The organism is Comamonas sp. FG99 (assembly GCF_057808605.1).
In genome coordinates this window covers 1-53,955 of record NZ_JBMDII010000027.1, presented here as the reverse complement: position 1 = coordinate 53,955, position 53,955 = coordinate 1, and the positions used below count along the sequence as shown (strand labels likewise).

General features: G+C 67.3%; 56 protein-coding genes and 1 tRNA gene (1 of these 57 only partly in view). 26 read left to right on the top strand and 31 right to left on the bottom strand.

Annotation, left to right across the window (positions count from 1 at the left end; all coding sequences use genetic code 11):
- Positions 1-246, top strand: the 3' portion of a protein-coding gene (locus ACODRX_RS17850) for a type II toxin-antitoxin system VapC family toxin (protein WP_488872879.1). Its footprint begins 156 nt before the window's first position; 246 of the gene's 402 nt are visible here — the last part of the coding sequence; the start codon falls outside the window, past its left edge; it ends in the stop codon at positions 244-246.
- 101 nt (positions 247-347) lie between these two features.
- Here the strand turns inward: ACODRX_RS17850 and ACODRX_RS17845 are convergent, their stop codons facing one another.
- The 7 genes from ACODRX_RS17845 to hemA form a co-directional block, all read right to left on the bottom strand.
- Positions 348-1,325: a Bug family tripartite tricarboxylate transporter substrate binding protein gene (locus tag ACODRX_RS17845; protein WP_488872878.1), complete on the bottom strand. Its 978-nt coding sequence runs from the start codon at positions 1,323-1,325 to the stop codon at positions 348-350.
- A 133-nt stretch (positions 1,326-1,458) separates the two neighbouring features.
- Entirely contained in the window at positions 1,459-2,901 is a 1,443-nt protein-coding gene (locus ACODRX_RS17840; RefSeq protein ID WP_488872877.1) for a hypothetical protein, read from the bottom strand.
- A gap of 121 nt (positions 2,902-3,022) precedes the next feature.
- Positions 3,023-4,342, bottom strand: a complete 1,320-nt coding sequence (paeA, locus tag ACODRX_RS17835; protein ID WP_488872876.1) for a polyamine export protein PaeA — start codon at positions 4,340-4,342, stop codon at positions 3,023-3,025.
- Between the two features lie 321 nt (positions 4,343-4,663).
- Entirely contained in the window at positions 4,664-4,987 is a 324-nt protein-coding gene (grxD, locus tag ACODRX_RS17830; RefSeq protein ID WP_488872875.1) for a Grx4 family monothiol glutaredoxin, read from the bottom strand.
- A gap of 60 nt (positions 4,988-5,047) precedes the next feature.
- Positions 5,048-5,878 (bottom strand): peptide chain release factor N(5)-glutamine methyltransferase, encoded by an 831-nt coding sequence (gene prmC / locus ACODRX_RS17825; protein WP_488872874.1) that lies wholly within the window; start codon positions 5,876-5,878, stop codon positions 5,048-5,050.
- A 4-nt stretch (positions 5,879-5,882) separates the two neighbouring features.
- Positions 5,883-6,965, bottom strand: a complete 1,083-nt coding sequence (prfA, locus tag ACODRX_RS17820; protein WP_488872873.1) for a peptide chain release factor 1 — start codon at positions 6,963-6,965, stop codon at positions 5,883-5,885.
- Between the two features lie 93 nt (positions 6,966-7,058).
- Positions 7,059-8,366: a glutamyl-tRNA reductase gene (hemA, locus tag ACODRX_RS17815; protein ID WP_488872872.1), complete on the bottom strand. Its 1,308-nt coding sequence runs from the start codon at positions 8,364-8,366 to the stop codon at positions 7,059-7,061.
- Positions 8,367-8,466: 100 nt separating this feature from the next.
- Between hemA and ACODRX_RS17810 the strand changes: the two genes are divergently transcribed.
- Positions 8,467-8,745, top strand: a complete 279-nt coding sequence (locus ACODRX_RS17810; RefSeq protein WP_488872871.1) for a hypothetical protein — start codon at positions 8,467-8,469, stop codon at positions 8,743-8,745.
- Between the two features lie 171 nt (positions 8,746-8,916).
- Here the strand turns inward: ACODRX_RS17810 and ACODRX_RS17805 are convergent, their stop codons facing one another.
- Together ACODRX_RS17805 and ACODRX_RS17800 are read right to left on the bottom strand one after the other, a co-directional pair.
- Complete coding sequence (locus ACODRX_RS17805) at positions 8,917-9,582, bottom strand: lytic transglycosylase domain-containing protein (RefSeq protein ID WP_488872870.1); 666 nt, start codon at positions 9,580-9,582, stop codon at positions 8,917-8,919.
- Positions 9,582-11,324, bottom strand: coding sequence for a proline--tRNA ligase (locus ACODRX_RS17800; RefSeq protein ID WP_488872869.1), 1,743 nt, complete (start codon positions 11,322-11,324; stop codon positions 9,582-9,584). The genes ACODRX_RS17805 and ACODRX_RS17800 overlap by 1 nt, the downstream gene beginning before the upstream one ends.
- Before the next feature lie 80 nt (positions 11,325-11,404).
- On the opposite strand from ACODRX_RS17800, the gene ACODRX_RS17795 reads away from it, so the two are divergent.
- Positions 11,405-12,100, top strand: a complete 696-nt coding sequence (locus tag ACODRX_RS17795; protein ID WP_488872868.1) for an RNA pyrophosphohydrolase — start codon at positions 11,405-11,407, stop codon at positions 12,098-12,100.
- 42 nt (positions 12,101-12,142) lie between these two features.
- On the opposite strand, the gene proB is transcribed toward ACODRX_RS17795, so the two are convergent.
- The 4 genes from proB to rplU form a co-directional block, all read right to left on the bottom strand.
- Positions 12,143-13,288 (bottom strand): glutamate 5-kinase, encoded by a 1,146-nt coding sequence (proB, locus tag ACODRX_RS17790; protein ID WP_488872867.1) that lies wholly within the window; start codon positions 13,286-13,288, stop codon positions 12,143-12,145.
- A 65-nt stretch (positions 13,289-13,353) separates the two neighbouring features.
- Entirely contained in the window at positions 13,354-14,460 is a 1,107-nt protein-coding gene (cgtA, locus tag ACODRX_RS17785) for an Obg family GTPase CgtA (RefSeq protein WP_488872866.1), read from the bottom strand.
- A gap of 147 nt (positions 14,461-14,607) precedes the next feature.
- Complete coding sequence (gene rpmA / locus ACODRX_RS17780) at positions 14,608-14,868, bottom strand: 50S ribosomal protein L27 (protein ID WP_488872865.1); 261 nt, start codon at positions 14,866-14,868, stop codon at positions 14,608-14,610.
- Between the two features lie 15 nt (positions 14,869-14,883).
- Positions 14,884-15,195: a 50S ribosomal protein L21 gene (gene rplU / locus ACODRX_RS17775; RefSeq protein ID WP_460480332.1), complete on the bottom strand. Its 312-nt coding sequence runs from the start codon at positions 15,193-15,195 to the stop codon at positions 14,884-14,886.
- A 262-nt stretch (positions 15,196-15,457) separates the two neighbouring features.
- Between rplU and ACODRX_RS17770 the strand changes: the two genes are divergently transcribed.
- The 7 genes from ACODRX_RS17770 (at position 15,458) to ACODRX_RS17740 (ending at position 22,080) form a co-directional block, all read left to right on the top strand.
- Positions 15,458-16,387, top strand: a complete 930-nt coding sequence (locus ACODRX_RS17770; RefSeq protein ID WP_488872902.1) for a polyprenyl synthetase family protein — start codon at positions 15,458-15,460, stop codon at positions 16,385-16,387.
- A 184-nt stretch (positions 16,388-16,571) separates the two neighbouring features.
- Entirely contained in the window at positions 16,572-18,296 is a 1,725-nt protein-coding gene (pilB, locus tag ACODRX_RS17765; protein WP_488872864.1) for a type IV-A pilus assembly ATPase PilB, read from the top strand.
- Positions 18,297-18,311: 15 nt separating this feature from the next.
- Entirely contained in the window at positions 18,312-19,559 is a 1,248-nt protein-coding gene (locus tag ACODRX_RS17760; protein WP_488872863.1) for a type II secretion system F family protein, read from the top strand.
- Positions 19,559-20,428, top strand: coding sequence for a prepilin peptidase (locus ACODRX_RS17755; protein WP_488872862.1), 870 nt, complete (start codon positions 19,559-19,561; stop codon positions 20,426-20,428). The genes ACODRX_RS17760 and ACODRX_RS17755 overlap by 1 nt, the downstream gene beginning before the upstream one ends.
- 8 nt (positions 20,429-20,436) lie before the next feature.
- Positions 20,437-21,054: a dephospho-CoA kinase gene (coaE, locus tag ACODRX_RS17750; RefSeq protein ID WP_488872861.1), complete on the top strand. Its 618-nt coding sequence runs from the start codon at positions 20,437-20,439 to the stop codon at positions 21,052-21,054.
- A 49-nt stretch (positions 21,055-21,103) separates the two neighbouring features.
- Positions 21,104-21,859, top strand: a complete 756-nt coding sequence (gene zapD / locus ACODRX_RS17745) for a cell division protein ZapD (protein WP_488872860.1) — start codon at positions 21,104-21,106, stop codon at positions 21,857-21,859.
- Positions 21,860-21,873: 14 nt separating this feature from the next.
- Positions 21,874-22,080, top strand: coding sequence for a DNA gyrase inhibitor YacG (locus ACODRX_RS17740; protein ID WP_488872859.1), 207 nt, complete (start codon positions 21,874-21,876; stop codon positions 22,078-22,080).
- 9 nt (positions 22,081-22,089) lie between these two features.
- Here the strand turns inward: ACODRX_RS17740 and ACODRX_RS17735 are convergent, their stop codons facing one another.
- The 6 genes from ACODRX_RS17735 to secA form a co-directional block, all read right to left on the bottom strand.
- A complete protein-coding gene (locus ACODRX_RS17735; protein WP_488872858.1) occupies positions 22,090-22,422 on the bottom strand; it encodes a HigA family addiction module antitoxin in 333 nt (110 codons plus the stop codon).
- Between the two features lie 12 nt (positions 22,423-22,434).
- Positions 22,435-22,716 carry a type II toxin-antitoxin system RelE/ParE family toxin gene (locus ACODRX_RS17730; protein ID WP_488872857.1) on the bottom strand — a complete coding sequence of 94 codons (282 nt, stop codon included), beginning with the start codon at positions 22,714-22,716 and terminating at the stop codon, positions 22,435-22,437.
- Between the two features lie 151 nt (positions 22,717-22,867).
- Positions 22,868-23,293, bottom strand: coding sequence for an NUDIX domain-containing protein (locus ACODRX_RS17725; RefSeq protein WP_488872856.1), 426 nt, complete (start codon positions 23,291-23,293; stop codon positions 22,868-22,870).
- A complete protein-coding gene (locus tag ACODRX_RS17720) occupies positions 23,290-24,240 on the bottom strand; it encodes an ATP-binding protein (protein WP_488872855.1) in 951 nt (316 codons plus the stop codon). Before ACODRX_RS17720 ends, ACODRX_RS17725 begins: the two co-directional genes overlap by 4 nt.
- 6 nt (positions 24,241-24,246) lie before the next feature.
- Positions 24,247-25,479: a bifunctional glutamate N-acetyltransferase/amino-acid acetyltransferase ArgJ gene (argJ, locus tag ACODRX_RS17715; RefSeq protein WP_488872854.1), complete on the bottom strand. Its 1,233-nt coding sequence runs from the start codon at positions 25,477-25,479 to the stop codon at positions 24,247-24,249.
- Positions 25,480-25,563: 84 nt separating this feature from the next.
- On the bottom strand, positions 25,564-28,311 hold the full coding sequence (secA, locus tag ACODRX_RS17710; RefSeq protein ID WP_488872853.1) for a preprotein translocase subunit SecA: 2,748 nt from the start codon (positions 28,309-28,311) through the stop codon (positions 25,564-25,566).
- Positions 28,312-28,515: 204 nt separating this feature from the next.
- On the opposite strand from secA, the gene ACODRX_RS17705 reads away from it, so the two are divergent.
- Entirely contained in the window at positions 28,516-28,815 is a 300-nt protein-coding gene (locus ACODRX_RS17705; protein WP_488872852.1) for a hypothetical protein, read from the top strand.
- Between the two features lie 4 nt (positions 28,816-28,819).
- Here ACODRX_RS17705 and ACODRX_RS17700 read toward each other — a convergent pair whose 3' ends face one another.
- Positions 28,820-30,142 (bottom strand): replication-associated recombination protein A, encoded by a 1,323-nt coding sequence (locus ACODRX_RS17700; protein ID WP_488872851.1) that lies wholly within the window; start codon positions 30,140-30,142, stop codon positions 28,820-28,822.
- 138 nt (positions 30,143-30,280) lie between these two features.
- Between ACODRX_RS17700 and ACODRX_RS17695 the strand changes: the two genes are divergently transcribed.
- On the top strand, positions 30,281-30,523 hold the full coding sequence (locus ACODRX_RS17695) for a type II toxin-antitoxin system Phd/YefM family antitoxin (protein ID WP_488872850.1): 243 nt from the start codon (positions 30,281-30,283) through the stop codon (positions 30,521-30,523).
- On the top strand, positions 30,520-30,783 hold the full coding sequence (locus ACODRX_RS17690) for a Txe/YoeB family addiction module toxin (protein ID WP_488872849.1): 264 nt from the start codon (positions 30,520-30,522) through the stop codon (positions 30,781-30,783). Before ACODRX_RS17695 ends, ACODRX_RS17690 begins: the two co-directional genes overlap by 4 nt.
- 134 nt (positions 30,784-30,917) lie before the next feature.
- Here ACODRX_RS17690 and lolA read toward each other — a convergent pair whose 3' ends face one another.
- The gene (lolA, locus tag ACODRX_RS17685; RefSeq protein ID WP_488872848.1) at positions 30,918-31,550 is read right to left on the bottom strand and encodes an outer membrane lipoprotein periplasmic chaperone LolA; all 633 of its coding nucleotides are present in this window, start codon (positions 31,548-31,550) and stop codon (positions 30,918-30,920) included.
- Between the two features lie 94 nt (positions 31,551-31,644).
- On the bottom strand, positions 31,645-33,960 hold the full coding sequence (locus ACODRX_RS17680; protein ID WP_488872901.1) for a DNA translocase FtsK: 2,316 nt from the start codon (positions 33,958-33,960) through the stop codon (positions 31,645-31,647).
- On the opposite strand from ACODRX_RS17680, the gene ACODRX_RS17675 reads away from it, so the two are divergent.
- From ACODRX_RS17675 to rpmG, 4 genes are all read left to right on the top strand, one after another.
- Positions 33,911-34,039 (top strand): hypothetical protein, encoded by a 129-nt coding sequence (locus ACODRX_RS17675; RefSeq protein ID WP_488872903.1) that lies wholly within the window; start codon positions 33,911-33,913, stop codon positions 34,037-34,039. The genes ACODRX_RS17680 and ACODRX_RS17675 overlap by 50 nt on opposite strands.
- A 301-nt stretch (positions 34,040-34,340) precedes the next feature.
- Positions 34,341-35,291 (top strand): thioredoxin-disulfide reductase, encoded by a 951-nt coding sequence (trxB, locus tag ACODRX_RS17670; protein WP_488872847.1) that lies wholly within the window; start codon positions 34,341-34,343, stop codon positions 35,289-35,291.
- Positions 35,292-35,458: 167 nt separating this feature from the next.
- Positions 35,459-35,692: a 50S ribosomal protein L28 gene (rpmB, locus tag ACODRX_RS17665; RefSeq protein WP_012207163.1), complete on the top strand. Its 234-nt coding sequence runs from the start codon at positions 35,459-35,461 to the stop codon at positions 35,690-35,692.
- Positions 35,693-35,703: 11 nt separating this feature from the next.
- A complete protein-coding gene (rpmG, locus tag ACODRX_RS17660) occupies positions 35,704-35,874 on the top strand; it encodes a 50S ribosomal protein L33 (RefSeq protein WP_488872846.1) in 171 nt (56 codons plus the stop codon).
- Positions 35,875-35,950: 76 nt separating this feature from the next.
- Here rpmG and ACODRX_RS17655 read toward each other — a convergent pair whose 3' ends face one another.
- From ACODRX_RS17655 to ACODRX_RS17640, 4 genes are all read right to left on the bottom strand, one after another.
- Positions 35,951-36,754, bottom strand: a complete 804-nt coding sequence (locus ACODRX_RS17655; RefSeq protein ID WP_488872845.1) for an NHL repeat-containing protein — start codon at positions 36,752-36,754, stop codon at positions 35,951-35,953.
- Entirely contained in the window at positions 36,751-37,134 is a 384-nt protein-coding gene (locus tag ACODRX_RS17650; RefSeq protein WP_488872844.1) for a carboxymuconolactone decarboxylase family protein, read from the bottom strand. Before ACODRX_RS17650 ends, ACODRX_RS17655 begins: the two co-directional genes overlap by 4 nt.
- On the bottom strand, positions 37,076-37,552 hold the full coding sequence (locus tag ACODRX_RS17645) for a MerR family transcriptional regulator (RefSeq protein WP_488872843.1): 477 nt from the start codon (positions 37,550-37,552) through the stop codon (positions 37,076-37,078). The genes ACODRX_RS17650 and ACODRX_RS17645 overlap by 59 nt, the downstream gene beginning before the upstream one ends.
- 77 nt (positions 37,553-37,629) lie before the next feature.
- The gene (locus tag ACODRX_RS17640; RefSeq protein WP_488872842.1) at positions 37,630-39,126 is read right to left on the bottom strand and encodes an aminotransferase-like domain-containing protein; all 1,497 of its coding nucleotides are present in this window, start codon (positions 39,124-39,126) and stop codon (positions 37,630-37,632) included.
- A 190-nt stretch (positions 39,127-39,316) separates the two neighbouring features.
- Here ACODRX_RS17640 and ACODRX_RS17635 point away from each other — a divergent pair, with 190 nt between their 5' ends.
- Positions 39,317-39,760, top strand: a complete 444-nt coding sequence (locus tag ACODRX_RS17635) for a hypothetical protein (RefSeq protein WP_488872841.1) — start codon at positions 39,317-39,319, stop codon at positions 39,758-39,760.
- Here ACODRX_RS17635 and ACODRX_RS17630 read toward each other — a convergent pair.
- From ACODRX_RS17630 to purN, 3 genes are all read right to left on the bottom strand, one after another.
- Complete coding sequence (locus ACODRX_RS17630; protein WP_488872840.1) at positions 39,757-40,491, bottom strand: response regulator transcription factor; 735 nt, start codon at positions 40,489-40,491, stop codon at positions 39,757-39,759. The two genes, ACODRX_RS17635 and ACODRX_RS17630, sit on opposite strands and share 4 nt — an antisense overlap.
- A 157-nt stretch (positions 40,492-40,648) precedes the next feature.
- Positions 40,649-41,941 carry an RsmB/NOP family class I SAM-dependent RNA methyltransferase gene (locus tag ACODRX_RS17625; protein ID WP_488872839.1) on the bottom strand — a complete coding sequence of 431 codons (1,293 nt, stop codon included), beginning with the start codon at positions 41,939-41,941 and terminating at the stop codon, positions 40,649-40,651.
- 14 nt (positions 41,942-41,955) lie between these two features.
- Positions 41,956-42,534 carry a phosphoribosylglycinamide formyltransferase gene (gene purN, locus ACODRX_RS17620; RefSeq protein WP_488872838.1) on the bottom strand — a complete coding sequence of 193 codons (579 nt, stop codon included), beginning with the start codon at positions 42,532-42,534 and terminating at the stop codon, positions 41,956-41,958.
- A gap of 102 nt (positions 42,535-42,636) precedes the next feature.
- Between purN and ACODRX_RS17615 the strand changes: the two genes are divergently transcribed.
- Positions 42,637-43,971: a methyltransferase gene (locus ACODRX_RS17615; protein WP_488872837.1), complete on the top strand. Its 1,335-nt coding sequence runs from the start codon at positions 42,637-42,639 to the stop codon at positions 43,969-43,971.
- Positions 43,972-43,994: 23 nt separating this feature from the next.
- On the opposite strand, the gene ACODRX_RS17610 is transcribed toward ACODRX_RS17615, so the two are convergent.
- A complete protein-coding gene (locus ACODRX_RS17610) occupies positions 43,995-44,585 on the bottom strand; it encodes an HNH endonuclease (RefSeq protein ID WP_488872900.1) in 591 nt (196 codons plus the stop codon).
- A gap of 121 nt (positions 44,586-44,706) precedes the next feature.
- Here ACODRX_RS17610 and ACODRX_RS17605 point away from each other — a divergent pair, with 121 nt between their 5' ends.
- The 7 genes from ACODRX_RS17605 to ACODRX_RS17575 all read left to right on the top strand — a co-directional run bounded on the left by ACODRX_RS17605 (position 44,707) and on the right by ACODRX_RS17575 (position 53,299).
- On the top strand, positions 44,707-45,843 hold the full coding sequence (locus tag ACODRX_RS17605) for a bifunctional riboflavin kinase/FMN adenylyltransferase (RefSeq protein WP_488872836.1): 1,137 nt from the start codon (positions 44,707-44,709) through the stop codon (positions 45,841-45,843).
- A 124-nt stretch (positions 45,844-45,967) separates the two neighbouring features.
- Positions 45,968-48,835 carry an isoleucine--tRNA ligase gene (ileS, locus tag ACODRX_RS17600; RefSeq protein ID WP_488872835.1) on the top strand — a complete coding sequence of 956 codons (2,868 nt, stop codon included), beginning with the start codon at positions 45,968-45,970 and terminating at the stop codon, positions 48,833-48,835.
- Positions 48,828-49,322, top strand: coding sequence for a signal peptidase II (gene lspA, locus ACODRX_RS17595; protein ID WP_488872834.1), 495 nt, complete (start codon positions 48,828-48,830; stop codon positions 49,320-49,322). Before ileS ends, lspA begins: the two co-directional genes overlap by 8 nt.
- 76 nt (positions 49,323-49,398) lie before the next feature.
- Positions 49,399-50,268, top strand: coding sequence for a phytanoyl-CoA dioxygenase family protein (locus ACODRX_RS17590; protein ID WP_488872833.1), 870 nt, complete (start codon positions 49,399-49,401; stop codon positions 50,266-50,268).
- A gap of 260 nt (positions 50,269-50,528) precedes the next feature.
- Positions 50,529-52,181 (top strand): Na/Pi cotransporter family protein, encoded by a 1,653-nt coding sequence (locus tag ACODRX_RS17585; RefSeq protein ID WP_488872832.1) that lies wholly within the window; start codon positions 50,529-50,531, stop codon positions 52,179-52,181.
- Positions 52,182-52,242: 61 nt separating this feature from the next.
- A tRNA-Ser gene (locus ACODRX_RS17580) sits at positions 52,243-52,332 on the top strand.
- A gap of 58 nt (positions 52,333-52,390) precedes the next feature.
- On the top strand, positions 52,391-53,299 hold the full coding sequence (locus ACODRX_RS17575; protein ID WP_488872831.1) for an ABC transporter substrate-binding protein: 909 nt from the start codon (positions 52,391-52,393) through the stop codon (positions 53,297-53,299).
- Positions 53,300-53,336: 37 nt separating this feature from the next.
- On the opposite strand, the gene ACODRX_RS17570 is transcribed toward ACODRX_RS17575, so the two are convergent.
- Positions 53,337-53,955 (bottom strand): vWA domain-containing protein (locus ACODRX_RS17570; RefSeq protein ID WP_488872830.1); only part of this gene is annotated, 619 nt, incomplete at its 5' end.

The window sequence follows — 53,955 nt, the reverse complement described above, 5'->3', positions numbered from 1 at the left end:
CACCCCGCCCAAGAGCGCGCCAATCTTGCGGCCCTGGCGGATCTGATCGTCGTCGTTGCATTCGACAAGGCCGCGGCCCGTGCCTATGGCCCCGTGCGCGCCGCTACCCGGGAAAGGAAGAAAGACCAGCTGGACAAGCTGATTGCCGCGCACGCGATAGCGCTCGATGCCATTCTCGTCACCAACAACATGCGGGATTTCATGGCCTACCCGGGCCTCCATGTCGAAAACTGGCTGGATGCGTGAAAGCCGCCGCCTTGGCGGTCAGCTGGCCACGGCCGAGCGCTCGATGCGATTCGAGTCCGGCCTTGATGCAGACGATGGCGACCATCATCTGCATCTGGACATCAATCCATCTTGGTGCCCGAAGCCTTGACCGCCGCCGCCCAGCGCGGCATCTCGCCGGCCAGGAACTTGGCGAAGTCCTGGGCACCGAGGAAGGCTGGATCGGCGCCCTGCTCCACCATGCGGCCGCGCACATCGGGCATGTTCATCACCTGCTGGAAGGCCCCGCTGAGCTTGGCCACCACCTCCTGGGGCGTGCCGGCCGGCGCCAGAAAGCCGTAGAAGCCCACCACCTCGAAGCCCTTGAGGCCGCTCTCGATGGCGGTCGGCACCTCGGGCAGCGCGGGATTGCGCTGCTTGCTGGTGACGGCCAGCGCGCGCACCTTGCCCTGCTTGTGGTAGGCCGCGGCCTGCGGAATGCTCTCGGCCATGAACTGCACCTGGCCGCCGATCAAATCGGTGAAGGCCGGCGCGCTGCCCTTGTAGGGGATGTGGACCAGATCCACCCCCGCGGCGCTCTTGAACATCTCGGGCACCAGGTGGCTGATGCCGCCGTTGCCGGCCGAGCCGAAGTTGACCTTGCCCGGATGGGCCTTGGCATAGGCGATGAACTCCTGCAGGTTCTGCGCCGGCACCTGGTTGTTGACCAGCAGCGCCAGCGGCTGCATGGCCGTGCGCGCCACCGGCGTGAAGTCCTTCAAGGTGCTGTAGGGCAGCTTGGGATACAGCGCCGGGTTGATCACCATCACGCCGGTGTTGGCCAGCATCAGCGTATAGCCGTCGGCGGGCGACTTCATCACGTCCTGCGCGCCCACCGCGCCGCCGGCGCCGGGCTTGTAGTCCACGACCACGGGCTGGCCCAGCAAGCCCTGCAGCTTGTCGGTGAGCAGCCGGGCATGCTGGTCCAGCGGGCCGCCGGCGGGAAAGCCGACCACCACGCGAATGGGCTTGCTGGGAAAGTTGCCGCCTTGCGCCTGGGCCACGGTGAATGCCATGATGCCCAGGGCCGCGGCCAGGCCGGCGCGCCAGATTTTCTTCATTGATGTCTCCCGAGTTGTGGATTTTTTCCGCGCTGCGGCCCCACCGTGGATGGGGGCCGACAACCGGCATTCTAAGGAGCCTCGGCCCGCTTTCGGCAAGTTCTGCCGCACATGCTGCGCCAGCACTCGCACATCAGCTGCCGAGCGAAGCCGGCACGCCCCCGCCGCCTGCCATGCGACGCGCCCGGTAAAGCTGCCGCAGCCACCCCAGGCATTGCAGCACGGTCAGCACCACCAGCATGTCCAACCCCAGCTGGGCGCCCCACAAGTGCTTGCTCAGGTCGCGTATGCCTTCGCCCAGCAGCGCGAGCACGATTTGCGTCAGCATGAACAGCGCCAGGATCAGCCCGCCCAGCGCCAGCCGCCGCATGCCATCGCCGCTGCGGCGGCTGGCGCCAAACAACACCAGCGCGGCGGCCACGAATGCCGGCGCCAGCGGGGTGATGCAGCGCTCGCGCCACTGCGTCATGCGAACCAGCCAGTCCGTCACCGCCTGGCGGCCGTCGTCCAGGCGCTTCAGATAGAGAAAGCCGGGATAGACGTGGAAGTAGTGCACCGTGAAATGGTGCGGCAGCGCGTACTGCGCAAGTCGGGGCAAGGCCTGTGGAAACCGCAGGTAGGGGCGCAGCACCTGGCGTTTGCCCAGCCGCGGCACCTCGGGGTGGCAGGTGCGGCCGATCTGCCGCACCTGGGTGCCGCCCGGGCCCGAAAGCTGGTTGCCCCAGGCATCCACGCCGATGCAGCTGCGCTTTTCGGCCGGCACGCCCAATTCGTCCAGCTGCGCCGGCGAAAGCACCAGGTACGAGCCCAGGTATAGCCCATGGTGGGCATTGAGGGCCGCGTTCTTGCCCATGAGCATGGGCACCAGGCACAGCACCTGGATCGCCAGCAGCCACTTCCGCAGGGACGGGTCCAGCCGCACGCGCTGCCACCGGCTCGCGCCCCACAGGCAAGCCAGCACCAGCGCCGGCACATAGAAGTACTGGACTTTGGCCAGCGCGCAGGCCACGGAGCCGATCGCCAGGCAGGCCAGCCGCGCCCGGCCGCCGCAGGCCAGCACGCCGATCAGCAGCAGGGGCAGCGCGATGAGAAAGACGTATTCGGCATACAGCGACTGCGCCATGCCGATGTTGTGCGCCATGAAGAACACGCCCAGCCACGCCAGCGCGATGGCCATGCACCACCAGGCGCCCCGCTGCAGCGCGGCCGCGCATTGCCGGCCCAGCACCAGCGCAAAGACCAGCAGCAGGCACTTGGCCACGAGCGCGGTGCGCGAGATATCGAACACCGCGCCCGGCAGGTAGCGCTGCACCCAGCCCGCGAGCGAGAAAAGAAACGTGGCCAGCTCCGGGTTCTGCGGCGCGCCGAAGGGGCCGTCGGGCAGCGCCCAGCGCACGCCGTCGCCCAGCGGTGTCAGCCGCAGGTGGCCGGCCACGCGCCTGAAGTCGTTGGTATCGACGAACAGCAGCGACTGGGAGCCGCCGATCAGCAGCAAGCCCACAAGCACCACGCCCGCAAAGCCCGCGAGTACGGGAATGCGGGCGCCCAGGGCAACAGGCTGCTGCAATGCTTTCATGGCGTAGTGGCTGCAAGCCGCGCCAGGAAGGTGCTGGCCGGGGATGTGTCAGAAAGTCACAATTATCAACAAACCGCCCGCTCGCGAGACACGGAAATAGAAAAATATTTACCTGCGAGCGCTACGCCGCATCCCCACCACCGGCGGATGCAGCAGCGCCGACCAGCGTCACCAGCACCTGGTCGATGCGGTAGCTGTCCACGTCCATCACCTCGAACTGGTACTGGCCCCAGCGCACCTTGTCGGTGCGGCGAGGGATGCGGCGCAGCATCACCATCAGAAAGCCGCCCAGCGTCTCGTATTCGCCCGGATGCGGCAGCTCGTCCAGGTCCAGCGTGCGCTCCACGTCCTCGATCGGCGTGATGCCATCGATCAGCCACGAAGTCTCGTCGCGCTGCACGATCAGCTCCTCGTCCACCGGGCCCACCAGGTCGCCCATCACCGTGCTCATCACATCGTTGAGCGTGACCACGCCGACCACCAGGCTGTACTCGTTGACGATGATCGCGAAGTCCTCGTGCGCCTGGCGAAACTGGTGCAGCACCTCGGCCAGCGTCAGCCGGTCGGGCACCACCAGCGCCTTGTGCACCAGCGCCTCGTCGGCCAGCGAGATCGGCTGGTTGTTCAGCGCGCGCTGGAACAAATCCTTGGCATCCACATAGCCGACGACATGGTCGATGTCGCCCACGCAGACCGGGTAGGTGGAGAACGGCTCCTCGGCAATGCGCGCGCGGATGATGTCGTCGCTGTCGCCCTGGTAGAAGAAGGCGATGCGGTCGCGCTGCGTCATCGCCGAGCCCACGGTGCGCGAATCCAGCTCGAACAGGTTCTCGATCACCTGCTGCTCCTGCTCGGCCAGCACCCCGGCGCGCGTGCCGGCCTCGGTCATGGCCAGGATATCTTCAGACGTGATGCGATCATCGCGCGCGGTGGGCAGGCCCAGCAGCGTCGCCAGCCCGTTGGCCAGCTTGTTGAACAGCCACACCAGCGGCTTGAACAGCGCCGACAGCCATGCCATGGGATGGCTCACCAGCACGGCCAGCCGCTCGGGCTCGGCCAGCGCCAAACGCTTGGGGCACAGATCGGCCAGCAGGATGAACAGCGCGGTTACCAGGGTGAACGACGCCAGAAAGCCCACGGTGGCCGCGCGCTCGGGCGCCAGCCACAGCGAAAGCCACGACGAGAAGAACGGCGTGAGCGCGCCCTCGCCCACCACGCCGCCCAGGATGGCCACCGCATTCACCCCGATCTGGGCCACGGTGAAATACTCGCCCGGCTGGTCCTGCGTGCGCATCACCTGCTCGGCGCGCGCATCGCCCTCCTCCATCATCTGGCGCAGCCGCAGCTTGCGTGAAGCGGCCAGCGCAATCTCGGCGATCGAGAAAAATGCGCTGGCGGCGATCAATGCCACGATGGTCAGAAGACTTTGGAGCACACTCATGCAAGGCCCGGGGATAGAAAAGATATACCAGTGTATATGCGGCCTACGCTGCCCCTCCGAGAGGGGCGCTTTCATCTTGGGGCGGCCCGGCGATGAAAATGGCTCCCCACGCTCCCCACTGCGTTGGGTCGCTGCCCCTCCGAGAGGGGCGCTTTTCATCTTGGGGCGGCCCGGCGATGAAAATGGCTCCCCACGCTCCCCACTGCGTTGGGTCGCTGCCCCTCCAAGAGGGGCGCTTTTCACCTTGGGGCGGCCCGGCGATGAAAAAGCCGCCCATGGGCCGTAGGCCATGGGCGGCTTGGATCTGGCGACTGGCGGAGATCAGCCCTGCGCGGCCACCAGGCGCTGCAGCTCGCCCGATTCGTACATCTCCATCATGATGTCGGAGCCGCCGATGAATTCGCCGCGCACATACAGCTGCGGGATCGTGGGCCACTGGCTGTAGTCCTTGATGCCCTGGCGGATTTCCGGATCTTCGAGCACGTTGACGGTGGCGATGTTCTTGGCGTCGACGCCGCAGGCCTTCAGGATCTGCACCGCGCGGCCGGAGAAGCCGCACTGAGGGAAGCTGGCATTGCCCTTCATGAACAGCAGGATGTCGTTGCCCTTGACCAGTTGGTCTATGCGTTGCTGGGTGTCGCTCATGGTGATGTGGGTGGCTTGATAAGGATGGACGATTATTTCACGACTGGCAAAACCCGGCTGCTAGGGCCAACATCCGCCGCTGACCCGCTCTATGCCCGCGAGGTCCTCGCGGCTTTGCACCTGCGCGAAGCCGCGGGCCGACAGCAGCGCGCGCACCGGCCCCGCCTGGTCCCAGCCGTGCTCGATCAGCAGCCAGCCGCCGTCCCTGAGGCAGGCCGGCGCGGCCTGCACGATGCGGCGGATGTCGTCTAGCCCATCGGCGCCGCTGGCCAGCGCCTGGCGCGGCTCGTGGCGCAGCGCGGCCAGGTGCGGGTCGTCTTCGCGGATGTAGGGCGGGTTGGTGACGATGGCGTCGAACCGGCCCACCAGCGCGGACAGCCAGTCGCTGCGCGCCAGGTGCAGCGGCAGCCGCAGCCGCTCGGCATTGGCCGCAGCCACGGCCAGCGCATCATCGCTGGCATCGACGGCCCAGACCTCGGCCTGCGGCCGCTGCTGCCGCAGGGCCAGCGCGATCGCGCCGCTGCCGGTGCCCAGGTCGGCGATGCGCAGCCCACGGCCGTCGCCGGGCAGCAGCTGCAGCGCCCAGTCGACCAGGGTCTCGGTGTCGGGGCGGGGGTCGAGCACACGGGCGTCGACCTGCAGCGCCAGGCCGTAGAACTCCTTGCGGCCGGTGAGGTAGGCCACCGGCTCGCCGGCCAGGCGGCGCTGGCATAGCGCCTCGAAATGCTGCCCTGCCGCAGCGCCCAGCGCATCGCCATCGTGCGTGAGCAGCCAGGCGCGGGCATCCAGCGGCTGGCCCAGCGCGTGCAGCAGCAGCAGCTGGGCATCGATGCGCGGCAGGCCCAGCGCCAGCGCTTGCTGCAAGGCCTGGGCGACGGTGGTGGTGCTCATGGTTTTATTGGTTGACTTCCAGCTCGGCCAGCTGCTCGGCCTCGCGCGCGGCCTGCAGCGCCTCCATCAGCTCTTGCAGATCACCGTCCATGATGAAGCCGAGCTTGTACAGCGTCAGGTTGATGCGGTGGTCGGTCATGCGGCCCTGCGGGAAGTTGTAGGTCCGGATGCGGTCGCTGCGGTCGCCGCTGCCGATCAGGCCCTTGCGCATCGCGGCCTCCTTGGCGGCGCGCTCGCTGCGCTCTTTCTCCTGCAGCCGCGCCTGCAGCACCTGCAGCGCCTTGGCCTTGTTGCTGTGCTGGCTGCGGCCGTCCTGGCATTCGGCGACGATGCCGGTGGGGATGTGCACCACGCGCACGGCCGAGTCGGTCTTGTTGATGTGCTGGCCGCCGGCGCCGCTGGCGCGAAAGGTGTCGATGCGCAGATCCGCCGGGTTCAGCGTGATGGCCTGGTGCTCGTCGGGCTCGGGCATCACCGCCACGGTGCAGGCGCTGGTGTGGATGCGGCCTTGCGTTTCGGTGGCGGGCACGCGCTGCACCCGGTGGCCGCCCGATTCGAAGCGCATGGCGCCGTAGATGCTGTCACCCTCGAAGCGCAGCACCACTTCCTTGTAGCCGCCGAGCTCGGACTCGTTGGCGCTCATGATCTCCACGCGCCAGCCCTGGCGCTCGGCATAGCGGGTGTACATGCGGGCGAGGTCGCCGGCGAACAGCGCCGATTCGTCGCCGCCGGTGCCGGCGCGGATTTCGACGAAGGCGTTGCGCGCATCGTCGGGGTCCTTGGGCAGCAGCATGCGCTGCAGCTGGTTTTCGAGCTGCTCCAGCTCGGCCTCGCCGCTGGTGATTTCCTCGCGGGCCATGTCGGCCATGTCGGGGTCGGCCAGCATCTCGCGGGCGGTGGCCACGTCGGCCTCGACCTGCCGGTGGCGCTGGTAGCGGCCGGCCACGGCCGACACGTCCACATGTTCGCGCGAGAGCAGGCGAAACTGCGCCATGTCGGCCATGATGTCTTCGCGCGAGAGCAGGAAATCCAGCTCTTTCAGGCGCTCGACATAGCGCTCCAGTTGCTGGCGGAGAAAATCTTTCATGGAAGGGAAACCGGTACGGGGGAAGAAAGGCCGGCGCGAGGTGCACCGAAGACGCTCCCGATATGAGAGCTTGCAGCGCAGGCTGTACCTACGCTAGAGGCTGTTCTTATTGTGCGAGCGCAAAAACAGGCGCGACACGACCTCGGCCGTCTGCGCGCGCGCGGCGGCGTCGCCCGAGTGCAGCTCGGCCATCGCGCCGTGCAGCATCTTCTGCGCCACGCCGCGCGACAGGGCGTCGAGCACCGCATCCAGGTCTTCGCCCTTGGCCAGGCGCTTCCTGGCGCGCTCGATCTCCTGCGCGCGCCAGGCGTCGGCCTGGGCGTTGATCTGGCGGATGAGCTGCACCGAGCCGCCTTCGGGGCGGCGCTGGTCCATCCAGTGCAGAAAGCTCTGCACGCCGGCATCGATGATGGTCTCGGCCTCGGCCACCGCCGCCTGGCGCGAGGCCTGGCCGCTTTGCACCACGCCGGCCAGGTCGTCCACGGTGTAGAGGTAGACGTCGCGCAGGCTCTGCACCTCGGGCTCGATGTCGCGCGGCACGGCCAGGTCGACCATGAAGATCGGGCGGTGCCTGCGCTTCTTGAGCGCGCTCTCGACCGCGCCCAGGCCGATGATGGGCAGGCTCGAGGCCGTGCAGCTGATGATGGCGTCGTACTCGTGCAGGTGCTCGGGCAGGTCGGCCAGGCGCATCACGCCGGCGCCAAAGCGGGCGGCGAGCTTCTCGCCGCGGTCGAGCGTGCGGTTGGCGATGGTGATGCGCTGCGGCTGGCGCGCGGCGAAGTGCGTGGTGCACAGCTCGATCATCTCGCCGGCGCCAACGAACAGCACCCGGATCTGCGACAGGTCTTCGAACAGCTGGCCCGCCAGCCGCACGGCGGCGGCGGCCATGCTGATGCTGCTGGTGCCGATCTCGGTGGCGCTGCGCACCTCCTTGGCGACCGAGAAGCTGCGCTGGAACAGCTGGTTCAGCGTGGTGCCCAGCGCGCCCGCTTCTTCGGCGGCGCGCACCGCGTTCTTCATCTGGCCGAGGATCTGCGCCTCGCCCAGCACCATCGAATCGAGCCCGCTGGCCACGCGGAAGGCATGGCGCGCCACCAGGCCGTCCTGCAGCGTGTAGGTATAAGTGCGCAGCGCATCCGCCGGCAGGTTGCCGCTGTGCGCCAGCCAGTGCAACGTGTGGTCCAGCGCCGGCACGCCCTCCATCGGGGCCGCGCAGTAGATCTCGGTGCGGTTGCAGGTGGAGAGGATGGCGGTTTCCACCTCGGCATGGCGGTGCGCACCCGACAGGCTGGTGCGCAGGCTGTGCAGCGTGGGCGCGATCTGGTCGAGCGCAAACGCAAAACGGCCCCGAATATCAAGCGGTGCCGTGTTGTGATTGATGCCGAGGGCCCAAACTGCCATAACCGGCGATTATAAAATCAATGCTCCAACCCAGTGCGTCGCGCAGGTAAGACAGCCCCATCTGCGGGCGCACACGCTTTTTGATCTGCATCATGCTTTCATGAATCCCTCGACCAGTCTGCTGCATCTGCTGAATTTCTGCGCCCCGGCCGCCGCGCTCAGCGTGCTGCTGGTGCTGGGCCGCTGGCTGTTCGCCCGCCGCGCGCCGGCGCTGCTGCCCTGGTACGGGCAGCTGGCGCTGCATTTCCTGGTGGGTGTGCTGGCCTTGTTCGCCGCGCTGCTGCTGTGGGGGCGCGACGGCACGCTGGCCGGCTACACGCTGCTGGTGGCGGCGCTGGCCACCAGCCAGTGGGCGGTGCTGCGCGGCTGGAAGGGCTAGGAGCGTGTTCAAAGTCTTTTCATAGTGCCCGCAAGGCAGCAAAAAGCCGCAATCTAGGCGCACGCCGCAGCTCATGCCCGGCGCCTGGGCAAGGTGGGCAACGACGAGTGCGGCTTTTTGCTGCCTTGCCCGAAGGGTTGCCGGGCATCATGAAAAGACTTTGAACACGCTCTAAGCTTCGAACTTGTCCGAATGCAGCCAGTTGCGCTGCGCGCCGAACACCAGGTTCGGGTAGGTGTCCTTGCCGCGGCTGCCGTTGTAGCGGCCCAGGGCCATGAAGAGATCGCCATTCTCGCGGTCGATGTAATGGCGCAGGATCACGCAGCCAAAGCGCAGGTTGGTCTGCATGTGAAACAGCTTCTCCGGGTCGCCATCGCCGATCGCGCGCGTCCAGAACGGCATCACCTGCATGTAGCCGCGCGCGCCCACCGGCGACACGGCGAACTTGCGGAAACCGCTTTCCACCTGGATCAGCCCGAGCACCAGCGATTCGTCGAGCCGGGCGCGGCGCGCCTCGTACCACACGGTCTGCAGGAAGTCGCGGCGCACCTCCCAGTCGGGCTTGCGCTGGCGCAGGCGGTCGCTCATCGAGCCCAGCCAGCGCAGGTAGCGGATCTTGGCTTCGGTGGAGACGAATACCGGCTCGGGCGGCGCGGCGCTGCCCACCGCGGCGCTGAGCGCGGTGCGCACCGAGTCGATCAGCGGCTCCTCCAGCTGGCCGCCGGCATGCGCCGCCTGGGGCGCGGCCAGCCAGGCGCCCGGCCCGGCCAGGGCGGACAGGAGGCAGGCGCGGCGCGACAGGCCGCCGCTGCGATGGCTTTTCCCCTCAGGACTCATCAGCGTTGGGTGCGTTGCAGTACAAAATCGAGCACGTCGGCCGCCGCCACCTTGGTGGCCTCGGTATCGCGGCGGTGCTGGTATTCGAGCTGGCCTTCCTTGAGGCCACGCTCGGACAGCACCACCCGGTGCGGCACGCCGATCAGCTCCCAGTCGGCAAACATGGCGCCGGGGCGCTCGCCGCGGTCGTCCAGTATCACATCCACGCCCGCGGCCGCCAAGTCGGCATGTAGCTTTTCGGCAGCGGCCCTGACCTCGGCGCTGCGGTCGAAGCCGATGGGGCAGACCACCACCGCGAACGGCGCGATCGCGTCGGGCCAGATGATGCCGCGCTCGTCATGGTTCTGCTCGATGGCCGCGGCCGGCAGGCGGGTCACGCCGATGCCGTAGCAGCCCATCTCGAAGAACTGGGGCTTGCCGTTTTCGTCGAGGAAGCTGGCGTTCATCGCCTGGGAATACTTGGTGCCCAGGTAGAAGACATGGCCGATCTCGATGCCGCGCTCGATCGCCAGCACGCCCAGGCCGTCGGGCGACAGGTCGCCGGCGACCACGTTGCGGATGTCGGCCACCACATCGGGCTCGGGCAGGTCGCGCCCGAAGTTGACGCCGGTCAGGTGGTAGTCGGCCTCGTTGGCGCCGCAGATCCAGTCGGCCATCGCCGCCACCTCGCGGTCCACCACGAGCTTGACCGGCTTTTGCAGGCCGATCGGGCCCAGGTAGCCCGGCTGGCAGCCGAAGTGCGCCTCGATCTCGGACACGGTGGCGAAGCGAAAGCCCGCCAGGCCATCGACCTTGCCGACCTTGATCTCGTTCATCTCATGGTCGCCGCGCAGCAGCAGCAGCCAGACCTGGGTCCGGGCGATCTCGCCGGCCTCGTTGGTGGCATCGGTCGCCAGCACCAGCGATTTCACCGTGCGCGCCAGCGGCAGGCCCAGCTGCGCGGCCACCGCTTCGCAGGTGCTGTTGCCGGGCGTGGCCACCTTGGCCATGGACTCGGCGGCGGCGGGGCGCGGCGTGCTGGGTGCCAGCGCCTCGGCCTTCTCGATATTGGCCGCGTAGTCGCTGCTCGGGCAGTAGACGATGGCGTCCTCGCCGGTAGCGGCGATCACCTGGAATTCCTCGCTCAGGTCGCCGCCAATGGCGCCGCTGTCCGCGCGCACCGCGCGGTACTGCAGGCCGAAGCGGTCGAAGATGCGCCGGTAGGCGGTGCGCATGGCCTGGTAGCTGGCCTGGGCGCCGTCCTTGTCCTTGTCGAAGGAGTAGGCGTCCTTCATGATGAATTCGCGCCCGCGCATCAGCCCGAAGCGCGGGCGGCGCTCATCGCGGAACTTGGTCTGGATCTGGTAGAGGTTCTTGGGCAGCTGCTTGTAGCTCTTGAATTCCTGGCGGCCGATGTCGGTCACCACCTCTTCGCTGGTGGGCTGGATCACGAAATCGCGCCCATGGCGATCCTGGATGCGCAGCAGCTCCGCCCCCATCTTGTCGAAGCGGCCCGTCTCCTGCCACAGCTCGGCGGGCTGCACCACCGGCATGCTCACCTCGATCGCGCCGGCGCGGTTCATTTCCTCGCGCACGATGGCCTCGACCTTCTGGATCACCCGCAGGCCCATCGGCATGTAGTTGTAGATGCCTGCGCCCAGCTTCTTGATCATGCCGGCGCGGGTCATCAGCTTGTGGCTGACGATTTCCGCATCCGCAGGCGCCTCTTTGAGGGTGGAAATCAGGAATTGGGATGCTTTCATATGTGTTAAGTAGTTGCCCGCGTGCCGGTGGCATCGGCGGCGGGCATAATGGACGCAGTTTAAAAAATTGGGGTTAGATTATGCTGGACAGAGAAGGCTTTCGGCCTAACGTCGGCATCATCCTGCTCAACCAGCGCAACCAGGTGTTCTGGGGCAAACGCATCCGCACCCACAGCTGGCAGTTTCCGCAGGGTGGTATCGACCGTGGAGAAACCCCTGAGCAGGCGATGTTTCGAGAGCTGCACGAAGAAGTGGGCTTGCGACCGGATCATGTACGTATTGTGGCCAGAACGCGGGATTGGCTGCGCTACGAGGTGCCCGAGCGCTACATCCGCCGCGATGCAAGAGGCTATTATCGCGGACAAAAGCAGATCTGGTACCTGCTGCAGCTGATGGGCAACGACTGGGACCTGAATCTGCGCGCCACCAACCACCCCGAATTCGATGCCTGGCGCTGGAACGACTACTGGGTACCGCTGGATGTGGTGGTGGAGTTCAAGCGCGGCGTCTACGAGCTGGCGCTGACCGAGCTGTCGCGCTTTTTGCCGCGCAACGAGCAGCGCAACCGCTACCTGCGCAGCGGCACCCGCCAGCGCGACCACGGCGAAGCCGCCCCGCGCCACGACATGCGCCGCCCGGGGCAGCCGCGCGGACTGGCCGCTGGCGAAGGCGGTGCCATGTCCTACCATTCGCCGCTGCGCACCATGCAGGAGATGGAGCTGCCGCCCGGCGCGAGCTTCGATCCGGACCCAGGCTCCGAACTCGGCCGCCATTGAATGCCAAAGCCCCCGGGATGCAGTCCCGGGGGCTTGGTTCCTTCAGGCCGCCGCGCCCATCAGCACCATGTTGTCGCGGTGCAGCATCTCTGGCTCGCCCATGTAGCCCAGCAGCTGCTCGAACTCGCCGGACGACTTGCGGCACAGGCGCCGGGCCTCGGCGCTGGAGTAGTTGGCCAGGCCGCGGGCGATCTCGCGCCCCGCCGCATTCTTGACCGCGATCACGTCGCCGCGCGAGAACTCGCCCTCGACGCTCACCATGCCGATGGGCAGCAGGCTCTTGCCCTCTTGCTGCAGCTTGCGGGCCGCGCCCTCGTCCACCGCCACCGCGCCGCGCAGCTGCAGGTGGTCCATCATCCACTGCTTGCGGGCCTGCTTCTTGGGCGTGTGGGCCATCAGCAGCGTGCCGATGGCCTCGCCCGCCACCAGGCGCAGCAGCACATCCTGCTCGCGCCCCCAGGCGATGGCGGTCGAGGCGCCCGAGCCCGCGGCCCGCTTGGCCGCCAGGATCTTGGTCAGCATGCCGCCCTTGCCGATGCCGGTGCCGGCGCCGCCGGCCATGGCCTCCAGCGCCAGGTCGCCCGCCTGGGCCTGGTGCACGAAACGGGCATCGGGGTCCTTGCGCGGATCGGCGGTGTACAGGCCCTTCTGGTCGGTCAGGATCACCAGCGCATCGGCCTCGACCAGGTTGGCCACCAGCGCGCCCAGCGTGTCGTTGTCGCCGAACTTGATCTCGTCGTTGACCACCGTGTCGTTCTCGTTGATCACCGGCAGCACGCCCAGGCGCAGCAGCGTGAGCAGCGTGACGCGGGCGTTCAGGTAGCGCTCGCGGTCGGCCAGGTCGGCATGGGTGAGCAGCACCTGGGCGCTGGCGAGGTTCTGCTCGCGCAGCTTGGTCTCGTACATCTGCACCAGGCCCATCTGGCCCACGGCCGCCGCGGCCTGCAGCTCGTGGATCTCCTGCGGGCGGCGCGCCCAGCCCAGGCGCTTCATGCCTTCGGCCACCGCGCCGCTGGAGACCATGATCACCTCGCGGCGCACGCCGTCCTTGCCATGGACCAGGGCCGCCAGCTGCCGGCTCCATTCGCCGATGGCCGCCTCGTCCAGGCCCTTGCCCTCGTTGGTGACCAGGCTGGAGCCCACCTTGATGACGATGCGACGTGCGTCGCGCAGAACATGCGATGTCATTTTTTGAATCAAATAGACTTCAAATGCTTTACTGGCAAGCGCCAGCAGCTATCAAAAAAATTCTCTCAGGCCGGTGGGGCAAAGCGCGGGTCGGCGGAGAAATCGGGCGCCTCCTCGTCCTTGAAGCGCGGATCGACCTCCACATAGCCCTGCTCTTGCAATTGCATCTTATGCACATGCTCGTAGATGGTGCGGATCAGCGGCTCGCAGCCCTCGCGGGTCAGCGCCGAGATCTCGAACACCGGGCCCTTCCACTTGAAGCGCTTGACGAAATCCTTGACCAGCGCGGCCCGCTCGTCCACGGCCACCATGTCCAGCTTGTTCAGCACCAGCCAGCGCGGCTTGTCGTACAGCTCGGCGTCGTATTTCTTGAGCTCGGCCACGATGGCCTTGGCCTGCGCGACCGGGTCGACATTCTCGTCGAAGGGCGCAACGTCCACGATGTGCAGCAGCAACCGGGTGCGCTGCAGGTGCCGCAGGAACTGGTGCCCCAGGCCCGCGCCTTCGGAGGCGCCCTCGATCAGGCCCGGGATGTCGGCGACCACGAAGCTTTGCTCCGGCCCCACGCGCACCACGCCCAGGTTGGGATGCAGCGTGGTGAAGGGGTAGTCCGCGATCTTGGGCCGGGCGTTGGAAACCGCCGAGATGAAGGTCGACTTGCCCGCATTGGGCATGCCGAGCAGGCCCACGTCGGCCAGCACCTTGAGCTCCAGCTTCAGGTTCTTGCGCTCGCCGGGCCAGCCGGGCGTTTTCTGGCGCGGCGCGCGGTTGATGGCGCTCTTGAAGCGCAGGTTGCCGAAGCCGCCGTCGCCGCCCTTGGCGATGGTCACCACCTCACCCGGCGTGAGCAGCTCGTACAGCACTTCGCCGGTCTCGGCATCGCTGATGATGGTGCCCACCGGCATCTTCAGCGTGATGTCGTCGCCCGCGGCGCCAAACATGTCCGAGCCCATGCCGTGCTCGCCGCGCTTGGCCTCGTGGCGGCGCGAGTAGCGATAGTCGACCAGTGTGTTCAGGTTCACATCGGCCACCGCGAAGACATGGCCTCCACGGCCGCCGTCGCCGCCGTTGGGGCCGCCGAATTCCTTGTACTTCTCGTGGCGGAAGGAGACGCACCCATTGCCACCGTCGCCTGCGGCAACATCGATAAAAGCCTCGTCAACGAATTTCATGGTTGCTATCTAGATTCAGCCCGGCCCGAGCGCATTGTCGCACCGGCGGCACATGCCGACAAAAAGCCAATAAAAACAACAAAGCCCCGCACGGGCGGGGCCTTGTGGATGAACCCGCGCAAACCGGGTTCACTGCTCGGGTGCCGTTCAGGCAGCCTTGGTGATGCTCACCGTGTGCTTGGACAGCGCACCCTTGGTGTCGAAGGACACGTGGCCGTCCACCAGAGCAAACAAGGTGTGATCCTTGCCCAGGCCCACGTTCACACCGGGGTGGAACTTGGTGCCGCGCTGGCGCACGATGATGGAACCCGCGCTGACCAGTTGGCCGCCGAATGCCTTCACGCCCAGCATCTTCGGCTTGGAGTCACGTCCGTTTCGCGTAGAGCCGCCGCCTTTTTTCTGTGCCATGAGATATAGCTCCTGTTAAGCAGCGATTGCACCGATTTGCAGTTCGGTGTACTGCTGACGATGACCTTGGCGCTTTTGGTAGTGCTTGCGACGGCGCATCTTGAAGATGCGGACCTTGTCGTGCTTGCCATGGGCCACGACCGTGACCGTGACCGTTGCGCCGGACACCAGGGGCGTGCCAACCTTGAGCTCTGCGCCGTTGCCGACTGCGAGCACCTGGTCGATCACGATTTCCTGGCCAACGTCCGCAGCAATCTGTTCTACCTTGATTTTTTCGCCGGAAGCAACGCGATACTGCTTGCCACCGGTTTTTATGACCGCGTACATATTGAGAACCTCGTGTATTCAGGAATACTTCTGCAAAAATTCTGCAGAGCCATCGATTCTACCACCGCTCCGGGATTGACGCAAGTCCTTGAAATCCAAGCGTGCACCAGCCGCGCAGGGCCGGGCTTTCGCCGCCGCGCTTGCCGTGCGGCCTGGAGCGGTTTCCTATAATGGCGTGTTACGTTGATACACAGAGTGCCCCGTCTTGTCCAACTCCCCCGCCCCTCACGCCGCCAACCCGCTGACTCTCATCGCCGACGACATGCGCCAGGTCGATGCACTGATCGCGCAGCGGCTGAGCTCCTCGGTGCCGCTGATCGGTGAAATCTCCCACTACATCATCGCGGCCGGCGGCAAGCGGCTGCGGCCCTCGCTGCTGCTGCTGGTGTGCGGGGCGCTGGGCTACCAGGGCGCGCAGCGCTTCAACCTGGCGGCGGTGGTCGAGTTCATCCACACCGCCACGCTGCTGCACGACGACGTGGTGGACGAATCGACGCTGCGCCGCGGCCGCCCCACGGCCAACGAGAGCTTCGGCAACGCGGCCAGCGTGCTGGTGGGCGACTTCCTGTACTCGCGCGCCTTCCAGATGATGGTGGACGCGGGCAGCATGAAGGTGATGCAGATCCTGTCGGAGGCCACCAACGTGATCGCCGAAGGCGAGGTGCAGCAGCTGATCAACACCCACAACATCGAGCTGGACGAGGCCGGCTACCTGGCGGTGATCCGCTCCAAGACCGCCAAGCTGTTCGAGGCCAGCGCGCGCCTGGGCGCGGTGCTGGCGGACGCGCCCCCGCAGATCGAGCAGGCCTGCGCCTGCTACGGCCAGGCGCTGGGCACCGCCTTCCAGGTGATCGACGATGTGCTGGACTATGCCGGCGACACCGAGCTGATGGGCAAGAACCTGGGCGACGACCTGCGCGAGGGCAAGGTCACGCTGCCGCTGATCGTCGCGATGCGCCGTGCCGCGCCCGAGCACAAGGCGATGATCGCGGCCGCCATCACCGAGGGCGAGACGCCGCACATGGATGAGATCATCCGCGTGGTGCGCGACAGCGGCGCGCTGGACGCCACCCGCGACGCGGCGGCGGCCCAGGCCCAGGAAGCCATGCAGGCGCTGCAGGCGCTGGCCGACAACCCCTACACCCAGGCGCTGCGCGCGCTGGCCTCGCAGCTGCTGTCGCGCTCGGCCTGAGCCCGCGGCCGCGGTCGGCCCCCTCTAGCAGGGGCAGCGACCCAACGCAGTGGGAAGCGTGGGGTGCCATTTTTCACCGCCGGGCCGCCCCAAGGTGAAAAAGCCCCCCTCTCGGAGGGGCAGCGACCCAACGCAGTGGGGAGCGTGGGGAGCCATTTCCCCAGCCCCGGCTACCATTGGCGCCATGACCGAGCCCGAGTTCCCCCCCGCCGCGACCGCAGCTGCCCTGCCCGGCATCGCGCGGGCGCTGGTGGGCAGCAACCAGCTGCCGCAGGCCCTGGCCGAGGCCATCTACGCCAAAAGCCGCCAGCGCCGCAGCAGCTTCATCGCCGAGTTGGCCAATGCGGACGCGGTGCCGGCCCGCGAGGTCGCGCGGATCGTCTCCTCGGCCTTCGGCGTGCCGATGGTCGACCTGGACCGCATCGACCTGCAGCGCCTGCCCGCCGGGCTGCTGGATGGCAGGCTGCAGCAGGCCCACAAGGTCATCGCGCTGGCCAGGCGCGGCGAGCGCCTGGTGGTGGCCACCGCCGACCCCACCGACCAGGCGGCCGCCGAGCAGATCAAGTTCTCCACCCAGCTGGGCGTGGACTGGGTGGTGGCCGAGCACGACAAGCTCGCCAGGGCGCTGGCGGCCATGGGCGCCTTGGCCGGCGATAGCCTCGATGCCGGCGGCGGCGAGATCGATTTCGGACTGCCCGACGACAGCGCCGAGCCACCGGCCGGCGACGAGGCCGGCGCCGCGCAAGACGCCCCCATCGTGCGCTTCGTGCACCGGCTGCTGGTGGATGCGTTCGAGATGCGCGCATCCGACCTGCACTTCGAGCCCTTCGAGAGCAGCTACCGCATCCGCTTTCGCATCGATGGCGAGCTGCGCGAGATCGCCGCGCCGCCAGTCGCCATCAAGGACCGGCTGGCCTCGCGCATCAAGGTGATATCGCGCCTGGACATCGCGGAAAAGCGCGTGCCGCAGGACGGCCGCATGAAGCTCAAGCTGGGGCCCGGGCGGGTCATAGACTTTCGCGTCAGCACGCTGCCCACGCGGTTCGGCGAGAAGATCGTGATCCGCATCCTCGACCCCGGCAGCGCCCGCATGGGCATAGACGCGCTGGGCTACGAGGTCGAGGAAAAGGCGCGCCTGCTCAGCGCCATCCGCCGCCCCCACGGCATGATCCTGATGACCGGCCCCACCGGCTCGGGCAAGACCGTGTCGCTCTACACCTGCCTGAACCTGCTCAACAGCCCCGGGGTCAACATCGCCACGGTGGAAGACCCGTCGGAGATCGACCTGCTCGGCGTGAACCAGGTGAACGTGAACGAGAAGGCCGGCCTGAGCTTTGCCGTGGCGCTGCGCGCCTTTTTGCGCCAGGACCCGGACATCATCATGGTGGGCGAGATCCGCGACCAGGAGACCGCCGACATCGCCCTCAAGGCCGCGCAGACCGGCCACCTGGTGCTGTCCACGCTGCACACCAACGATGCGCCAGCCACGCTCACCCGGCTGCGCAACATGGGCATCGCGCCCTTCAACATCGCCTCCAGCGTGATCCTGATCACCGCGCAGCGGCTGGTGCGGCGGCTGTGCCCGGCCTGCAAGCGCGCAGCCGGCATTCCGCGCTCGGCCCTGCTGGAGGCGGGCTTTCGCGCCGCCGAGCTGGACGGCAGCTGGACGCCCTTCGAGGCCGTGGGCTGTGGCCAATGCAACAATGGCTACCTGGGCCGCATCGGCATCTACCAGGTCATGCCGGTGTCGGGCGAGATCCAGCGCATCATCCTGCGCGAGGGCTCGGCCCGCGAAATCGCCGCGCAGGCCGAGGCCGAAGGCGTGCGCCCGCTGCGCGCCTCGGGCCTGTGCAAGGTGCGCGCGGGGCTGACCTCGCTCGAAGAAGTGCTCGCGGCCACCAGCGAATAATCACGGGAGAGGGATATGGCAACGGCAACGACAGCGGGAGCATCGGCCCGCAGGAAACCCGGCGAATCCAGGCACGAATCCATTTACGAATGGGAGGGCAAGGACCGCCAGGGCCGGCTCGTGCGCGGCGAGATGCGGGCCGGCGGCGAGCACCAGGTGATCGCCGCGCTGCGGCGCCAGGGCGTGCTGCCGTCGAAAGTCAGAAGGCACAGGCTGCGCTCGGGCGCGAAAATCAAGCCCAGGGACATCGCGCTGTTCACCCGCCAGCTCGCTGCCATGCTCAAGGCCGGGGTGCCGCTGCTGCAGGCCTTCGACATCGTGGGCCGGGGCAGCCGCCATCGCGGCGTCGCCCGGCTGCTGCAGCAGCTGCGCACCGACATCGAGGCCGGCGCCGCGCTCAGCGCCGCCTTTGGCCGCCACCCGGCGCACTTCAGCGCGCTGTACTGCAACCTGGTGGCGGCCGCCGAGGCCGCCGGCATCCTGGACGACATGCTCGAGCGCCTGGCCACCTATCTGGAGCAGAGCGAGGCCATCAAGCGCCGGGTCCGCTCGGCGCTGGTGTACCCGGCCGCAGTGCTCGCCGTGGCCGTGGTGGTGCTGGCCGTCATCATGGTCTGGGTGATACCGATGTTCAAGCAAGTGTTCAGCGCCTTCGGCGCCGAGCTGCCGGCGCCCACGCTCATCGTCATGGGCATCAGCGATTTCTTCGTGCGCTGGTGGCTGCCGCTCTTTGCCGTGGCGTTCGGCAGCCTGCACCTGCTCTTGCGGGCCTGCAGGCGCAGCCGCCGGGCGCAGCGCCTCAGGGACCGGCTGCTGCTGCGCATGCCGGTCTTCGGCCCGCTGGTGGAGCGGGCCTGCGTGGCGCGCTGGACGCGCACGCTGTCGACCATGTGCGCCGCCGGCGTGCCGCTGGTGGAAGCGCTGGCGCCGGTGGGCGGCGCCTCGGGCAGCGCGGTGTTTGCCGAGGCCAGCGCCAGGATCCGGCAGGAAGTCGCCGGCGGCAGCAGCCTCAACGCGGCCATGGCCCACGCCCGGGTGTTCCCGTCGATGGTGGTGCAGATGTGCGCGGTCGGCGAGGAGTCCGGCTGCGTCGACCAGATGCTGGGCAAGGCGGCCGACTTCTACGAGGCCGAGGTGGACGAGGCGGTGGCCCGGCTGTCGGGCCTGCTGGAGCCTATCATCATCGTCTTTCTGGGTACCTTGATCGGCGGCATCGTCATCTCGATGTACCTGCCCATCTTCAAGCTCGGTCAGGTGGTGTGATGCTCGAAATATTGAACCTGGCGCCGGTGGCGCTGGCGGTGGTGGCCGGCCTGGTGATCGGCAGCTTTCTGAACGTGGTGATCCACCGCCTGCCCCTGATGCTGGAGCGGCAGTGGCAGCGCGATGCCAGGGCCACGCTCCAAGGGGACGGTGCTGGCGCTGACCATGGCGATGGCGCCGAGGCGCCCGCCTTCAACCTGTGCACGCCGCCCTCGCACTGCCCGCACTGCGCGCAGCGCATCCGCTGGTGGCAGAACATTCCGCTGCTGAGCTATGCGCTGCTGGGCGGCAAATGCAGCCACTGCAAGGCCGGCATAGGCCTGCGCTACCCGCTGGTGGAGCTGGCCACCGGCGCACTGTTCGGCTGGTGCGTGCACCGCTTCGGCATCAGCGCCCAGGCGGGCGCCTGGTGCCTGTTCTCGGCGCTGCTGCTGGCGCTGGCGCTGATCGACTGGGACACCACGCTGCTGCCCGACGACCTCAGCTACCCGCTGCTGTGGGCCGGCCTGCTGGCCAGCAGCTTCGGCTGGACGGGCAGCTCTCTGCGCGATGCGGTGCTGGGCGCGGCGGCCGGCTACCTGGCGCTGTGGAGCATCTACTGGATCTTCAAGCTGCTGACCGGCAAGGAAGGCATGGGCTATGGCGACTTCAAGCTGCTCGCCGCGCTGGGCGCCTGGTTCGGCTGGCAGGCGCTGCTGCCGATCACGCTGGTCTCTTCGGTGGCCGGCGCGCTCATCGGCATTGCGCTCAAGCTCTCGTCGCGGCTGCGCGCCGACGGCTATGTGCCCTTCGGCCCCTTCCTGGCGCTGGGCGGCTTTCTGGTGATGTTGCTCGGAAGCTCGCTCGTCGATAGACTGCTGCATCCATGACAGCGACCATGAGCAAACGCAAGCTGCGCCTGGGCATCACCGGCGGCATTGGCAGCGGCAAGAGCACGGTGTCGGGCATGTTCGCGGCGCTGGGCGCCGCGGTGATCGATGCCGATGCCATCTCGCGCAGCCTCACCCAGCCGCATGGCGACGCCCTGGCGCTGATCGCCGCGCAGTTCGGCCCCGAGTACATCACCGCCGGCAACGCGCTCGACCGCGAGCGCATGCGCGAGACCGTGTTTGGCTCGCCCGAACACAAGCGCCGGCTCGAAGCCATCCTGCACCCGCTGATCCAGCAAAAGATCCTCGCCGCCTATGAAGCCGCCTGCGCGCAGCCTGCGGTATCGTTCGCGGTCTTCGACATCCCGCTGCTGGCCGAATCCTCGCAATGGACGCCGCGGCTGGACCAGGTGCTGGTGGTGGACTGCACGCCCGAGACGCAGATCGAGCGCGTCATGCAGCGCAGCCAGCTCGCGCGCGGGCAGATCGAGGCCATCATCGCCCAGCAGGCCACGCGCGCGCAGCGCTTGCGCAAGGCGGACTGGGTGGTATTTAATGAAACAGCGTCGTTACAAGCGCTGCGCGCACTGGTGGCCGACATATACAATCAGCTGAAATCGGTTTGAACACTATATTTTCAGTAGCATCCAACCCTGAATCCTGTAGCGAAATAGCGTGATCGTTTACGAGTATCCCTTCAACGAGCGTGTCCGGGCCTACCTGCGGCTGGAAACCCTGTTGCGGCGCCTCGAAACCCTGCTCACGCGCAGCGACGCGATCGACCACCATTTCGCCATCGCCACCATGTTCGAGGGCATGGACGTTTCCTCGCGCTCCGACCTGAAGTCGGACGTGCTCAAGGACCTGGAGCGCCAGCGCCAGCAGTTCAACCTCTACCGCGCCAGCCCCCAGGTCAATGCGGCGGCGCTGGAGCAGATCACCGCCCGCATCGACGATGCCCACGCGCGGCTGCGCGACCAGCCCACCAAGCCCAGCCAGGCGCTGGCCGACAACGAATGGCTGATGGCCATCCGCAACCGGCTGGGCATTCCCGGCGGCACCTGCACCTTCGATCTGCCCGGCTACTTCGCCTGGCAGCACCAGCCGGCGCAGCAGCGCCATGCCGACCTGATGCAGTGGGTGCAGCCCTTCGAGCCGCTGGCCAATGCGCTGTACCTGTTGCTGCGGCTGTTTCGCGACGCGGGCAGCCCGCAGAAGATCGCCACCGTGCGCGGCCAGTACCAGCAGAACCTGCCGCAAAACCGCAGCTACCAGCTGCTGCGCCTGGCGATGCCCGAGCACTCGCCGCTGATCCCGGAAATCAGCGGCAACCGCCTGATGGTCTCGATCCGCATGCTGCAAAAAGGCGAGAATGGCCAGCTCGCGCTGGCCAGCGACGACGGCCAGTACGAGATGACGCTCTGCGCCTGAGCCTGCTTCCCCCCATGCCCAACGACATACCCGCATCCCCCGCCGAGATCCGCATCAACTGCCCGCAATGCGGCGGCCCGTCAAGCTTTGCCAGGAGCAACGCCTGGCGGCCGTTTTGCAGCGAACGCTGCAAGCTGATCGACCTGGGCGCCTGGGGTAACGAGGATTTCCGCATCGGCAGCAGCACGCCGCCGGATTTGGGTGAGGATCAAAAGCCCTAGCCGCCCGGCTCAGGCTGCCTGCTCATCCAGTGCCGCTGATTGGCGCGGATGCACTTGCCTGGCGATGATCTTGCCCGATGCCTTGCGGGCCATCTTGAAGTCATAGGTGGCCTGCATGTTGATCCAGCCTTGCGCGTCCTCTTCGCTGCCGCCGAAGTAGCGCGCAAGGCGCAGTGCGGTATCGGCCGTAATGCCGCGGCGCTCCAGCACGATGTCATTGACGCGCGATGCCGGCACATGCAGCAGCTTTGCCAGCGCATTCGAGCTCAGGCCCAGCGGCTTCATGTAGTCCTCGCGCAGGACTTCACCGGGGTGTACAGGGCGCATGCCGTTCTTGAACATGATGAATCCCTTTCAGTGGTAATCGACGATCTCGACATCCGCCGGGCCCTGCTCGGTCCAGGCAAAGCAAATGCGCCATTGTCCATTGATGCGAATGCTGTACTGGCCGTCACGATCGCCCCTCAGCTTTTCCAGGCAGTTGCCCGGCGGCATCAGCAGGAACATCAAGGTCGGCGCGGCATCCAGCTGCGTCAGCTTGCGCGCCGCCACGCTGCCGATGGCGGCAAAACGGCGCGAGCGGCCCAGGACGAACAGCTCCCGGGTTGCCGCACACTTGAATGAAATGATCGCCATGGAGCTGACTTTATACCGGTAAACGGTATAGTCGGCAACCAGGCACGGATCGGGTGACGCAAAAACAATAGCTATCAGCGCTTACCAAACAATGTTTTCAGATAGATTTATATCTAAAAATCAATACCAGCAAGCGAAAGCAGCTATGCTTTTATTGACCTATCCCTTCTTCCCGCAGCCAATCCAGCACTGGATACGCCCCTGGCAGCACCGGCGCCACGCTCAGCGGAAAGCGCTGCCATTGCATGGACTGGCCTTCGCGCATCTCGAATTCGCCGCTCCAGGCATGCACCTTGCACCAGTGCAGGCGCACCAGCGCATGGGGGTAGTCGTGCTCGGTTACGCGCCAGACCTCGGCCGGGCCGATGGTCACGCCCAGCTCTTCGATCAGCTCGCGGCGCAGCGCCTGCTCCACGGTCTCGCCGGCCTCGAGCTTGCCGCCGGGGAACTCCCAGTAGCCGGCATAGGGCTTGCCCTGGGGGCGCGACGAGAGCAGGAACTCGCCGGGCCGCAGCAAGATGCCGACCGCGACCTCGGTATGCTTGCGCGGCGCCTGGTGGGCTTGGGCCTCGCTCATTCGCCTTCCGCCTCTTCCTGCAGGTCGTCGGCATCGGCGATGCTGCGACTGCCGGTGCCGCTGCGCTCGGCACGGCCAGCCCAGTCGCGGGCGAACTGGTGCGCCACGCGGCCGCTGCGCGAGCCGCGCTCCAGCGCCCAGACCAGGGCCTCGGCGCGCGCGGCCTCGATCTCGGCGGCGGGCAGGCCCAGCGCCGACAGCCACTGCGCCACCACGCGCAGGTATTCGTCCTGGCTGAAGGGGTAGAAACTGACCCACAGGCCGAAGCGCTCGGACAGCGAGATCTTCTCCTCCACCACCTCGCCGGGATGGATTTCGCCATCGTCGCCGCGCGAGCCTTGCAGGTTCTCGCTCATGTACTCGGGCAGCAGGTGGCGGCGGTTGCTGGTGGCGTAGACCAGCACGTTGGGCGTGGCGGCCGAGACCGAGCCGTCGAGTATGGATTTCATCGCCTTGTAGCCCGGCTCGCCCTCTTCGAAGCTCAGGTCGTCGCAGTAGATGATGAATTTCTCGGGCCGGCTAGCGACCACCTCGACGATATCGGGCAGGTCGGTCAGGTCGGCCTTGTCCACCTCGATCAGGCGCAGGCCCTGCGGCGCATAGGCGTGCAGGCAGGCGCGGATCAGCGAGGATTTGCCGGTGCCGCGCGCGCCGGTCAGCAGCACGTTGTTGGCGGTGCGATCGGTGACGAACTGCTCGGTGTTGCGCGCGATCTTGTCCTTCTGGCCATCGATGTTCTGCAGGTCCGACAGCTGCATCGCGCCCACATGGCGCACGGGCTCGAGCGCGCCGCAGCCGTTGGAGCGCTTGCGGTAGCGCCAGGCAATCGCCTCGCTCCAGTCGGCGGGCGCCTGCAGCGGCTGGGGCAGCACCGCCTCGATGCGCTGCATCAGCTGCTCGGCGCGGGCCACCAAGCGTTCCAGAGGAGAAAACGGAGAATCGGTCATGGCAAATCAGGAACGGTAATCGGCATTGATGCTCACATAGTCGTGGCTCAGGTCGCAAGTCCAGACGGTCGCGCGGGCGTCTCCGCGGCCGAGCTGCACGCGCACCACGATCTCGCTTTGCTGCATCACGCGCTGGCCGTCGGCCTCTTGGTAGCTGGGGTTGCGCCCGCCCTGGGTGGCGACGTGCACGTCGTCCAGGTACAGCTCGATGCCGGTCTGCTCCAGGTCGGCAATGCCCGCATAGCCCACGGCCGCCAGGATGCGGCCCAGGTTCGGGTCGCTGGCGAAGAAGGCGGTCTTGACCAGCGGCGAATGCGCGATCGCGTAGGCCACCAGGCGGCATTCGTCTTCGCTCCTGCCCTGCTCGACCTGGATCTCGATGAACTTGGTGGCGCCCTCGCCGTCGCGCACGATGGCCTGGGCAAGCTTTTGCGCCACCTCGGTCAGCGCGGCCAGCAGCGCCTGGCCGTCGGGCGTGGCCCAGTCGGTGACGGGCGCATTGCCCGCCTGGTTGCTGGCCACGACCACGAAGGAGTCGTTGGTCGAGGTGTCGCCGTCGATGGTGATGCGGTTGAAGGACTGGTCCGCCAGGCGCTTGGCCAGCGCGGGCAGCAGCGCGGGGCTGATGCAGGCGTCGGTGGCCAGGAAGCTCAGCATGGTGGCCATGTTGGGGCGGATCATGCCCGCGCCCTTGCTGATGCCAGTAACGTGCACGGTCCGGCCGCCCACCGCCGCGCTGGCCGAGAAGGCCTTGGGGATGGTGTCGGTGGTCATGATGCCCTCGGCCGCCTTGGCCCAGTGCGCGGGCTGCGCATCGGCGATGGCGGCGGGCAGGCCGGCCGTGATGCGCTCCACTGGCAGCGGCTCCATGATCACGCCGGTGGAGAACGGCAGCACCTGGCGCGGCTCGATCTTGAGCAGGCCGGCCAGCGCGTCGCAGGTGGCGCGGGCGCGGGCCAGGCCATCCGCGCCGGTGCCGGCGTTGGCATTGCCGGTGTTGATGACGATGGCGCGCACCGCGTTGCCGGCATCCGCCAGGTGTTCGCGGCAGACCTGCACCGGGGCGGCGCAGAAGCGGTTGCTGGTGAACACGCCCGCCACGTGGCAGCCTTCGTCGAGCAGGAAGACGGTCAGGTCCTTGCGCTTGGCCTTGCGCACGCCCGCCTCGGCAACGCCGATGCGCACGCCGGCGATGGGGGCGAGGTCTTGGGCCACGGGAGCGCTGAGATTCACAGGCATATCGGTCTCGGAGGTTGGTGGGGGTTCATGAAAAAACGGGCCCCAAATAGCTTCGGGGCCCGTGTTTGCTGAGGCCATCGGCAATCAGGACAGTTTACCGTGGCATTGCTTGTATTTCTTGCCGCTGCCGCAGGGGCAGGGGTCGTTGCGGCCGATGCGGGCGTTCTGCAGGTCGTCGGGCAGCGGCGCCAGCGCCGCATCGTCGTCGCCCGCCGGGGCTTCATCGCTGCCGCTGTAGGAGACGTCGACGCGGGCGTTGCTCTGCTCGATCTGCTCGGCCGCCTGGTCCAGCTGCTCGGGCGACTGGATGTGCACCGTCATCAGCACCTTGGTGACCTGGGTCTTGACCTGGTCGATCAGCTGGCGGAACAGCTCGAAGGCTTCGCGCTTGTATTCCTGCTTGGGCTGCTTTTGCGCGTAGCCGCGCAGGTGGATGCCCTGGCGCAGGTAGTCGAGCGCGGCCAGGTGGTCGCGCCAGGTGGAGTCGAAGGTCTGCAGCATCACCGCGCGGATGAAATGCATGAAATGCGCCTTGTCCACCATGCCGAGCTTGGCATTGAACAGCCGCGCGCCCTCGGCGACCACGGCTTCTTCGATCTCTTCGTCGGTCAGCGATTCGGAGCCATCGACCATCTGCGCCAGCGGCAGCTCGATGTGCCATTCCTCGCGCAGCGTCTTCTCCAGGCCGGGAATGTCCCACTGCTCTTCCATCGACTGCTCGGGCACGTACTGGCGCACCACGTCGGCCAGCGTGCTGTCGCGCATGCCGTCGATCATCGGCGTCAGGTCGTCGGTGTCCAGGATCTCGTTGCGCTGCTGGTAGATCACCTTGCGCTGGTCGTTGGAGACGTCGTCGTATTCGAGCAGCTGCTTGCGGATGTCGAAGTTGCGCGCCTCGACCTTGCGCTGCGCGCTCTCGATGCTGCGGGTGACGATGCCGGCCTCGATGGCCTCGCCGTCGGGCATCTTCAGCCGCTCCATGATGGCCTTGACCCGGTCGCCGGCAAAGATGCGCATCAGCTGGTCGTCCAGGCTCAGGTAAAAGCGCGAGGAGCCGCGGTCGCCCTGGCGGCCCGAGCGGCCGCGCAGCTGGTTGTCGATGCGGCGCGACTCATGGCGTTCGGTGGCGATGATGCGCAGGCCGCCCAACTCGGTGACCTTCTCGTGGTCGAGCTTCCATTGCGCGCGCAGCTCCTCGGCCTTGCGCTCACGCTCGGCCTCGGGCAGGGCCTCGTCGGCCTCCAGGGCAGCGATCTGCTTCTCGATGTTGCCGCCCAGCACGATGTCGGTGCCGCGGCCGGCCATGTTGGTGGCGATGGTGATCATGCCGGGGCGGCCGGCCTGGGCCACGATCTCGGCCTCGCGCTCGTGGTGCTTGGCGTTGAGCACCTGGTGCGGCAGCTTTTCCTGGTTCAAGAGCTGGTCGATGATCTCGGAGTTCTCGATCGAGGTGGTGCCCACCAGCACCGGCTGGCCGCGCTCGTAGCATTCGCGGATGTCCTGGATCGCGGCCGCGTACTTCTCGGGCGTGGTCTTGTAGACGCGGTCGAGCTGGTCATCGCGCTTGCTGGGGCGGTTGGGCGGGATCACCACGGTCTCCAGGCCGTAGATCTCCTGGAATTCGTAGGCCTCGGTGTCGGCCGTGCCGGTCATGCCGCCGAGCTTGGCGTACAGGCGGAAGTAGTTCTGGAAGGTGATGGAGGCCAGCGTCTGGTTCTCGGCCTGGATGTCCACGCCTTCCTTGGCCTCGACGGCCTGGTGCAGGCCCTCGCTCCAGCGGCGGCCCGACATCAGGCGGCCGGTGAATTCGTCGACGATCACCACTTCGCCGTTCTGCACCACGTAGTGCTGGTCGCGGTGGTACAGGTGCTCGGCGCGCAGCGCGGCGTACAGCTGGTGCACCAGCGAGATGTTGGCCGGGTCGTACAGCGACGCGCCCTCGGCAATCAGCCCGCGGTCGGCCAGGATGCGCTCGGCCGCCTCGTAGCCCTGCTCGGTCAGGTGGATCTGGTGGCCCTTCTCGTCGACGGTGAAGTCGCCCGGCGTGACCACGCCCTCGCCGGTGCGCGGATCGGCCTCGCCCTCCTGGCGGGTGAGGAAAGGCACCACCTCGCGCATCGCGAGGTAGAGCTGGGTATGGTCCTCGGCCTGGCCGGAGATGATCAGCGGCGTGCGCGCCTCGTCGATCAGGATGGAGTCCACCTCGTCGACGATGGCGTAGTTCAGCGCGCGCTGCACGCGCTCGGACTTGTCCTGCACCATGTTGTCGCGCAGGTAGTCGAAGCCGTATTCGTTGTTGGTGCCGTAGGTGATGTCCGCGCCGTAGGCGGCCTGCTTCTCGTGCTTGGGCAGCTGCGCGAGGTTGATGCCGACCGACAGGCCCAGGAAGTTGTACAGCCGCCCCATCCAGGTCGCATCGCGGCTGGCGAGGTAGTCGTTCACCGTCACCACGTGCACACCCTTGCCGGCCAGCGCGTTCAGGTACACCGGCAGCGTGCCGGTCAGCGTCTTGCCCTCGCCGGTGCGCATTTCGGCGATCTTGCCGTAGTGCAGCGCCATGCCGCCCAGCAGCTGCACGTCGAAATGGCGCATCTTCATCACGCGCTTGGAGCCCTCGCGCACCACGGCAAAGGCCTCGGGCAGCAGGCTGTCGAGCGATTCGCCGTTGGCGACGCGGCCCTTGAATTCCTCGGTTTTCTGGCGCAGCTGCTCGTCGCTGAGTTGCTCGTACTCGGGCTCCATCGCATTGATGCGGGCGACGGTCTTGCGGTATTGCTTGAGCAGCCGGTCGTTGCGGCTGCCGAAAATTTTGGTGAAGAAATTGGTGGCCATGCGAACACGGTCCGGACCGCGCTGCCTGCGCCGCGCGGTGCGACCTGAATCCCTTTGATGAGTTTTGCTTCAGATAGGGCCAAGGGGACGCAATGCAAGAGCCATGCCCCACTGTGCCAAACCGCCGATTCTACAACCGCACCGCGTAGCCCCCATGGCAGGCGCGGACACCTGGCCAGGGCATCTGGCTAGAATAGCCATCCCATGCAACGCCGCCACTTCGCCATCACCCTCGAACAGGCCGCCGCGGCGTCGCCGACGCTGGCGCACCTGGTGGCGCTGACGCGCGAATCCAGCGAACGCTACCGCCAAGTGGAATTCCTGATCCCGCCGATGCTGCGCAAATCCATTCGCCCCGGCCCGCTGGAGGGCGACGCCTGGTGCCTGCTGGTGAGCAACCCGTCCTGCGCCGCCAAACTCAAGCAGCTGCTGCCGGCCATGGCCGCGCACCTGCGCGTCAAGGGCTACCCGACCACGGAAATCCGGGTGCGCGTGCTGCGCTGACGGGTCATTCCTCAGGGCCGCGCCCGGCCTCGGCAGCCTCGTTGAGCGCCCGCAATTCGCCCAGCTTGGCGCCTATCTTGATCTCCAGCCCGCGCGGCACCGGCTCGTAGAAGCGCGGCGGCTCCATGCCCTCGGGAAAGTAGCGCTCGCCGGCGGCAAAGCCGCCCTCCTCGGCGTGCGCATAGCGGTAGTTCTTGCCGTAGTCCAGGTCCTTCATCAGCTGGGTCGGTGCATTGCGCAGGTGCATGGGCACGGGGCGGGTGCCATCGCGCTTGACGAAGGCCCTGGCCTGGTTGTAGGCCATGTAGCCGGCGTTGCTCTTGGGCGCCACCGCCAGGTAGAGCACCGCCTGGGCCAGCGCCAGCTCGCCCTCGGGGCTGCCCAGGCGCTCGTAGGTGGCGGCCGCGTCGTTGCACATCTGCATGGCGCGCGGATCGGCCAGGCCAATGTCCTCCCAGGCCATGCGCACGATGCGGCGCGCCAGGTAGCGCGGGTCGGCACCGCCATCGAGCATGCGGGTGAACCAGTACAGCGCCGCATCGGGGTCGGAGCCGCGCACCGACTTGTGCAGCGCGCTGATGGTGTCGTAGAACTGCTCGCCGCCCTTGTCGTAGCGGCGCATGCGCTCGCCCAGCACCTTGAGCAGCCAGGCGTCGGTGATGGTCTCCACCTTGGCCTGCTCCGCGGTAATGGCCAGGGTCTCCAGCGTGTTGAGCAGGCGCCGCGCGTCGCCGTCGGCATAGGCGATCAGGCGCTCCAGCGCCTCGTCCTCTATCGCCGGCAGCGCTTGCAGCGCCTGCGCCTTGGCCACGATCTGCTTCAAGTCGCCGGCCGTCAGGCTTTGCAGCACATAGACCGCGGCGCGCGAGAGCAAGGCCGAGTTCACCTCGAACGAAGGGTTTTCGGTGGTGGCGCCGATGAAGGTGAACAGCCCGCTTTCCACATGCGGCAGGAAGGCATCCTGCTGGCTCTTGTTGAAGCGGTGCACCTCGTCCACGAACACGATGGTGCGCTGCTGCATCAGGCCGTCGCGCGCGGCCTGGGCCTGCTCCACCGCCTCGCGGATGTCCTTGACACCGCCAAGCACCGCGCTGATCGAGATGAACTGCGCATCGAAGGCATCGGCCATCAGCCGCGCAATCGTGGTCTTGCCCACGCCCGGCGGGCCCCACAGGATGCAGCTGTGCGGACGGCCCGACTCGAACGCCAGGCGCAGCGGCATGCCATCGCCCAGCACCTGCTGCTGGCCCACCACCTCGCCCAGGCTGCGCGGGCGCAGGCGCTCGGCCAGGGGTTGGTGCGACGGTTGGAAGGATGGCTTGTTCATAAAAAAATATCCAGCGGATGCGGCATGCCGCGCCTGCGCCGTGCGGGCATCGTAGCCTGCGGCGGCAGGCGCGCTCCAGACCGCGCTTGATAAAACGTACGCAAAAACGTACTATACAGCTCTTGTCGGAGATCAGCCATGACCACACTCACTGCCAGCGAAGCCCGGGCCAACCTGTACCGTCTCATGGACCAGGCTGCCGAGTCTCATCAGCCGATCCACATTACAGGCAAGCACACGAGCGCGGTGCTGCTTTCGGCAGAGGACTGGCAGTCGATCCAGGAAACGCTGTACCTGCTGTCCATTGCCGGCATGCGCGAGTCCATCAAGGAAGGCATGGCAGAGCCTCTTGGCGACAGCGCCAAGGAGCTGGAGTGGTGAGCTGGCAAGTCGTTTTTGCCAGACATGCCGTAAAAGATGCGAAAAAGCTCGCTGCCGCCGGCCTGAAGGCGAAGGCCCAGGAACTGCTCGCGGTCCTGGCAAGCGATCCGTTGCAAAACCCGCCCCCCTATGAAAAGCTGGTCGGCGATCTTGCTGGCGCATATTCGCGGCGCATCAATATCCAGCACCGGCTGGTCTACGAAGTCTTTGGCGAAGAGCATGTCGTCCGCGTACTCCGGATGTGGTCGCACTATGAATAACAGCAGCCTATGGATGTCAGGTGAGAGCGCGCCCCAGCGCGCAACTCGCCATCCGGCATGGGCTGTACGGATAAAGACTTCACACATGCAGCCCGGCACTGCCCGCATTGCGCATGGCCCGCCAAGGCACGCGCCTACTGCCGCACCACGTCCGCCCCGGCCGGCACCTTGAATTCAAAGGTCGATGCCGGCAGCGAGGGCGCGGCGCTGAAGTTGCTGAAGCGCACCACCGAGCGCTGGCCAAAGCCGTCCTCGATCTCCAGGGTCTGCAGCGCATCGCCCTTGAAGCCCACGCGCACGCTCTTGAGCTGGCCGTCCTTGGCCTTGGGCGTGGCCTGCACCCATTGCTGGCCATCGGCCTCGGGGGCATTGGCCAGGTCGAACTCGGCCTTGAGCGCCGACAGGCTGGCGGCCGAGGCCAGCAGCGCCGCCGGCGTCTGGCCCAGCGCCTTGCTCTGCTGGCGCTGGGTGACCTGGTTCAGGTCCACGTCGTAGAGGCTCAGCGTCTGCCCATCGGCCACGATGGTCTGCTCGAACGGCTTCTGGTAGACGAACTTGAACTTGCCGGGCCGCTGGAAGGCGAAGCTGCCGCTGGAGGTCTTGCTGCGCGGCGCCTGGCCTTCCCTGGCGGGCGAGGTCACGGTCTGGGTGAATTCGGCCTGGCCGGCCTGCGAGTTCTTCATAAACTGCTCCAGGCTCTGCAGGCCGTCGGCCTGCGCCCAGGTGCTGATGCCGGCGAATGCGGCGGCGGCCATCCAATGCTTCATGGGGTTCCTTTCGGGATGCATGCTGTTCAGAGTCCGGGCAGCGCGCCCAGGTGCCCGGGTTCATCCAAATTTACGGATGCGCGGGCATGCGTGTCTATTCGTCACCGCCACCACCGCGGTAGGGCACCAGCACGTCGCGCTGGCCGCTGCTGGTGAGCGAGCTCACCAGGCCGGCCTTCTCCATCTGCTCCAGCAGGTTGGCCGAGCGGTTGTAGCCGATGCGCAGCTTGCGCTGCACGTAGGAGATGCTGGCCTTGCGGTCCTTGAGCACGATCTCCACCGCCTGGTCGTACATCGGGTCTTTCTCGCCGCCGCCACCGCCGCCCTCCTCGTCGCCAAAGCCGGAGTCGCCCTCGCCCGCGGCGCCGTCGAGGATGCCCTCGATGTAGTCGGGCTCGCCCTGCTCCTTGAGGTAGCTGACGACGCGGTGCACCTCGTCATCCGAGACGAAGGCGCCGTGCACGCGGATCGGCAGGCCGGTGCCGCTGGGCATGTAGAGCATGTCGCCCATGCCCAGCAGGGCCTCGGCGCCCATCTGGTCGAGGATGGTGCGGCTGTCGATCTTGCTCGACACCTGGAAGGCGATGCGGGTGGGGATGTTGGCCTTGATCAGGCCGGTGATCACATCCACGCTCGGGCGCTGGGTGGCCAGGATCAGGTGGATGCCGGCCGCGCGCGCCTTCTGCGCCAGGCGGGCGATCAGCTCCTCGATCTTCTTGCCCACCACCATCATCAGGTCGGCCAGCTCGTCGATCACCACCACGATGTGCGGCAGGCGCGTCAGCGGCTCGGGCGATTCGGGCGTCAGGCTGAAGGGGTTGGGAATGCTTTCCTCGCGCGCCCCCGCCTCGTCGATCTTGGCGTTGTAGCCGGCCAGGTTGCGCACGCCCAGCTTGCTCATCAGCTTGTAGCGGCGCTCCATCTCGGCCACGCACCAGTTCAGGCCGTGCGCGGCCTGCTTCATGTCGGTCACCACCGGGCACAGCAGGTGCGGAATGCCTTCGTAGACCGACATTTCCAGCATCTTCGGGTCGATCATCAACAGGCGCACATCCTTGGCCTCGGCCTTGTACAGCAGCGACAGGATCATGGCGTTGATGCCCACCGACTTGCCCGAGCCGGTGGTGCCCGCCACCAGGCAGTGCGGCATCTTGGCCAGGTCGGCCACCACGGGCTTGCCCACGATGTCCTTGCCCAGGCCCATGGTCAGCAGGCTCTTGGCCTCGTGGTATTCGTGCGAGCCGAGGATTTCGGTCAGCCGGATGGTCTGGCGCCGCGCATTGGGCAGCTCCAGCGCCATGTAGTTCTTGCCGGGGATGGTCTCGATCACGCGGATCGACACCAGCGACAGCGAGCGCGCCAGGTCCTTGGCCAGGTTGACCACCTGCGAGCCCTTGACGCCGGTGGCCGGCTCGATCTCGTAGCGGGTGATGACCGGCCCGGGCGCCGCCTCGACCACGCGCACCTCGACACCAAAGTCCTTGAGCTTCTTCTCGATCAGGCGGCTGGTCATCTCCAGCGTCTCGACCGACACCGTCTCCTGCGCCTTGGGCGCCGCATCCAGCAGGTCGACCTGCGGCAGCCGGGTGTCGCGCAGCTCGTTGAACAAGGGCTTTTGCCGCTCCTTGATCACGCGGGCGCTGGGCTGTGCCTGGGGCTTGGCCGGCTCGGCGATATGCACCGGCTCCGGCGCCGCGCGGCTCATCGTGGGCTCGAACGAATGCTCCACCGGGCCATCGAGCAGCGCGGATGGATCGACGCGCGTCTCGAACACCTCGGCCTCGCGGGCCTTGGCCGCCTTGCGGCCCACGGCCTTGTCCTGCGCGGCGGCGCGGCGCGACACCAGCTTTTGCACGCCGCCCTCCAGCACCGCGCCCACCTTCTCGGCAATCTGCCCCCACGAGAACCCCAGGATCCACGACAGCCCCAGCAGCAGCACCACCACGCCGGCGATGCCCGAGCCGGAAAAACCCATCCAGCGCTCGGCCAGCGGCCCCAGCAGATACCCCAGCACGCCGCCGGCCGAACCCGGCAGCGAAGGCTCGAAGCGGTACAGGCGCGACCACTCCAGCGCGCAGCTCGATGCCAGCAGCACCGCCAGCCCGCCCCAGAAAACCACGCGCCGCCACCACAGCGGGCGCGGATCGCCCGGCGGGTTCTGGCCCGCGCGCAGCCAGCGCGCCAGCGACGAGAACCAGGCCAGCACCGCTGCCACCACCAGCCACCACACCGAAAAGCCCGCCAGGAAATAGCTGCTGTCAGACAGCAGGGCCCCCAGCCGCCCCATCCAGTTGTGCACCGGGCCGCCGACATGCGCCCCCGAGGTGGACCAGGCCGGATCGTTGGGCGAATAGCTCAGCATGGACGCCATCCAGAACGCCATGAGCAAGAAGCTAGCCACCAGCACCATCTCGTGCCCGAAACGGCGCACGCCCGATACCAGCGAATGCTTGCGGGCCGACGACGCGTTCAATGTGTTCGATGAATAAGCCATAAATCGAGGCGAGAGCTTAACCCATGGGCATGACGGTGCAGCCGCGGGCCCCTATCCTGTGTTTTGAATTATTTTGCCACTCCGCGCTTGAGAATTAAGCGCACGTAGCTTCCAAATATATAGCAAAACCCAGGCATTGGCGCAAGCCACCATTGTTTTCAATTGCGACAGGGCCGCGGCGCCGCCGGGTTGGCGGCGCAAATGCCCTACTCTGCCGTGGGAATGCGGCCATTGCTTGATACTGTCGCCCCCGGCCCCAGCTATGGAATGCCGATTTGCCGATACGGAAAAACAAGATGTCCACCACCCAACACGCCAAAGTTCTGATCCTGGGCTCAGGCCCAGCCGGCTACACCGCCGCCGTGTATGCGGCGCGCGCCAACCTCAAGCCGCTGCTCGTCACCGGCATGGCCCAGGGCGGCCAGCTGATGACGACCACCGAGGTGGACAACTGGCCCGCCGACGTCAACGGCGTGCAAGGCCCCGAGCTGATGCAGCGCTTCCTGGAGCATGCCCAGCGCTTCCAGACCGAGATCGTGTTCGACCACATCAACAAGGTCGACCTGTCCAAGCGCCCCTTCACGCTGACCGGCGACAGCGGCATCTACACCTGCGACACCCTCATCATCGCCACCGGCGCCTCGGCCAAGTACCTGGGCCTGCCGTCCGAGGAGGCCTTCATGGGCCGCGGCGTCTCGGCCTGCGCCACCTGCGACGGCTTCTTCTACCGCGAGCAGCCGGTGTGCGTGATCGGCGGCGGCAACACCGCCGTCGAAGAGGCGCTGTACCTGGCGGGCATCGCCAGCAAGGTCACGCTGGTGCACCGCCGCGACAAGTTCCGCGCCGAGCCCATCCTGGTCGACAAGCTGATGGAGCTGGCGGCCAAGGGCAAGATCGAGCTCAAGACCCATTTCACGCTCGACGAAGTGCTGGGCGATGCCTCGGGCGTGACCGGCATCCGCATCAAGAGCACCGCCGACGGCCGCACCGAGGACATCCAGCTGCAGGGCTGCTTCATCGCCATCGGCCACCATCCCAACACCGACATCTTCCAGGGCCAGCTGGAGATGGAGAACGGCTACATCATCACGCAAGGCGGGCTCAAGGGCTTCGCCACGCAGACCAGCGTGCCCGGGGTGTTCGCCGCCGGCGACGTGCAGGACCATGTCTACCGCCAGGCCATCACCAGCGCCGGCACCGGCTGCATGGCGGCACTCGATGCCCAGCGCTTCCTGGAACAGGAATAGGCCTTTTTCCCGAATCGGGCTATAATCCAACGCCCTGCTTTTAACAGGGCAACTTGCCGCCAGGCTTTTTGGCGGTGAACATGGGTTACCGCCACCCTTTAACTGGCGAGGTGAGGCTGCTGATCGATCGAGGATCGGCGGCCGTGCAAAAACTACGGAGTGTCCCGATGGCACGCGTTTGCGAAGTAACGGGCAAGAAGCCCATGGTGGGAAACAACGTCTCCCACGCCAACAACAAAACCAAGCGCCGGTTCCTGCCGAACCTGCAATATCGTCGTTTCTGGGTTGAGAGCGAAAACCGCTGGGTGCGCCTGCGCGTGTCGAGCGCTGCCCTGCGCCTGATCGACAAGAACGGCATCGATTCCGTGCTCGCAGACCTGCGCGCACGCGGCCAAGCTTAAGGAGTTACACCATGGCAGCCAAAGGCGGACGCGAAAAAATCAAGCTGGAATCCACAGCCGGCACCGGTCACTTCTACACGACCACCAAGAACAAGAAGACCATGCCCGAGAAGATGTTGATCATGAAATTTGATCCCAAGGCTCGCAAGCATGTCGAGTACAAGGAAATCAAGCTGAAGTAATTCGGCCCCTTTCCTCGCAAGAAACCGCCACTGCGCAAGCGCTGGCGGTTTTTTCATTGCCGTCCGGCCGATGCAATTACGGCCGCGCAATGCGAAAGGCCGCATTCGCGCCCCAGGTCGCCACCGTCAGGCCGCCGTCCGGCGCCAGCGCCAGGCCCACCGGGCTGGCCAAGCCATCCGCGACCAGTGTGCGCCGGCCCTCGCGATCCACCCGGCTGACGGTGGTGCCGCCATAGTCCACGACATAGGCCGCATCGGGGCCCGCCCGCACGATGCCCGGGCCCGGGCTGCCCAGCTCGGAGTTGATGGTGCGGGCGCGCAGGCCGCCCGAAACCAGCGCGATGCCGCCGGCGATATTGCTGACCAGCAGGTCGCCGTTGGAAAGCTCAATGGCACCGACAGGTGTTTGCAGCCCCTCGGCAACGATGTCGATCTTTCCATCGGGATGCGCGGCCAGGATCTGGTTGCTGCGCCGGTTGGCGATCAGCAAGCGGCCACGCGTGTCAAAGGACAGGCCCGCAGGCGTTGCCAGCCCTTGGACAAAGACGCTGCGCTCGCCAGCGGGCGTGAAGCGCCAGACCAGATCCTCGCTGTACGAGGCCACATAGATCTCGCCCGCGGGCGAGATGGCCAGGCCCGACGGCCCGCGCAGCCCCTCGGCAAAGATGCTGCGCCGCCCGTCGGGCGCAAAGCGCACGACGGTGCCCGCCGACCAGTTCGCCACATAGAGGCTGCCACCCGCGTCATAGGCCATGCCGACGGGAGCGCTCAAGCCGCCGTGGATGCGCTCGGCCGTGCGCAAGGCCCCGGCCGGCCCCGCCTGGGCCGGCGTGGCCAGGGCCGCAATCCCCAGCGCGATGCAGGCAATCGTCTGCTTCATGGCGCGGCTCCCGCTCCAAAGACCTCGCCGGCCACGGCCAAGCCATTCAGCGCGGCCGGAAATCCCGCATACACCGCCATCTGCATGATGGTCTCTATCACTTCCGCGCGGCTCGCGCCCACATGGAGCGCTCCCTGGATATGCACCTTGAGCTGGGGCGCGGCATTGCCCAGCGCGGTGAGCGCGGCAACCACCGCGATTTCCCGGCTTTTCAGGTCCAGGCCCGGCCTGCAGTAGATGTCCCCGAAAGGGAACTCGATCAGGTAGCGGGCGAAGTCGGGGGCAATGCCATCCAGGCTTTGCAGCACCCGCTCTCCGGCCTCACCGTCGATCTCGCGCAGCTTGGCGAGTCCGCGCTGGTAGCGGCTTTCGGTCGTCATCGTTCCGCTCGTCATCGGCTTGTCCTTCATCAGAGAGTGAATCCGGCGCCAGGGACTGCTCAAGAGAGCGGTAATACCCGATCTTCGCCTGCAAGGCATCCGCCGCCTGGCGCATCGCCTCGATCTGCGCAAGCACCTCGCTCAAGTGCTCTTGCAGCATCCGGCGGCGGCCTGGCACCGTCGAGTCCCCAGCGCCACGTAGCCTTGCGAACGCCTGCATCTTGCCGATGGGCATGTGCGTGGCGCGCAAGCGCAGCAGGAATTCGATCCAGGCCAAGTCCGCCGCCGCATAGCGCCGCTGCCCGCCGGGCGCCCGGCCGACCGCCGCGATCAGCCCGATGCGCTCGTAGTAGCGCAGGGTGTGGGCCGTGAGGCCGGTGCGCCTGGCGACTTCATCAATGCTCAGATGGGATTCCATGGGCTCATCCTAGAAGTTGGAGCGCGCTCCAAGTCAAGCGCTGCAAGCGCCTTTCGCCAGAATTTGCAGTGGCGGGCCTATGCGCGCGGCGCCTGCCCGAGTTGCCGGTGCATCAGCCGCCCCAGTTCGCGGTAGGCATCCTCGATGGCCGGCGTGAACGGCATGCCGCAGCTCAGGCGCAGAAAGTGGTCGTAGTGGCCGGTGTTGGAGAACATGTCGCCCGGCGCCACGCGTATGCCCAGTGCCAGCGCATCGCCGTACAGGCGCGCGGCGCTCACCGGCTCGGGCAGCTCGATCCAGATGCTCAGGCCGCCGGCCGGCAGGCTCAGGCGCGAGCCCAGCGGAAAGTAGCGCGCCACTGCCTGCGCCGCCTGCTGGCGCTGCAGGCGCAGGTGCTGGCGCAGCCGGGCCAGATGCCGCAGGTAGGTGGGCGTGCCCACGGTGCGCGCCCCCAGCAGCTGCGGCCAGGTGGGCATGTTGCGCGAGCGCGAGAACTTGATCATCTGCACCCGCTCGTGCCAGCGCCCAGCATTCATCCAGCCCAGGCGCAGGCCGGGCGCAAAGCTTTTGCTGAGCGAGGCGCAGTAGATCACCGTGCCGTCCTCATCCCAGGCCTTGCAGGGCCGCATCACCGTGTCGGCCTCGACGAATTCGCGGTAGATGTCGTCCTCGATCAAGGCAATGCCGTGCGCGCTGCACATGGCAACGATGCGCTGCTTGTGGCGGTCGGGCATGGTGGCGCCCTGGGGCATCTGCAGGTGCGGCACCACCACCACCGCCTTGAGCCGCGGCTGGGTGCGCAGCGCCAGCTCCAGCGCTTCCAGCGACATGCCGGTGTGCGGGCTCGACGGGATCTCCAGCGCCTGCAGCCCGCGCGCCTCCACCGACTGCACGATGCCGTAGAAGGTGGGCGACTCGATGGCGACCACGTCGCCCGGCTGGGTCAGCGCGTCCAGCGCGAGGTTCACCGCCTCGGAATTGCCCAGCGTGGCGCCGATCTCCATCGGCGCGATCCGCAGGCCGAAAGTGAGCGCATAGCGCGCCATGGCCTCCTGGAACTCGGGATGGGTGAACGGCGCCGACGGCCCGTAGACCAGCACATCGGGCTGCTCACGCAGCAGGGCCACCGCATGGCGGTTCAGGAAGCCGGCATCGAAGAGCTCCGGCGCTGGCATGGCGCTGCCCAGGTCGGCCTTGAGGCGGCCTGCCAGCCGGGCGCGGTTCAGGTACTCGGCAATGCGCCCGCCTATGCCCTCGAACGGCGATGCCCCGGCATCGAACGGCTCCAGCCGCTCGGGCTCGCGCGCCGCCGGCAGCAGCGGCACCTGCGCATTGACGAAGTAGCCCACGCGCGCGCGGGCCGCGATCAGCCCACGAGACTCCAGCTCGCGCAGCACCTGCAGCGCGGTGGTATGGCTGACCTGGTGCTGGTGGCGCAGCTCGCGCACCGATGGCATGCGCGCACCCGGCCCCAGCACGCCGCGCCGCATGGCCTGGGCATAGTGGCTGGCCAGCCGCTGGTAGAGAAAGGCCTCGCCCTCTGCGGCCGGGGCTTCTTCAATGGTCGTGGGCATGGCATCCATAGGCATGGCGATGGTGCCACAGCCAGGAGCACCACAACAGATACAGCGATATCGATTTTGGACCATAACAGGCCGCGGCAAGCCGCGCTGTTGTGCTGCATCGCAGCAACCGCTGTGCCTGTGAGGATGGACCCGAAATTCCTACGCTACAGCCATCCCTTCATCCTTTGTGCGAGGCCCCATGACCGCCAGCTCCATCGCCGCCCAGCCCCTCGAATCGGCGGCAGCGCAACCAGACCACCCAAGCATCCGCCTCGCCACGCCCCGGCCAGCGCTGGCGGCCGTGGATGCAGCGGCCAGCCGTGCGCCCGCAGACGCCGAATGGCAACTGCGACCCGGCCAGGCGCTGTGGCTGCCGGTGCATGCCATCGCGGCCATCAGCTGCCTGCAGGGCAGCCTGATGGTGGAGTGCCTGGCCGGGGCTGAGCCGCACGCCCCGCCGCTGCGCCTGGCCGCGGGCGAGCCGCCCTGGCAAGTGGCCGCGCAGCCATCGGCCTGGCTGCGATTGCAGCCCTGGCCGGGCACCGGCTGCCTGCTGCGGCTGCAGGCCCGGCCAAACCGCAGCATGCTGGCCCGCATGGCGGGCGCGGTGGCGCAATGGACCGGCTGGAGCGCTCCTGGCTAGGGCTGGTTGACGAACACCAGCCCCTTGCCGAACACCGCCCTCACCGGCAATACCATGCCCAAGGCCTCCATGGTCTTGCGCCGCAACCGGGTAAGCTGCGACTGGATGCGGTGAAAACCTTCTTCCTCGTCGGCATAGCCCATGGCCTGCACCAGATCCTGCTTGCCCACCAGGCCGCCATCGGCGGCCATCAGGCGCCGCAGCAGCTCCAGCTCGCGGCTGGTCAATGGCACGGAGCCCTGGTTGGGCGCGATCAGGCGGGCAGACGCGCTGTCGAGGCGCCAGGCCTGGGTGCCGGCCTGGGCTGCGGCCTGGGCGTCTTGCCGCGCGGCCTGGGCGTGTGCTCCGTGCCTGGCGTAGCGCAGTTGCGAACGGATGCCGGCCACCAGCTCGTGCAGGTCTGCCGGCTTGGCGAAATACTGTAGCGCGCCGGCATTGAGCGCCGCGATGCGGCTGTCCCTATCGCCGCGCGCGGCGAGCACGATCACCGGCACGCTTTGCGCGGCCAGGCGCTGCACCAGGCTCAAGCCGGCCTCGCCGGGCAGGCCCAGCTCCACCACGACCAGGTCGGCATTGCGGCGCAGCAGGCCCACATAGAAATCCTCGGCAGACGCGGCACCCCAGGCATGGAAGCCGGATTGCCGCAGGAAGCCGCAGACACTGGACCGGATATCTCCATCATTTTCAACAACGGCAATGGTGAAGTCGGCAGGTATATGAACTGATGGCATGGCGAAAGCTGGCGTTTGTGACATTCTTGCCAACAAGCGCTAACGAGGCCATGCAAAAACTTGCAGAAGTTATTGTCAAATCGAATAAATCACAATTCATTGCAATTGATGGCGAGCTGACACGGCTTGCAACGCCGCCCGGCAAGCCATCGAATGGCTATTTCCGCGTCCACACCGCCGCAAAGAAACCATCGGTCTGGTGCCGGTGCGGCCACAGGCGCAGGTAGCGGCTGCCGGAAGCGCCGCCGCTGCACAGGCTGGCGGCCTGCTCCACCTTGAGCGCGGCCAGCAGCTCGCCCGCATCCTCGGGGACGAAGTCGGCGTGCGCGGCAGCAAAGGCTTCGGCAATCGCCTCGTTCTCGGCCGGCAGCACGCTGCAGGTGGCATAGACCAGGCGCCCGCCCGGCTTGACCAGCCGTGCCGCGCTGGCCAGGATGGCCGCCTGCTTGGCGCCCAGCTCCTCGATGGCCTGGGGGCTCTGGCGCCATTTCAGATCGGGATTGCGGCGCAGCGTGCCCAGACCCGAGCAGGGCGCATCCACCAGCACCCGGTCCATCTTGCCGGCCAGGCGCTTGATGCGCTCGTCGCGCTCGTGCGCAATCGCGGCGGGGTGCACGTTCGACAGGCCGCTGCGCGCCAGCCGAGGCTTGAGCGCCTCCAGCCGGTGAGCCGAGACGTCGAACGCATACAGCCGCCCGGTGCTGCGCATGGCCGCGCCAATGGCCAGCGTCTTGCCGCCCGCGCCGGCGCAGAAATCGGTCACCATCTCGCCGCGCTTGGCATCGAGCAGCAGCGCCAGCAGCTGCGAGCCTTCGTCCTGCACCTCGATCGCGCCGCTGGTGAAGGCATCGAGCCGCGACAGCTGCGGCTTGCCCTGCACCCGCAGGCCCCAGGGCGAGTAGGGTGTGGGCTCGGCGGCGATCTTGGCCTCGCGCAGCAGCTTTTGCATGTCGCCGCGCTTGCCCTTGAGCTGGTTGACGCGCAGATCCAGCGGCGCGGTCTCCAGCATGCTGGCCGCCAGCCGGTCGAACTCGGCGGCATCGGCCAGCTGCGCCTTGAGCGGCGCCACCAGCCAGTCGGGCAGGTTGTGGCGGTGGTGGGGCATCAGCTCGGCCAGCGCCACGGCATCGCAATCGTCGAGCCAGTGGCGTTCGGCCTCGGTGAGCGCGCTCTTGAGAAAGCTGCGGTCGCCGCCGCCCTGGCTGTGCGCCCAGCCCAGGATGGCCAGGCGCCGCTGGCGCGGGCCGGAGCCCGAGCGCGCCAGCTGCTCCAGCAGCAGCTTCTTGCGCAGCACGGTGTAGGCGGTCTCGGCCAGCGTGGCGCGCTCGCGCGAGCCGAGGCTGCGGTTTTCGCGGAAAAAGCGCGACACCACGGCGTCGGCCGGGTGCTCGAAAGTCATGGCGCGCGCCACCAGTTCGGCGCAGGCGTCCAGCAGGGCTTTGGGATGCATGGGGGTGTTCTTTCCTATCGGGCCAGCAGCTTGCGCACGGCTTGCGGGTAGATCTGGTGCTCCTGCACCAGCACGCGGGCGGCCAGGGCCTGGGCGGTATCGCCGGGCAGCACGGGCACGATGCCCTGCTGCACGATGGGCCCCGCATCCAGCTCGGCCGTCACCAGGTGCACCGAGGCGCCGGCGAACTGGCAACCCGCATCGATCGCGCGCTGGTGCGTGTGCAGGCCCGCAAAGGCCGGCAGCAGCGACGGATGGATATTGACCAGCCGCCCCGCATAGTGCTGCACGAAGCCGGGCGTGAGTATGCGCATGAAGCCGGCCAGCACCACCAGGTGCGGCTCGAAGCCGTCGATGCGCGCCATCAGCTCGGCATCGAAGGCTTCGCGCGTGGCGTACTGCTGGTGATCGACCACGGCGGTGGCAATGCCCTGCTCGCGGGCAAAGGCCAGGCCCGCGGCATCGGCCTTGTTGCTGAGCACCGCCGCCACGCGGGCGCCCGGCCGGGTGGCCCAATCCTCTTGCCGGGCGGCGCGCACGATGGCGGCCATGTTCGAGCCGCCGCCCGAGATCAGGATCACGATGTTTTTCATGGAGGCGGCATTATCGCAGTGCCGCGCGCTCGGGCTTTTTGCGAATGCTGGATAATGCCGGGTTTTCTTTTTGTCTCGGCCTCAGGCCCACTGATTGTTTCCATGAGCGCTAAAGCACCTGCCGATCCGATCCGCAAACATCTGGAGAAGGCCCGCCAGCAAATCGCGGCGGGCAACCTCAGCGGCGCCGCCCATACGCTGAACGAGGCCCGCGCCAAGTCGCCGCGCGATGCGCGCTTGTTCATGCTGGCCGCGGTGATGGCCGAGAAGTCCGGCAACATCGACGGCGCCTTCGACGCCATGCAGCGCTGCAACACCATGGCGCCCGACTGGGGCCCGGGCATCCTGGAGCTGGGCCTGCTGCAGGCGCGCCACGGCCGCAACCAGGAGGCGATCGCCAACGCCGAGAAGGTGGCGGCGCTGGAGCCCAGGAACCTGCATGTGCTGTCCTGCGTGATCGACATTGCGCACCGCACCGGCAATATGGAGATGGCGATCCGCTACCTGGAAGCCACGCTGGCCCTGGTGCCCGGCGACCGGGTGCTGCGCCGCCACCTGGCGCAGGATCTGTCCGCCATCCGCAAGTGGGACGAAGCGCTGGCGCAGTGGCAGTCGCTGATCGACGAGGACCCGAGCGACGCGCCCCAGCGCATGGGCCGCATCCAGACGCTGCAGGCGCGCGGCACCCTCGCCGAGGCGCTGCCCGATACCACCGCGCTGCTGGCGCAGATGCCCGACAACCCCATCGTGCAGTACTACGACCAGCTGGCGCGCGGCGAGACGCCCTCGCATGTGCCGACCGCGCTGACCACCAGCATGTTCGACCAGATGGCCAGCATGTACGACATGCACATGGTGCGCGAGCTGCAGTACCGCCTGCCCAAGCAGGTGGCCGCGCAGCTGCTGGAGCTGTATCCAGAGCGCCGCCTCAACGTGCTGGACCTGGGCTGCGGCACCGGCCTGCTGGGCGTCTTTCTCGGCCCGGTGGACGGCTACATCGTCGGCGTGGACATGTCCTCCAAGATGATCGAGCAGGCCGCCCGCCACAATGTCTACTACCGCTTCCATCAGGTCGACCTGCTGGAGGCGCTGCGCGCCACGCCCGACAGCACCTTCGAGGTGATCACCGCGCTCGATGTGTTCATCTACGTCGGCGACCTGCAGGAGGCAATTGCCAACGCCCACCGCATCCTGGCGCCGGGCGGGCAGCTGATCTTCTCGTGCGAGCACGGCGACGTGACCGGGCCCGACGCGCAGCTGCAGCCCACCGGGCGCTACACCCACAAGCTCAGCAGCGTGATGCAGCAGTGCAAGCAGGCGGGCTTCGAGTTCGTGCAGACCCGCGACCTGGACCTGCGCATGGAGGCCGGCCAGCCGGTGGACGGCTTCGTGATCACCGCCACCAAGGCCGGCTATTCCGCCGCCGCCGCGGCCTGATCGGACGCGGCTGCGGGGCCGCGTCAGTGCGGCAGCGCCGCGGCCGGATCGAGACTGGCCAATGCCAGCCGCGAGCTCTTGGGCACATGGGCCATCAGGAACTCCATCTGGTCGGCCAGGATGCGGCGGTTGCGCAGGATGAAGTCTTCCCACAGGCTGGGCGCATACGGCGTGTACAGCAGCGGCATGCCGGCCTGCTCGGGCGTGCGCCCCGCCTTGCGGTGGTTGCACGACTTGCAGGCCGCCACCACGTTGGTCCAGCTGTCCGGGCCCTTTTGCGACACCGGCACCACATGCTCGCGGGTCAGCAGCGACTCGTCGAACCACTGGCCGCAATAGGCGCAGATATGGCGGTCGCGGCGGAACAGCTTCTCGTTGGTCAGCGCCATGCGCATCGCGAAGGGATCGACGCAGGGCTTGCCCCGGGTGCCGATGATGCTGCTGACCGCGATGCGCGACTGCAGCCCCGAGACGGCGTTGTGCCCGCCACGGAAACAGGCGATCTCCGACCCCGCCTCCCAGCGCACATCGCCGGCGGCGTAATGCGTGACCGCTTCCTGCAAGGATATCCAGGACTGCGGCACGCCTCCCGAAGACAGCTTCAACACCTTCACCATGCACTCCTACTCAAGGAAATATAGCTAGGCCCGCACGACAATATACACTTTCACGGTGAAAACTGTCTTATGTGCGCCTTCCACCTGCGCATATTGCTACTAAAAACAAAGCACTCCAATGAAGATATTCCGCGGCTTCGAACACCCTGGCGTGGCTGCCGCCTGTGCCCTGACCATCGGCAATTTCGATGGCGTGCACCGCGGCCACCAGGCCATGCTGGCCTCGCTGCGCCATGAGGCCCGGCGGCTGAACGTTCCCAGCTGCGTGATGACCTTCGAGCCCCATCCGCGCGACTACTTCGCCCAGAAGCTGCAAAAGCCCGACCTCGCGCCCGCCCGCATCAGCACGCTGCGCGACAAGCTCGACCAGCTGCGCCAGGCCGGCGTCGACCAGGCCGTGGTGCTGCCCTTCAACGAGCAGCTGGCCAGCCAGGCGCCGCAGGCCTTCATCGAGCAGGTGCTGCTGCGGGGCCTGGGCACGCGCTACCTGCTGGTGGGCGACGACTTCCGCTTCGGCGCCAAGCGTGCCGGCGACTACGCCATGCTGGTCGAGGCCGGCCGCCAGCAGGGCTTCGAGGTGGCGCGCATGAACAGCTACAGAACCTCCGACCCCCACGCTCCGAACTCAGTGTCGCCGCTGCCCCCCGAGGGGGCCGGGCCCGCCTTGGGGCGGCCCGGCGGCGGCCCCGGCCTGCGCGTCTCGAGCACCGCCATCCGCAACGCGCTGGCCGCTGGCGACATGGCGGCCGCCGAGTGCCTGCTGGGCTACCCCTACACCATCTCCGGCCATGTGGTGCACGGGCGCAAGCTCGGCCGCACGCTGGCCGCCACCGACGCGGCGCACAGCAACGGCTTTCGCACGCTGAACCTGCGCTTCAAGCACTGGAAACCCGCGGCCAGCGGCATCTTCGTGGTGCGGGTGCACGGCCTGTCGCCCGAGCCGCTGCCCGGCGTGGCCAATCTGGGCGTGCGCCCCTCGCTCGACCCCAGCGACGTGAACGGCGGCCGGGTGCTGCTCGAAACCCATTGCCTGCAATGGCCCGACGATCTGGGCAGCGAAGGGGCCTACGGTAGAATCGCCCGCGTGGAACTGCTGCACAAACTCCATGACGAGCTGAAATACGACGGTCTCGATGCCCTCACCGCCGGCATCGCCAGGGACTGCGCGGATGCCCGCGCGTATTTCGCCGCTGCGACCGGCCACGCCCCCAATCACACGGATACCCGCCGCCAGACCACGCGCGACCGAATTTGACGCTGGCCCGATCCCCACGCCAGCGGGCCCCAGCCTCATGCCGGGCCCTGGCTTCGCCCATCTGCCATTCGGCCCCGGCTGCCGGGCCGCGCCCTATCTTTCAGGTTCCCAAGGTTTTCCCTCCATGTCCGATTCCAAGTCCAACAAGAACGAAGCAGCGTCTGCCTACCGCGCCACGCTGAACATGCCCGACACACCCTTTCCGATGCGCGGCGACCTGCCCAAGCGCGAGCCGGGCTGGGTCAAGGAATGGGAGGACAAAGGCATCTACAAGCAGCTGCGCGACGCCCGCAGCGGCGCGCCGAAGTTCATCCTGCACGACGGCCCGCCCTATGCCAACGGCAAGATCCACATCGGCCACGCGGTGAACAAGATCCTCAAGGACATGATCGTCAAGAGCCGCCAGCTCGAAGGCTTCGATGCGCTGTACGCGCCGGGCTGGGACTGCCACGGCCTGCCGATCGAGAACGCGATCGAGAAGCTGCACGGGCGCAACCTGCCGCGCGACGAGATGCAGGCCAAGAGCCGCGCCTTTGCCACCGAGCAGATCGCGCAGCAGATGGTGGACTTCAAGCGCCTGGGCGTGTTGGGCGACTGGGACCACCCCTACAAGACCATGAACTACGCCAACGAGGCCGGCGAGCTGCGCGCGCTCAAGCAGGTGATGGAGCGCGGCTTCGTCTACCGCGGCCTCAAGCCCGTGTACTGGTGCTTCGACTGCGCCTCGTCGCTGGCCGAGTTCGAGATCGAATACGCCGACAAGCAAAGCCAGACGCTGGACGTGATGTTCCCGGCCGCCGAGCCCGCCCGGCTGGCCGCCGCCTTCGGCCTGCCGCAGCTCGACAAGCCGGCCTTCATCGTCATCTGGACCACCACCGCCTGGACCATCCCCGCCAACCAGGCGCTCAACGTCAATCCCGCGCTGGAATACAGCCTGGTCGACACCGAGCGCGGCCTGCTGATCGTGGCCTCGGCCCTGGTCGAGAAGTGCCTGGCGCGCTGGCAGCTCGAAGGCCGCGTCGTGGCCACCGCGCTGGGCGAGAAGCTCGACCACATGCCGTTCAAGCACCCGCTCAGCGCCGTGGACCAGGGCTATGACCGCATCTCGCCGGTGTACCTGGCCGACTACGCCACCGCCGACGACGGCACCGGTATCGTGCACTCGGCGCCCGCCTATGGCGTGGACGACTTCAACTCCTGTGTCAACAACGGCCTGGCCTACGACGACATCCTGAACCCGGTGCAGGGCAATGGCGTCTACGCCCCCGAGCTGCCGCTGTTCGGCGGCCAGCACATCTGGAAGGCCGTGCCCGTCATCATCGACGCGCTCAAGGTCGCCGGCCGCCTGCTGGACAGCACCACCATCAGCCACAGCTACCCGCATTGCTGGCGCCACAAGACGCCGGTGATCTACCGCGCCGCCGCCCAGTGGTTCATCCGCATGGACGAAGGCGAAGGCGTGTTCACCGACCCGGCCCAGAAGCCCGCCAAGACGCTGCGCCAGCTGGCGCTGGATGCCATCGAGCAGACCCATTTCTACCCCGAGAACGGCAAGGCCCGCCTGCGCGACATGATCGCCGGCCGGCCCGACTGGTGCATCTCGCGCCAGCGCAGCTGGGGCGTGCCGCTGCCCTTCTTCCTGCACCAGGACAGCGGCGAGCTGCACCCGCGCACCATGGAGATCATCGACCAGGCGGCCGCCATGGTCGAGCAAGGCGGCATCGAGGCCTGGAGCCGCGCCAGCACCGAAGAGATCCTCGGCGCCGAAGACGCCAAGCACTACACCAAGAGCACCGACATCCTCGAAGTGTGGTTCGACTCCGGCTCCACCTTCTGGCATGTGCTGCGCGGCACCCACCCCGAGATGCACCACGACAGCGGCCCCGAGGCCGACCTGTACCTGGAAGGCCACGACCAGCACCGCGGCTGGTTCCACAGCTCGCTGCTGCTGGCCGCCGCCATCTTCGGCCGCGCGCCCTACCGCGGCCTGCTGACCCACGGCTTCACCGTCGACGGCCAGGGCAAGAAGATGTCCAAGTCGCTGGGCAACACCGTGGCGCCGCAGGACGTGAGCGGCAAGATGGGCGCCGAGATCATCCGCCTGTGGGTGGCCGCCACCGATTATTCGGGCGACCTGGGCATCGACGACAAGATCCTGGCCCGCGTGGTCGACGCCTACCGCCGCATCCGCAACACGCTGCGCTTCCTGCTAGCCAACGTGAGCGACTTCGACGCCGCCAAGAATGCCGTGCCCTACGGGCAGATGCTGGAGATCGACCGCTGGGCGCTGGCGCGCGCCGCCGAGTTCCAGGCCGAGGTGCTGGCGCACTACAAGGTCTACGAATTCCACCCCGTGGTGGCCAAGCTACAGCTGTTCTGCTCGGAAGACCTGGGCGGCTTCTACCTCGACGTGCTCAAGGACCGCCTCTACACCAGCGCCGCCGGCAGCCTGGCGCGCCGCTCGGCCCAGACCGCGCTGCACCAGATCACCCACGCCATGCTGCGCTGGATGGCGCCCTTCCTGTCGTTCACCGCGGAAGAGGCCTGGAAGGTGTTTGGCGCGAGCGAATCCATCTTCCTGGAACGCTTCATCGACCTGCCCGCCGGCGACGAGGCGCTGCTGGCCAAGTGGGCCCGCATCCGCGAGATCCGCGACGCGGTCAACAAGGACATCGAGGCCCTGCGCGCCGAAGGCAAGGTCGGCGCCTCGCTGCAGGCCGAGGTCACCGTGGCGGCCCAGCCCGAAGACCTGGCACTGCTCAAGAGCCTGGCAGACGAGCTGAAATTCGTGCTCATCACCTCGGCCGCCGCGGCGGTGGCGGGCCAGGCCGACGCAAGCCTGGCCGTGACGGTCAAGCCCTCGCAGCACGCCAAGTGCGAGCGCTGCTGGCACTACCGTGCCGACGTGGGCAGCAACCCCGCGCACCCCACGCTGTGCGGCCGCTGCGACAGCAACCTGCACGGCAGCGGCGAGGTGCGCGAATATGCATGAGCGCGGCTCGCCGAAGCGCTTCGTGCTGTGGCTGCTGTGGGCCGCGGCGCTGTTCTGGGCCGACCAGTTCAGCAAGGACTGGATCCTGCAGCACTACCAGCTGGGCGACTACACGCCGCTCACCGGCTTCTTCAACATCGTGCGGGCGCACAACCCCGGCGCGGCCTTCTCCTTCCTGGCCGCGGCCGGCGGCTGGCAGCGCTGGCTGTTCACCGGCATCGGCGTGGTGGTGGCGCTGGTGATCGCCTGGCAGCTGTGGCGCCACAGCGCCAATACCCTGTTCTGCCTGGCGCTGTCGTGCATCCTGGGCGGCGCGATCGGCAACGTGGTCGACCGCATGCGCCATGGCTATGTGGTGGACTTCCTGGATTTCTACTGGGGCACGGCGCATTTCCCGGCCTTCAACATTGCCGACATGGGCATTACACTGGGCGCAGGGTTGCTGATCCTGGATGAAGTCCTGCGCCTGCGCAGCGCCAAGCGCTAACCCCCCCTGTGTATGAGTGTTTTCGTGCTCTTACAATGCAAACCTATTGTCTTTTTAAATCCCAAGGGAGGAACCGATGTTCGGCCTATTGAAAAAACGATCGCCTGCACCTCAGAGTACGGGTACGGAGACGGGTACGGGTACGTTAAGCGCCGATCAGTGGGACTTCTGGAACGCCAACGGCTATCTTCAACTGGCCGGGGCGGTCTCGCCGCAGGAGCTGGCGCAAATCCAGGCCCAGGTGGATGGCGAGTGGGCCCACCGGGAAAATAACGATCACTTGGTCGACGTCCTCAGTGGCGAGTTCGCCGGAAAAGAATTCCGCATGAACGCCATACCTGCGTCTGTCCGCCAGGATGCGTACAAGCTGAACAACCTGTTTGGCCGCAGCACCGCCGTGCGCAAGGTTGCGCTGAACCCAACGATCAAGGCGGCGTTGACCGAACTGCTGGATGGCGAGCCGCTCATCTGCAATACGCTGAACTTTGAGCGTGGCAGCCAGCAGCCCTTCCACCTTGATACGTGGTACATGCCGCCGCCGGTCGAGGGCAAGATGGTCGCGGCCATCATCGCGCTCGACGACATCGGCCCTGACAACGGCCCCTTCACCTACTACCCGGGCAGCCATGCCATTGCGCCCTACTACTTCTCGCACGGCCGCTTGAACATCATCAATGCCGAAGCCGAGAAGTGTGTTCAGTACATCAACCAGGGAATCGAAGAACGGGGACTGCACCCGACCACGCTTTCCTGCAAGGCGGGCGACGTCTTCTTTTGGCACGCCAACCTTTTCCACGGCGGCGCACCCATCAACGACATGTCGTTGACCCGGCGCAGCATGGTCGTGCATTACTGGCGCGAATGCGATATGCGTGCCGGACAGGTGAGAAGGGATGGCGACCTCGCCTACCTCAACCATACCCTGCGCGGCGAGATCAGCTTCTGACCATGCAGCGTTGGACCGCTCATGGGGTTCAGATCGAGGCGGTGGCTGAACCTCATGTGGCCAGGCGCCTTCCTGCGCGGCCATGCCGCAACCTGGCATATAAAAAGATAGCTGCCAGCACTTGCCAGACAAGCATTTCAGATATTTTTCATATCAGAATGCCCGGAGGGTGAGCGCCGGCAGCTATTGTTCTTAATTGTCTCCACAAGGGTACAACCGTGCCCGAAGCGGCTATCCGGGGTATATTAGATCGCTTCCCTATGAAGCATCTACTCAATCTCCTCGCCGCCATCGCCCTGCTGGTCTGGGGCGCGCACATGGTGCGCAACGGCGTGCTGCGCGTCTTTGGCGCCAAGCTGCGCGACTGGCTCGCCCACAGCATGAAGAGCCGCCTCTCGGCCGCCCTGTCGGGGCTGGGCGTGACCGCGCTGGTGCAGTCGAGCACGGCCACCGCGCTGATGACCTCGGCCTTCGTCGGCCAGGGCCTGATCACCCTGCCCTCGGCGCTGGCGGTGATGCGTGGCGCCGACGTGGGCACCGCGTTGATGGCGGTGCTGTTCTCGGCCGACCTGTCGTGGCTGTCGCCGCTGTTCATCTTTGTCGGCGTGGTGCTCTTCATCAGCCGCCAGGATGCGACGCCGGGCCGCGTCGGCCGCGTGCTCATCGGCCTGGGCCTGATGCTGCTGGCCCTGCAGCTGGTGGTCGCGGCCACCGAGCCGCTGCTGGAATCGCCCGCGGTGCGCACCTTGCTGGCCTCGGTCACCAGCGACATCTTCATGGAGCTGCTGCTCGGCGCCCTGCTCGCGGTGCTGGCCTACTCCAGCCTGGCCGTGGTGCTGCTGATCGCCGCGATGGCCAGCTCCGGCGCCATCCCCATGGAAGTGGCGCTGGGCCTCACGCTGGGCGCCAACCTCGGCAGCGGCCTGGTGGCGGTGCTCAGCACCGCCAAGTCCAGCGTGGAGGTACGCCAGGTCACCATCGGCAACATGCTGTTCAAGATCATGGGCGTGGCCATCGCCGCGCCCTGCCTCGGCCTGTGGATCGCCCATGTGCAGCCGCTCATCAACCACCGCGGCCAGGGCGTGGTGCTGTTTCACCTGGTCTTCAACATCTTCAACAGCCTGTGCTTCATCGGGCTGATCGAGACCGTGGCGCGCTGGGTCACCGCGCTGCTGCCCCGGCCCGAGGCCAACGCCGCCAGCCTGCTGCGCCCGCGCCACCTCGACGCCTCGGCGCTGTCCACGCCGTCGCTGGCCATCTCCTGCGCCGCGCGCGAGGCGCTGCACCAGGCCGACATCGTCGAATCCATGCTGATCGGCATCCGCCAGGTGCTCGACAGCGACGACCTCAAGCTCTCGCACGAGCTGCGCCGCCTGGACGACACGGTGGACGAGCTGTACTCGGCGATCAAGTACTACATGACCAAGATCTCGCGCAGCGAGCTGGACGAGCGCGAAGGCCAGCGCTGGACGGAAATCATCAGCTTCACCATCAACATGGAGCAGATCGGCGACATCATCGAGCGCGTGCTGCTCGACATCGACGACAAGAAGATCAAGAAAGGCCGCCACTTCTCGTCCGCCGGCATGCAGGAAATCCACGAGCTGCACCAGCACCTGCTGAACAACCTGCGCCTGGCGATGAGCGTGTTCCTCAACGGCAACGTGCGCGAGGCGCAGAAGCTGCTCGAAGAAAAGGCCCGCTTTCGCGACCTGGAGCTGGCCTACTCGGCCACGCACCTGAACCGCCTGTCGGACAACAGCGTGCCCAGCATCGAGACCAGCTCGCTGCACATCGACCTGATCAGCGACCTCAAGCGCATCAACTCGCTGCTGTGCTCGGTCGCCTACCCCATCCTGGAGCAGGCCGGCGCGCTGGCGCCCAGCCGGCTCAAGTCGACCGAGATGCAGTAGCCCCGGACCGGCAGATGCCCAAAAAGCCCATGGAAAAACGCATACAATGCCTCGCTATCCAGGAAGCGTGGCAGAGCGGTTGAATGCACCGGTCTTGAAAACCGGCGATGGTGAAAACCATTCGTGAGTTCGAATCTCACCGCTTCCGCCAATCCCTCAGAAAACGGGCCTCGAAGGCCCGTTTTTCATGCGGTTTCGCAAACGGCGACATGAGCGACTACCTCAAGGCCCTGGCGCTGACCTCGGCCATTTCCTTTGCCACGGCGCCGGCGCAAGCCGCGCCGCAAGGCGGCATCCAGCTCGTCGATGCCCGCCACCGCAGCGTGTCTTTCAGCCAGCCGGCGCGGCGCATCGTCTCGCTGCAGCCCTCGTTCACCGAGGCCGTCTGCGCGCTGGGCGGCTGCGACGCGCTGGTCGGCGTGGACCGCTTTTCCACCTGGCCGCCGCAGGCGGCGGCGCTGCCCAAGGTGGGCAGCCTGCGCGATCCCGACATCGAGCGCATCGTGGCGCTCGCGCCCGATGTGGTGCTGGCGAGGCCCGGCCACAAGGTGGACGAACGGCTGGAGCGCCTGGGCATCCGGGTGCTGACGCTCAACGCCCAGACCTACGACGGCATGGCGCACGAGCTGGAGCTGCTGGCCGCCCTGCTGGGCCGGCCCGGCGCGGGCGCGCAGCTGTGGCGCCAGTTGCAGCAGCGGCTGGCGGCGCTGCGCGGCGAGATGCCGCCGCAATGGCAAGGCCGCAAGGTCTATTTCGAGCTGCACAGCGGCATGGCGGCGGCGGGCGAGGCCTCGTTCATCGGCCAGACGCTGCACGGCCTGGGCCTGGCCAACATCGCCGGGCGCGAGCTGCCGATGTATCCCAAGCTCAGCCCCGAGTACGTGCTGCGCGCCGACCCGGACGTGATCATCACCATGGCCGACATGCCGGTGCCGCCCGCCGAGCGCCAAGGCTGGAGCCAGATGGCCGCGCTGCGTGAGCGGCGCTACTGCCGCATTCCCAATGCCGAGTTCGATACGCTGGTGCGGCCCGGCCCGCGCATCGACGAGGCGGCGCGGCGCATCGTGCAGTGCCTGCGGCAGCTGCCGCTGCCTGGCGCAGCGTTATCAAAAAGATAGCAAATTACGCTTTCCCAGTGAAAGGTACGGCCACTCCTTATGCTTGACAGGCAATCCGCACCGCCTCCGGCCAGGCCCGCGCCAGGCGCCCGGCTCCGCCAAAAACCCGCTGCCCGGCGCGCGCCGGCGCCTCGCAGTCGACCAGCACCTGGGCCAGGCCCGGCGGCGCGGCTACGCGCTGCAGCGCCAGCACATCGGGGCTGCGGAAGTCGCTGAGCACCCACAGCAGCTTGTGCGCCTCGGGCCGCCGCGCCAGCAGCGCCCAGGCCGCATGCAGAGCGGGGGCCAGCGGCGTGCCGCCGCCGCCAGGCAAAGGCTCGACCAGATCGGCATTGCAGCGCGGCGCGCGGCGCGGCGGCAGGCGCCACTGCAGCTGGCCCGCGCCAAAGCACAGCAGCGCCACCGGCATGCGCTGCAGGTAGGCCCAGCGCAGCCATTGCAGCAGCAGGCCCTTGGCCCGGGCAAAGGCCGCGCTCTCCAGCATCGAGGCCGAGCAGTCGAGCGCGAACACGTGCAAGGCCTGGGGCCGGCCCTGGGGCTGGCGCCAGCGCAGATGCGCCGCCGCCAGCGGCTGGCTGCCGCGCATGCGCAGCGTGGCGGGCCAATCGGGCGCCGCGCCCGGGCGGCGCGGCGCCATGGCCTGCGCATGGCTGGCC

Excerpts from the sequence above, each read along its gene's own strand:
- ACODRX_RS17735 (WP_488872858.1), bottom strand. The coding sequence starts at position 22,422 with ATGTTCAAGAACGGCATGCGCCCTGTACACCCCGGTGAAGTCCTGCGC.
- ileS (WP_488872835.1), top strand. The coding sequence starts at position 45,968 with ATGTCCGATTCCAAGTCCAACAAGAACGAAGCAGCGTCTGCCTACCGC.
- ACODRX_RS17635 (WP_488872841.1), top strand. The coding sequence starts at position 39,317 with ATGACCGCCAGCTCCATCGCCGCCCAGCCCCTCGAATCGGCGGCAGCG.
- ACODRX_RS17605 (WP_488872836.1), top strand. The coding sequence starts at position 44,707 with ATGAAGATATTCCGCGGCTTCGAACACCCTGGCGTGGCTGCCGCCTGT.
- ACODRX_RS17680 (WP_488872901.1), bottom strand. The coding sequence starts at position 33,960 with ATGGTGCTGGTGGCTAGCTTCTTGCTCATGGCGTTCTGGATGGCGTCC.
- ACODRX_RS17630 (WP_488872840.1), bottom strand. The coding sequence starts at position 40,491 with ATGCCATCAGTTCATATACCTGCCGACTTCACCATTGCCGTTGTTGAA.
- ACODRX_RS17650 (WP_488872844.1), bottom strand. The coding sequence starts at position 37,134 with ATGACGACCGAAAGCCGCTACCAGCGCGGACTCGCCAAGCTGCGCGAG.
- ACODRX_RS17760 (WP_488872863.1), top strand. The coding sequence starts at position 18,312 with ATGGCAACGGCAACGACAGCGGGAGCATCGGCCCGCAGGAAACCCGGC.
- ACODRX_RS17640 (WP_488872842.1), bottom strand. The coding sequence starts at position 39,126 with ATGCCCACGACCATTGAAGAAGCCCCGGCCGCAGAGGGCGAGGCCTTT.
- ACODRX_RS17695 (WP_488872850.1), top strand. The coding sequence starts at position 30,281 with ATGACCACACTCACTGCCAGCGAAGCCCGGGCCAACCTGTACCGTCTC.
- prmC (WP_488872874.1), bottom strand. The coding sequence starts at position 5,878 with ATGAGCACCACCACCGTCGCCCAGGCCTTGCAGCAAGCGCTGGCGCTG.
- grxD (WP_488872875.1), bottom strand. The coding sequence starts at position 4,987 with ATGAGCGACACCCAGCAACGCATAGACCAACTGGTCAAGGGCAACGAC.
- ACODRX_RS17655 (WP_488872845.1), bottom strand. The coding sequence starts at position 36,754 with ATGAAGCAGACGATTGCCTGCATCGCGCTGGGGATTGCGGCCCTGGCC.
- ACODRX_RS17645 (WP_488872843.1), bottom strand. The coding sequence starts at position 37,552 with ATGGAATCCCATCTGAGCATTGATGAAGTCGCCAGGCGCACCGGCCTC.
- ACODRX_RS17615 (WP_488872837.1), top strand. The coding sequence starts at position 42,637 with ATGAGCGCTAAAGCACCTGCCGATCCGATCCGCAAACATCTGGAGAAG.
- proB (WP_488872867.1), bottom strand. The coding sequence starts at position 13,288 with ATGACATCGCATGTTCTGCGCGACGCACGTCGCATCGTCATCAAGGTG.
- ACODRX_RS17590 (WP_488872833.1), top strand. The coding sequence starts at position 49,399 with ATGTTCGGCCTATTGAAAAAACGATCGCCTGCACCTCAGAGTACGGGT.
- secA (WP_488872853.1), bottom strand. The coding sequence starts at position 28,311 with ATGGCCACCAATTTCTTCACCAAAATTTTCGGCAGCCGCAACGACCGG.
- ACODRX_RS17755 (WP_488872862.1), top strand. The coding sequence starts at position 19,559 with ATGCTCGAAATATTGAACCTGGCGCCGGTGGCGCTGGCGGTGGTGGCC.
- ACODRX_RS17770 (WP_488872902.1), top strand. The coding sequence starts at position 15,458 with ATGCGCCAGGTCGATGCACTGATCGCGCAGCGGCTGAGCTCCTCGGTG.
- paeA (WP_488872876.1), bottom strand. The coding sequence starts at position 4,342 with ATGAGTGTGCTCCAAAGTCTTCTGACCATCGTGGCATTGATCGCCGCC.
- ACODRX_RS17585 (WP_488872832.1), top strand. The coding sequence starts at position 50,529 with ATGAAGCATCTACTCAATCTCCTCGCCGCCATCGCCCTGCTGGTCTGG.
- ACODRX_RS17625 (WP_488872839.1), bottom strand. The coding sequence starts at position 41,941 with ATGCATCCCAAAGCCCTGCTGGACGCCTGCGCCGAACTGGTGGCGCGC.
- ACODRX_RS17720 (WP_488872855.1), bottom strand. The coding sequence starts at position 24,240 with ATGACCGATTCTCCGTTTTCTCCTCTGGAACGCTTGGTGGCCCGCGCC.
- trxB (WP_488872847.1), top strand. The coding sequence starts at position 34,341 with ATGTCCACCACCCAACACGCCAAAGTTCTGATCCTGGGCTCAGGCCCA.
- ACODRX_RS17705 (WP_488872852.1), top strand. The coding sequence starts at position 28,516 with ATGCAACGCCGCCACTTCGCCATCACCCTCGAACAGGCCGCCGCGGCG.
- ACODRX_RS17725 (WP_488872856.1), bottom strand. The coding sequence starts at position 23,293 with ATGAGCGAGGCCCAAGCCCACCAGGCGCCGCGCAAGCATACCGAGGTC.
- rplU (WP_460480332.1), bottom strand. The coding sequence starts at position 15,195 with ATGTACGCGGTCATAAAAACCGGTGGCAAGCAGTATCGCGTTGCTTCC.
- purN (WP_488872838.1), bottom strand. The coding sequence starts at position 42,534 with ATGAAAAACATCGTGATCCTGATCTCGGGCGGCGGCTCGAACATGGCC.
- argJ (WP_488872854.1), bottom strand. The coding sequence starts at position 25,479 with ATGCCTGTGAATCTCAGCGCTCCCGTGGCCCAAGACCTCGCCCCCATC.
- ACODRX_RS17730 (WP_488872857.1), bottom strand. The coding sequence starts at position 22,716 with ATGGCGATCATTTCATTCAAGTGTGCGGCAACCCGGGAGCTGTTCGTC.
- ACODRX_RS17840 (WP_488872877.1), bottom strand. The coding sequence starts at position 2,901 with ATGAAAGCATTGCAGCAGCCTGTTGCCCTGGGCGCCCGCATTCCCGTA.
- ACODRX_RS17845 (WP_488872878.1), bottom strand. The coding sequence starts at position 1,325 with ATGAAGAAAATCTGGCGCGCCGGCCTGGCCGCGGCCCTGGGCATCATG.
- ACODRX_RS17675 (WP_488872903.1), top strand. The coding sequence starts at position 33,911 with ATGGACGCCATCCAGAACGCCATGAGCAAGAAGCTAGCCACCAGCACC.
- prfA (WP_488872873.1), bottom strand. The coding sequence starts at position 6,965 with ATGAAAGATTTTCTCCGCCAGCAACTGGAGCGCTATGTCGAGCGCCTG.
- rpmB (WP_012207163.1), top strand. The coding sequence starts at position 35,459 with ATGGCACGCGTTTGCGAAGTAACGGGCAAGAAGCCCATGGTGGGAAAC.
- coaE (WP_488872861.1), top strand. The coding sequence starts at position 20,437 with ATGAGCAAACGCAAGCTGCGCCTGGGCATCACCGGCGGCATTGGCAGC.
- ACODRX_RS17810 (WP_488872871.1), top strand. The coding sequence starts at position 8,467 with ATGAATCCCTCGACCAGTCTGCTGCATCTGCTGAATTTCTGCGCCCCG.
- lspA (WP_488872834.1), top strand. The coding sequence starts at position 48,828 with ATGCATGAGCGCGGCTCGCCGAAGCGCTTCGTGCTGTGGCTGCTGTGG.
- ACODRX_RS17805 (WP_488872870.1), bottom strand. The coding sequence starts at position 9,582 with ATGAGTCCTGAGGGGAAAAGCCATCGCAGCGGCGGCCTGTCGCGCCGC.
- ACODRX_RS17800 (WP_488872869.1), bottom strand. The coding sequence starts at position 11,324 with ATGAAAGCATCCCAATTCCTGATTTCCACCCTCAAAGAGGCGCCTGCG.
- lolA (WP_488872848.1), bottom strand. The coding sequence starts at position 31,550 with ATGAAGCATTGGATGGCCGCCGCCGCATTCGCCGGCATCAGCACCTGG.
- pilB (WP_488872864.1), top strand. The coding sequence starts at position 16,572 with ATGACCGAGCCCGAGTTCCCCCCCGCCGCGACCGCAGCTGCCCTGCCC.
- rpmA (WP_488872865.1), bottom strand. The coding sequence starts at position 14,868 with ATGGCACAGAAAAAAGGCGGCGGCTCTACGCGAAACGGACGTGACTCC.
- rpmG (WP_488872846.1), top strand. The coding sequence starts at position 35,704 with ATGGCAGCCAAAGGCGGACGCGAAAAAATCAAGCTGGAATCCACAGCC.
- ACODRX_RS17700 (WP_488872851.1), bottom strand. The coding sequence starts at position 30,142 with ATGAACAAGCCATCCTTCCAACCGTCGCACCAACCCCTGGCCGAGCGC.
- ACODRX_RS17795 (WP_488872868.1), top strand. The coding sequence starts at position 11,405 with ATGCTGGACAGAGAAGGCTTTCGGCCTAACGTCGGCATCATCCTGCTC.
- ACODRX_RS17575 (WP_488872831.1), top strand. The coding sequence starts at position 52,391 with ATGAGCGACTACCTCAAGGCCCTGGCGCTGACCTCGGCCATTTCCTTT.
- cgtA (WP_488872866.1), bottom strand. The coding sequence starts at position 14,460 with ATGAAATTCGTTGACGAGGCTTTTATCGATGTTGCCGCAGGCGACGGT.
- ACODRX_RS17740 (WP_488872859.1), top strand. The coding sequence starts at position 21,874 with ATGCCCAACGACATACCCGCATCCCCCGCCGAGATCCGCATCAACTGC.
- hemA (WP_488872872.1), bottom strand. The coding sequence starts at position 8,366 with ATGGCAGTTTGGGCCCTCGGCATCAATCACAACACGGCACCGCTTGAT.